Below are 55,234 nucleotides of genomic sequence, written 5' to 3' on the forward strand. Positions count from 1 at the left end.
CGATCACCAGGGGAATGGCCGAGGTCGCGCGCACCAGCGGTGCCAGCACTTCGGCGCTGGCATACAGCACGAGCAGCGCATAGGTGCGAAAGAAGGGTTGCAGCGCTTGCATCGCGGCCGGGCCGTCGGCGGTCTGGCGTGCCAGGCGCTGCATGCCGTAGCCGGCCGGAATCACCGCCAGCGACGAGGCCGCGGGGCCGCTTTCGAGCGGGGCGCCGTTTTGCCAGGAGGGTTCTGCCAGCAGGTGGGCCAGGCCCGGCGCGTCGTCGGTCTCCCGCGCGGTGCCGTCCAGCACGGCGACGGGATACCCCAGGCGCTGCAGGCTGGAACACACCTGCCAGAGGGTTTCCAGCCCGTAGGCGGCGTCGGGCTGCGCCACGACGGAGACGATCCGCAGGTCCGACTGCGGCGTGATGCTGTGCAGGCTCGCGGCCTGGTGGAATCCGGTATCAAGCATCGACCAGTCCCCTTTCCGAGGCCAGCTCGGGCGAGTGCGAGAAGAAGAAGTTCAGGTCCGACGCCTTGGGGTCAAAGGCCGACTTGGCTGGCGAGCGCATCGAGGTGCTGATGAGCCGGTGCGCATCGGCGGCCTCCCAGTCCTCGGGCACGCGCTGGCCGTTGGTCACGCCGCGCAGCACCATCTGGTGGCGTATCAGCGCGTCGATCGACGGGCCGAGCTTCACGGCTTCGTCCACCTTCGAGAGGATGGCCTGCTGCGAGCCGGCGGTCTTGAAGGCGCTGAGCACGTCGTCCAGCGTGTCGCCGTGGCAGCCGGCGTTCAGCACCAGCAGGCGGTTGACGTTGGGCAGGTCCAGCACGTCCAGCATGTCGCGCTTGCGCGGATCGCGCGGGGCGACGCCGGTGGTGTCGATGAGCACCATCTTCTTGCCGCCCAGCAGGCCCAGCAGGTCCTGCAGCGCAGCGCGGTCATGGGCCAGGTGGGCCACGACGCCCAGCATGCGGCCATAGGTGCGCAGTTGTTCGTGGGCGCCGACGCGGTACGTGTCCAGGGTGATCAGGCCCACGCTGCCGGGGCCGTGGATGCGGGCGCACATGGCGGCGAGCTTGGCCGTGGTGGTGGTCTTGCCCACGCCGGTGGAGCCCACCATGGCGTAGATGCCGCCTTCTTCATAGAGAGGACGGGCGTGCGCGTCGGTCTTCAGGTTGCGTTCCAGCACTTCCATGAGCCAGCGCACGGCATCGCCCGCGCCCAGTTCTTCCGGCAGGCGCTCCAGCACGGCGCGGGCCAGCGACGGCGAGTAGCCGGCGCGGATGAGCTTGAGCATCAGGTTCGACTGGATCGGGTTCTGCTTGGCCTGGCCGAGCCAGGCCAGGGTGTTGAAGCGGTCTTCGATGAGGTCCTTCATCGACTGCAGCTCGCTCATCAGGTTCTGCTGACCGGCAGCGGGGGCCAGCGAGGGCACCGGCACCTGCACGCGGCGCGGTGCCACGGGCTCGGGGGCGATGTCCATCGGAATGGAGCGCAGCGGGTTGTGGCGCACCACGGGCGCAGCGGCGGGGGCGGGCATGCGTTCGCGCTCGCGGTCCGGGGCGCGTTCGCGGCTGCGTTCGTTGATCGACGGCGCCTCGGCGGTGCCGGTCAGGGCTTCGTGGCGGCGGCGCAGCATGCGCTCGCGCACATAGTCCTGGAACGACAGCGTGCTCATGGCCAGCTGCTCGGTGTCCTGCGCCACGGCGCTGCGCTGGGGCTCGGCCCGGGCCGAGGCGGCCACGGGGCGGGCCAGGGTGCGCGCGGGGCTGGCGGCCATGTCGGAGGCGCGCTCCTGCAGGCGGCTCGTGGGGACCGGCTCAGGGGCGTTTTCCAGGCTGGACAGCGTGTCTTCCGCCGTGGCCATGACTTCCACGCCATTGGCAGTGGGGCGGTTGGACAGGATGAGGGTGCCGTCCCCGAAGGCCATGCGCGCCTTGGCCAGGGCCTCACGCGAGGTGGGGGCGGTGAAGCGTTTGATGTTCATGCGGATGCACCTTTGAGGATCGGGCCAATGCGAATGGTGTGGGTCTCAGGAATTTCGCTGTGGGCGAGCACCTGCAGCCGAGGCGCGACACGGCGCACCAGGCGGGAAATGGCGTTGCGGATGGCGTCCGGGACCAGCAGGCATGCGGGCATGCCCATTTCTTCCTGCTTCATGGCCACTTCGGCCGCCTTCTGCGTGAGGATGTCGGCCACGCCCGGGTCGAGCGAGGGGCCTGCGCTGTTGCTGAGGGCCTGCACCAGCAGGCGCTCCAGGCCGGGCTCGATGGCGATCACGTTCAGCTCGCGCGTCGGGCCGTAGATCTGCTGCACGATGGCGGGCGACAGCGCGATGCGCACGCGGCGGGCCAGCTCCACCGGGTCGGTGGTGGCGCCGGCATGCTCGGCCAGCGTTTCGATGATGGTGCGGATGTCGCGGATGTGCACAGACTCTTCCAGCAGCAGCTGGAGGACTTTCTGGAACGTTGCGATCGACACCATTTTGGGAACCACTTCCTCGATGAGCTTGGGGGCCAGTTTTGCCACGTGTTCCACGAGTTGCTGGGTTTCGGTGCGACTCAGGAGCTTGGCGGCTTGAACTTGCATCAAGTGTGACAAATGAGTGGCCATCACGGTTTCTGAATCAACGACGGTAAAACCCGCCATTTGTGCCGCTTCCTTCTGGTGTTCGTCGATCCAGTGGGCGGGCAGGCCGAATGCGGGGTCGGTCGTGGGCGTGCCGATCAGGGGGGTGGTGATGCCGCCGGGGTTGATTGCCAGGTGCATGCCGGGAAAGGCCTCGCCTTCGCCCACCACCACGCCGCGCAGCGTGATGCGGTAGGCGCTGGGCTTGAGTTCCAGGTTGTCGCGCACGTGCACGGCCGGCGGCAGGAAGCCCACTTCCTGCGCGAACTTGCGGCGAACGCCCTTGATGCGGGTGAGCAGGTCGCCCTGGCGGTTCTTGTCCACCAGGGTGATGAGTCGGTAGCCCAGCTCCAGGCCCAGCAGGTCCACGGGCTGCAGGTCGTCCCAGCTGGCTTCACCGTCGTGCGCGGGCGGGGGCGCTTCCACCACCGGCTGCGGGGCGTTGGCGCGCTTCATCAGCGTCCAGGCAGCGTAGCCCAGGCCCGAGCCCATGATGAGGAACACGGCGTGCGGCATGCCCGGGATCAGGCCCAGCAGGATCAGGATGCCGGCCGTCACGCCCAGCACGCGGGGCGACATGAAGAGCTGTTGCACGATCTGGTGCCCCATGTCCTCTTCCTTGCCCACGCGCGAGATCACCATGGCCGCGGCCACCGAGATCAGCAGGCCCGGAATCTGCGCCACCAGCGCGTCGCCGACGGCCAGCAGGATGTAGCTGTTGGCCGCCTGGCCGGCCGACAGGTCGTGCTGCAGCATGCCGATGGCGAAGCCGCCGACGATGTTGATCAGCAAAATCAGGATGCCGGCGACCGCGTCGCCGCGCACGAACTTGGAGGCACCGTCCATCGAGCCGAAGAAGTTGGCTTCTTCCGCCACTTCCAGGCGCCGGCGCTTGGCTTCCTTCTCATCGATCAGGCCGGCGTTCAGGTCGGCGTCCACCGCCATCTGCTTGCCGGGCATGGCGTCCAGGGTGAAGCGGGCCGACACTTCGGCGATCCGCTCGGCGCCCTTGGTCACCACCACGAAGTTGATCACCACCAGGATGGCGAACACGATCAGGCCGACGGCGAAGTTGCCGCCGATCAGGAAGTGGCCGAAGGCCTCGATCACCGCGCCCGCCGCGCCCGGGCCGGTGTGGCCTTCCAGCAGCACCACGCGGGTGGAGGCCACGTTCAGCGACAGCCGCATCAGCGTGGTCAGCAGCAGCACCGAGGGAAACGCCGCGAAGTCCAGCGGCCGCAGCATGTAGGCCGCCACCATCATCACCATCAGCGCGACGGCGATGTTCAGCGTGAAGAAGGTGTCCAGCAGCCAGGCGGGGATGGGCAGCACCATCAGCGCCAGGATGGCCACCACCAGCAGCGGGGCCGACATGCCCTGCACGGCCGAGGCGTTGGTGCCGGCCCATTGCCGGACGGATTTCATGGAGGGCGTCATGGGGCGGTCCCTGCGTCGGTGGTGCGGTTCAGCGGATCAAGCTCGGGCGGCACGAACGGGTCGGGCTGCGCATCGGGCATGCGGCCTTCGCCGCGCATCGCGGCCTTGAGGCGGTAAACGTAGGCCAGCACCTGCGCCACGGCGGCGTACAGCGTGGCGGGAATGGCCTGGTCCAGTTCGGCGTGCGCGTAGAGCGCCCGGGCCAGCATCGGCGACTGCAGCACCGGCACCGAATGCTGCGTGGCCATTTCGCGGATCTTGAAGGCCAGCAGGTCGGTGCCCTTGGAGATGACCTGCGGGGCGCTCATCGTGCCTTCTTCGTACTTGAGCGCCACGGCATAGTGGGTCGGGTTCATCACCACGAAGTCGGCCTTGGGCACGGAGGCGATGCTGGCGCGGTCGGCGATCTCGCGGGCGCGCTGGCGCTGGCGGCTCTTCGTCTCGGGGCTGCCTTCGGATTCCTTGTGCTCCTGCTTGATTTCCTCGTGCGACATCTTCTGGCGCGACTTGAAAAAGAAGGCTTGCAGCGGCACATCGACGACCGCCGCGAGGAACACGACCAGCAGCATCAGGCTCACGCCGGACGTCATCCATTCGCCTACCCAGCGCAGCGACACCGGCGAAGGCTGGAGCACCAGCATGGACAGCTTGTCGATGCTGTTGCCCAGGAAATTCCAGGCCACGGCCGTGATGATGCCGGTCATGAGCACCATCTTGCCCACGTTGACCAGCTGCTGTTTGGACATCAGGTTGGTGAACCCGGAGATCGGATTCAGCCGGTTGAACTGGGGCGTGATGGGCTGCAGGCTGAACACCCAGCCGCCGGCGCCGATGGCGCTGGCCACGGCTGCGGCGCTGGTGAGAACGGCGAAGACCAGACTGGCGACCACCCCGATCAGCGCCATCTGGTGCAGCCGGGTGACCATGCTGCCCGTGGCCTGCACGGTGGCGGCGTTGAACACCAGTTGCTCGCGCACGGCCAGCTGCATGTGTTCGGTCAGCATGGGTGCCAGCACGAGGACGCTGCAGGCGCCCATGCCGAGCACGGCGATGTGGGACAGGTCCCGCGAGCGCGCAGCCTGGCCGTCCTTGCGCGCCTTCTGGAGCTTGTGCTCTGTCGCGGGGAGGTCTTTGTCTTGGCTGGAGTCCATGGTGGCATGACGGCTGGTGGTCATGCCATTGTCGTGAGCGCCCCGGAAACCTAAAGCGCGAATAGACGGCTTGTCGGGCGGCTATTCAAGGTGGCGGCCGGGGGCGGGGCCGGCAGGGGGGCGGATTCATGGGCACCGAGGAGAATCAAAAATCATAGCACTACGCCCTAGTACTCATTGCCTTTCAGGTTCAAAAGGCATTCAAATGCTACGCAGGTGTGCGGTGAGTGCTCCTGTTTCAGGAGCAAACGCCAAAATCCATACGGATCAGAAGCCCAGGCTGGCCAGCAGATCGTCCACTTGCGACTGGTCGGTGACCACATCGGGCGTGCCGTCAGGGTCCACCACCGGGCCTGCCAGGTGCTCGCGGCGCGCTTCCACCACGGGCGCAACCTGCGCCTGCGCGGCGGGCGGGGCGGTCTGGATGAGCAACTGCACCAGTTGCTCCTCGATCGTGGCCGCCAGGTTGACCACGCGGGCGATCACCTGGCCGGTGAGGTCGTGGAAGTCCTGCGCCATCATGATTTCGGTCAGGTGGCCATCGGCTTCCTTGGTGACGCGTTCCACGTCGTGCAGGAAATTCATGATCTCGCCCTTGGCGACGGCGGCCACCGGGTCCTTGACCAGCGAGGAGACGACGCGGCGGGTTTCCTCGGCGATGAAGTCGTGCTGGGCCTTGGCCAGCTCGACCCGGCTCAACACCTTCTCTGCCGCCTCGCCGGTCAGGCGCGCGATGTAGGAAAGTCGGCTCTGGGCATCGGGCAACTCGCCCATCGTGCCGCGCAGCTTGTCGGCATAGCCGAGTTCGTTCAGCGAGTCGTGCAGCTGGCGGGTCAGCTGGCCGATCTTGTTGTGAACGGCGCCGGTTTCCGGAAGGGTGTTGTCCGATGTGTCCATGATCACAGGCCCATTTTCTTGAGGATCAGGGTGACTTTCTCTTCCAGCGTGGCCTTGGTGAACGGCTTGACGATGTAGCCGGCAGCGCCGTTCTGGGCTGCGGCCACGATGTCTTCCTTGCGGGCTTCCGCAGTCACCATCAGCACAGGCAGGTGCTTGAGCTTGTCGTCCTTCTTGATTTCAGCCAGCAGTTGAAACCCGTTCATGTTGGGCATGTTGATGTCGGTGACGACGAAGTCGAACTTGCTGTTGCGCAGTTTGTTCAGCGCCACCACGCCGTCTTCGGCCTCGTCGGCGTCCGCGAAACCGCTTTCCTTGAGCAGGTTGCGCACGATGCGTCGCATGGTGGAGAAGTCGTCAACGATCAAAAAGCGGAGTGCAGTGGTCACGTGGGACCCTTTCGGTCGGAAATTGCAGTGTGTATTGTCATGGGCCGCAGGTTTGGTGACAAGACGTTACGGCCGAGGGGCGGATGCCGGATTCTCCCGCTTTTCGGCGGCGAACTCCGTGGAAGTGATGGTGGCAGATTTCTTTCCGAGTAGCCGTTCCTCGGCTTCCTGGGTCAAAACCGTGATCGTGATGCGCCGATTGGCCGGTGCGCGGGGCTCCTTGGGCTCCAGCAAATCGCTCGCCGCCAGCCCGACAACGCGGCCCAGCTTGGCGTCCGGCATGCCTGCGGCCACGAGTTCGCGGCGCGAGGCGTTGGCGCGGTCTGCCGACAATTCCCAGTTGCTGTAGCCACGATCGCCATTGCCGTAGGGCGTCGCGTCGGTGTGGCCGGACAGGCTGATGCGGTTTTGCACCCCGCCGAGCGCCGTTCCGATTTCTCGAAGAATGTCGCGCATGTAGGGTTTTACCAACGCACTGCCGCTGTCGAACATGGGCCGGTTCTGGTCGTCCACGATCTGGATCTGCAGGCCGTCGGGCGTCACGTCCATGCGGATTTGCGAGCGATATTCATTCAGCTTGGGCGTTTCGGTGATCAGCGCATCGATTTTGGCCTGCAGGGCCTTGATGCGCATTTCGTCCTGGCGGGCGCGCTCGGCGCGTGCGGCTTCGAGGTTGGCGCGGCGGTTCGTCGATGTCTCGGAGTCGGAGCGCCGCACCTGTCCGTGTACCTTGGACAGGTCGTTGCCGCCGCCGGGGATCACGCTCGAACTGTTGCCCGCGCCATCGCCGCCCTGCATGGACACCTTCAGCGGCGAATTGAAGTAGGCAGCGATGCCCTGCAGTTCGCCCTTGGCGGTGGAGCCCAGCAGCCACATCAGCAGGAAGAACGCCATCATGGCCGTCACGAAGTCGGCATAGGCGATCTTCCAGGCGCCGCCATGCACAGCGTGGCCGCCCTTCTTGACGCGCTTGATGATGATCGGCTGGAGTTTCTTATCGGCCATGGCGGCAGCAGCCTACTTCTTGCCCTTCACGTGGCTTTCCAGCTCGGAAAAGCTCGGGCGGTCGGTGGAGAAAAGGACCTTGCGGCCGAATTCGATGGCCGTGGCCGGGTTGTAGCCCTGCATGCTGGCCAGCAGCGTGGTCTTGATGCACTGCAATTCCTTGGCCGCATCTTCCAGCTTCTGCTCCACCAGGCCCCCGAGCGGCTCCACCACGCCATAGGCCAGCAAAATCCCGAGGAAGGTGCCGACGAGCGCCGAGCCGATCATGCCGCCCAGCACGGAGGGCGGCTGGCCCACCGAGCCCATGGTGTTCACCACGCCCAGCACGGCGGCGATGATGCCGAAGGCCGGCAGGGCGCCGGCCAGGCGGGCCAGCGCCGCCACGGGGGCATGCGCTTCCTGGTGGTGGGTCTCGATCTCGCTGTCCATCAGCGCCTCGATCTCGTGGGCGTTCAGGTTGCCGGAGACCATCATGCGCAGGTAATCGGTCATGAACTCGATCACATGGTGGTCGCTGCCGACCGTGGGGTATTTCTTGAAGATTTCGGACTCGTGGGGGGTCTCGACATCCTTTTCGATGGCCATCAGCCCTTCTTTGCGGGCTTTCTGCAGGATGTCGTAGAGCATGGCCATCAGTTCCATGTAGCGCGCCTTGGTGTACTTGGACCCCTTGAGCGCCATGGGCAGCGCCTTCAAAGTGGCCTTGAGCACCTTCGGCTGGTTGTTCACCACGAACGCGCCCAGCGCGCCGCCGAAGATCGTGATCATCTCGAAGGGGAGCGCTTTGACGATCACGCTCACGTTCCCGCCGTGCACCACGTACACGCCGAAAATGCACCCGAGGCAGACCAGGTAACCGATGATTACAAACATGGGGCCATTCTGGCAGAGTCTTTTTGAAGCGCAAAAACGGAAATGCGGGCGGGATACACCCCAATTCGTTCCCCTTGACAAGTTTCATTGCCCTGTTGGTGAAACCGGTTGTCCACAGTCAAAACAGACGGGCAAACCATGGTTTATTGGGGCCACCGCGGGGCCTGCGAGCCCCTAAGATGGACCCCAGCCGTTTCGATCCACTGCCCCTGATCCATCCCTTCCCCATTGCCTGCCGCCGATGTGCTCCATGCCCACTTCCACCGACGACGCTGATGTGCAAGAGCATGCCGAACTGCTGATCGCGCTCTTCCAGGCCGAGCAGTGCCTGGCGCAGCAGGATTGGGTAGGGGCTTTGACGAAATTCACTGCTGCCCTGGCGTTCGACCCTCGGCGTGCGGATGTGTGGATGCATGTCGGGCGCACCTACCTCAAGATGGAGAACTGGGCGCAGGCCATCCCGGCGCTGGAGACCGCCCTGGCCCTGCAGCCCGGCATGCCGGATGCGCAGCATGGCCTGTCGTTCGCGCTGTTCAACCTGGGCCGCCACGCCGAAGCGTTGGAAATGATCGACGATGTGTGTCGCCGCGGCAACAACCCTTCCATGTGGGTCATGCGCGCCTTCCTGCACGGCCAGATCGACCGCGATCCCGTCAAGACGCTGGAGGTGTACCGTGACTGGGGCCGGCGCTACGCCGATCCGCTGACACGCAAGGCCGCACCGCTCGCCGTGGCCGACCGCCGGCCGAAAAAGCGCCTCAAGGTCGGCTATGTCACCGCCGATTTCCGCGAGCATTCGGTCGCGTTCTTCATGTTGCCCGTGCTGCGCCACCACGACCCGCAGGAGGTCGAGGTGCACGTGTACTCGGGCGGGCGGCGCGATGGCATCACCGACGCCCTGCAGCAATGCGTGCCCCATTGGCACGAGATGATCCACCTGTCTGATGACGACCTGTACACGCTCATCCGCTCGCATGGCATTGACGTGCTGGTGGACCTGTCGGGCCACACCGCTGGCAACCGCCTGCTGGTGTTCGCGCGCCGCGCTGCGCCTGTGCAAGTGACATGGCTCGGGTTCATGAGCCCGCTGGGCATGAAAGCCATGGACTACCGCCTGACCGATGCCGGCATCACTCCGCCGGGCCATGAAGTCTTCTACAGCGAGCGGCTCTTTCGCCTGGCCTGCATGGCCAGCTACGCGCCGCCCACGTACGCGCCGCTGTGCGAAGAGCCGCCGCTGCTGCGCAACGGCTACCCGACGCTCATCTCCCTGAACAATTCCGCCAAGGTCACGGACCGCATGCTGGGTGTCTGGGCGCGCATATTGCAGGCACGCACCGATGCACGCCTCGTCATCATGGTGAAAGAGCGGTCTGCCGAGGCCGCGCAGGCCAACATGCAGATGCGGGTCGAGGCGGCGGGGATGCCGATCGACCGCGTCTTCGTGCTGCACCAGCAACCCTTGGGCCAGTTCATGGAGCTGGGCCACATTGCCGACGTGGCGCTGGACACAACGCCGATCTCTGGCGGAACGACCACGCTGCACGCGCTCTGGATGGGCTTGCCCGTCGTGGCGATGGACGCTGAGCGCGGCATCGACGCTTCGTCTGCCCGCACTCTGCAGGGGCTGGGCTTCGGCGGTGAAGTGGCGCAGGACGAGGTGGCATACGTGGCTGCGGCCTTGCGGCTGATGGACGATCCTGAAGGCCTGCTCCAACTGCGGCGCAATGGCCGCGAATGGATGGGTAAAAGCGTGCTGATGGACTACGCCGCGCGCACCGCCGAGCTGGAAAAGGCCTATCGCCTGATGTGGCTGAACTACCTGAACCGGGATGCCCGCTGGCTGGATGTAGAGGTCGATCTGGGCGCCGCCTTGGCCCAGGCCGAACGCGCGCAGCCCCAACCGCAACGCTTGGCAGGCAACGGATGACGCCCATGACCGAGTCGCATCTGACGCCCATCCCCTTGCTGGTGCCGGATCTGCCCGCGCCCGAGGCGCTGATGCCTTTCCTGCAGCGCATGCATGCGGCGCGGCAGTATTCCAACTTCGGCCCCTTGACCTGTGAATTCGAGACTGTTTTGCGGGCCCTTTTTGCAGCCCGCTCTCCCGCTCCATTGGGTTTGACGACCGTGGCCAACGCCACGCTGGGCCTGGAGCTGGCATTGACCGCGCTCGACCTTCCGCCCCGCAGCCGGGTACTTTTGCCGGCGCTGACCTTCGTGGCCACCGCCACGGCCGTGCTGCGCGCCGGACACCTGCCAGTGTTGGCCGACGTGGACGCGCAAAGCTGGCTGCTAACCCCTGAAATCGCCCTGCGTGCGGCAGCCGATGGAAAGGTGGACGCTGTGCTGCCGGTCGCTACCTTCGGTGCGCCCCATGCGATGGCGGGCTGGCACGACTTCGAGCGCGATACCGGCATTCCCGTGGTGATCGATGCCGCAGCCGCCTTTGGTAGCCAATGGCTGGATGCGCCCACGGGAACCGCCGTGTTCAGTCTGCATGCCACCAAGTGCCTGCCTGCCGGGGAGGGGGGCTTCGTGGTGTCGAACAAGCCGGAGCTGATCGCCAAGGTGCGGCAGTTGACCAACTTCGGTATCAATTTGAACCCTGCCGCCGGCGTGCCCGTGGGCATGCTGGCCCGCATCGGCACGAACGCGAAGATGAGCGAATACCACGCAGCGGTAGGCCTGGCATCGCTGGCCACCTGGGACACCCGCGCTGCGCTGCGCAGGGCGTTGCACGCGGATCTGCGCGCACGGCTCGACGCGGCCGCCGGCATGGGAGTGCTGCGGTGGCAGGACATGGCCGAGCCGATCGCTGCGCCCACCCTGCTGTGCGTGCGGCTACCGGATGCGGGGGGCCGCGATCGCCTCGATCGCCTGTGCGCTGAGCGCCGCATCATGGTGCGGCGGTGGTACCAGCCGTTGCTCAATGCCATGCCGGCGCTGGCGGCGCACAGCGTCTGCCTGCCGGCGCCCGCTGCGGCAGGCATTGCCATGGATCTGTGTGGGTTGCCGTTCTATCTGGGCATGGCAGACGCCGACGAGGCCCGGCTGGTGGATGCGTTGAGTGCCGCGCTGGACGAAGGTCAGAGCGCATGCCAAAGCGCTGGCTCGCCCGAAGCACGGCGCAGCGCATGAAGGCGATCATCCTGGCGGGCGGGCTCGGTTCACGGCTCAGCGAAGAAACCCTGCAAAAACCCAAGCCCATGGTGGAGATCGGCGGCAAGCCGATCCTCTGGCACATCATGAAGATGTACTCGCACCACGGCATCAACGACTTCGTGATCTGCTGCGGCTACAAGGGCTACATGATCAAGGAATACTTCGCCAACTATTTCCTGCACATGTCGGACGTGACCTTCGATCTGGCCAACAACCGCATGGAAGTGCATGGGCGCTATGCCGAGCCCTGGCGGGTCACGCTGGTGGACACGGGCGAGGCGACGATGACCGGAGGGCGGCTCAAGCGCGTGGGCGAATACGTGCGCGGCGAAGAGGCCTTCTGCTTCACCTATGGTGACGGCGTGAGCGACATCGACATCGGCGCGCTCATCGCGTTCCACCGCAATGCAGGCGTGCTCGCCACGCTGATGGCCACACCGCCACCCGGTCGGTTCGGTGCGCTGGATTTGGACGAGCAGCAATACGTCACGCTGTTCAAGGAAAAGCCGGAGGGCGATGGCGGCCTGATCAACGGCGGGTTCTTCGTGCTGTCGCCCCGGGTGCTGGACCTGATCGCTGACGACAGCACCGTGTGGGAGCGCGAGCCGCTGGAGGTCTTGTCGCAGCGCAAACAGCTTGCCGCCTATCGCCATCCCGGCTTTTGGCAACCCATGGACACCCTGCGCGACAAAATGCTGCTGGAAACATTGTGGACACAGGAAAAGGCGCCATGGAAAACCTGGTGAATTTCGCTGTGGATGCGGCGTTTTGGCGGGGGCGGCGCGTCTTCTTGACGGGTCACACCGGCTTCAAGGGAGGCTGGCTCAGCCTGTGGCTGCAGACTTTGGGAGCGCAAGTGACCGGGTTCGCCTTGGCGCCGCAGGCGCTGTCGCTGTTTCGTCTGGGCCGGGTGGAGCGAGGGATGCAATCCATCATTGCCAACGTACAGGACGGGGTAGCGCTGCAGGACGCTTTGAGTTCCAGTGGCGCGGAGGTCGTCATTCACATGGCGGCTCAGCCGCTGGTGCGTCAAGGGTACGCGGAGCCTGTGGAAACTTACGCTACGAACGTCATGGGGACGGTGCACCTGCTGCAAGCGGTGCGTGCCACGGCCAGCGTACGGGCGGTCGTCGTGGTGACGACAGACAAATGTTATGAAAACCGGGAGTGGGCCTGGGGATACCGTGAAAACGACGCGTTGGGTGGGCGTGATCCCTACAGCAACAGCAAGGCTTGCGCCGAGTTGGTCGCGCAGAGTTTTCGGGACTCCTTTTTTCCGGTGGAGCGTTTTGCGGACCATCGGGTGGCCATCGCCACGGCCCGCGCGGGCAACGTGATCGGCGGCGGCGACTGGGCGGCGAACCGGCTGGTGCCGGATTTTCTGCGGGCCGCGGAAGGGGGTGACGTGCTGGAGTTGCGCTATCCCCACGCGGTCCGCCCCTGGCAGCATGTTTTGGAGCCGCTGGCCGGCTACCTCCGGCTGTTGCAGCGGCTGGTGGAACTGGGGCCGGAGGTTTCGGGGGCGTGGAACTTCGGCCCAACGGACGACGGCCTGCAGACCGTGGGCGAAGTCGTGCGTCAACTGGCTTCCTGCTGGCCTGAGTCCGTGAACGTGCGCTACGGCGATGGGCAACCGTCTGCGCACGAAACCAGCGTGCTTCGGTTGGACAGCAGCAAGGCGCGCGCAAACCTGGGATGGCTGCCGCGCTGGACCTTGGAGCGCGCTTTGCGCAATACGGCGGACTGGCACCTTGCACACCGTAGGGGAAACTGCATGGACGCCGTAACCCGCCAACAAATCGCTCAATACACCACCGCCCCGGTCACCGAGCTTTCGGCGGCGCGGACCCTTCACGCAACCTCTCTCACCTGATGGACCGACTGAGCCAGATTCGCGAACAGATCGCCACCCTTGTCCAGGAATACGCCGCGCGCGCCTACCGGCCTCAGCCCTTTCTGCCTGGCGCCTCCAACGTGGCGGTGTCAGGCAAGGTCATTGGAGAGGGGGAGTTGCAGAACATGGTATCTGCTGCGTTGGACGGGTGGCTGACCACGGGACGATTCAACGAGGCGTTCGAAGCGCGCATGCGGGCCTTTCTGGGCGTAGAGCACGTGATGACTACCAACAGTGGCTCATCTGCCAACCTGCTGGCCTTTTCTGCTTTGACTTCCCCCATGCTGGGCGACCGCAGGGTGCGCCCTGGCGACGAGGTGATCGGTGTGGCGGCGGGTTTTCCGACGACCGTCAACCCCATCCTGCAGGCGGGGGCCGTGCCCGTGTTCGTCGATGTGGAACTGGGCACCTATAACGTGGATGTCCAGCAATTGGACGCAGCGATCTCCCCAAAAACCAAAGCCATCATGCTGGCGCATACGCTGGGCAATCCGTTCAATCTGCGCGCCGTGCAGGCCTTGTGCCGCAAGCATGGGTTGTGGCTCATCGAGGACTGCTGCGATGCCCTGGGCTCCACTTATGACGGCCGTCTGGTGGGTACCTTTGGCGACATCGGGACGCTCAGCTTCTATCCCGCGCACCACATCACGATGGGCGAAGGCGGTGCGGTGTTCACCAACGACGACACACTGGCCCGTATCGTCACTTCTTTCAGGGACTGGGGACGCGATTGCTACTGCGAACCTGGTAAGGACAACACCTGCGGCCGGCGATATGAATGGCAACTGGGCGACCTGCCCGCAGGATACGACCACAAGTACACCTACTCCCACATAGGCTACAACCTGAAGATCACCGATATGCAGGCCGCATGCGCCCTGGCGCAGATGGACCGCCTGCCCGGTTTCATCGCCGCGCGGCAGACCAATTTCCACCACCTGTACGAGCGGCTCGAAAGCTGCGAAGAATTCATGATCTTGCCCCGGCCGACCGAAGGGTCCGTTCCGTCTTGGTTCGGCTTTCCCCTGACATTGCGTGAAGCTGCGGGAAGCCGGCGCGTCGATTTGCTGCAGTATCTGGAGCAAAGCCGTATCGGCACCCGACTGCTCTTCGCTGGAAATCTGACGCGTCAACCCTGCATGCAAGGGCAGCACTATCGTGTGGCCGGCCCGCTGACCCAGAGCGACGCCATCATGAATGACACTTTCTGGATCGGCTTGCACCCGGGATTGAGCATGGACATGCTGGACTTCATGGCTGACCGGATCGAATCGTATTTCGGTCTGCACTTTCAATGAGCAAGTACTCCGTACCCGCCTTGATGCGACGCTTTGGCCCATGAGAATCGAACCCATGCCGCTGCCGGGCTGCTACCAGATCCATCCCCACGTGCTGGCCGATCCACGGGGCCATTTCGTCAAGACCTTTCAGTCGTCCGCCTTCCGTGCCCACGGATTGGCAGACAATTTCGCCGAAACCTTCTACAGCGTATCGCGTAAGGGGGTGCTGCGTGGCTTTCACTTCCAAGTGCCTCCGCATGAGCATGCGAAGCTCGTTTATTGCACGGCGGGGGCTGTACTCGATGCGGTGGTGGACATCCGCCGCGGCTCTCCCACAGAAGCGCAATTCACGACCTTCGAACTGATCGCCGAACATGCCGCCATGGTTTACATTCCGGCCGGGTTCGCCCATGCCTTCTATGCCTTGACGGACAGCGCTACCGTGGCTTACCAAGTGACCACCGAATTTGCGCCCGAACATGATGCCGGGGTACGCTGGGATTCCTTTGGCGTACCTTGGCCCGACCCCAATCCCATCCTGTCTGCCAAGGATATGGCGCTACCGCTCTGGCAGGACTTCGACACTCCCTTTACTCTGGCAAGCGCCCCCAAAGACTGACGATGCATCTTTTCATCACGGGCGGAACCGGCTTTATCGGTGGCCACCTGCTCGACGCATTGGGGAAGACGGCGCACCGCACGACGGCGCTGTGCAGAAGGCCGGAGCAAGCTGCCCAACGGCCGGCCGAGAGGCGCACTTGGATATGCAAACCGATGGATGCTCTGGAGGCGGCCGATCTGCGCGGCGTCGATGTGCTGGTGCATCTTGCGTCCACTGATGTTCCCCCCCGCCCTTCGGAATGGCAGCGGCTTTTTTATTGGAATGTCGATGTGCTCGTGCGGGTGCTTTTGGCCGCGCAGTCGGGCGGGGTGCGCCGGGTAGTCGTCGCGGGCACTTTCGCGGAGTACGGTCGCTCGTTCGAGAAGTACGATGCCATGCCCTGCGATGCGCCGTTGCTGCCTACTTATGGATATGCTGCGTCCAAGGCCGCGGCGTTCCAGGTGGCCAGTGCCTTTGCCATCGAACGCGGAATCGAAATGTGCTACCTGCGTATTTTCTCGGCCTTCGGCGAGGGGCAATATGCGCAGAACTTTTGGCCTGCTTTAAAGAAGGCGGCCTTGGAGGGCGAGGACTTTCCCATGACCCCTGGTGAGCAGGTGCGGGACTACGTCGATGTAGAGCAGGTCGCGAGGGCTTTTTTATGCGCTGCCGAATCTGGCGGTGTGCAGGCAGGCGTGCCCTGGGTGCGCAATGTGGGCTCGGGCGTTCCGGTGTCCATGAAAGCGTTCGCCGAGCATTGGTGGTCGGTCTGGAATGCGCCGGGCCGGCTGCTGGTGGGGGCCTTGCCATACCGGCCCAACGAACTCATGCGCTGCGTTCCGCGCCCCGGTGTCGATTTGCTGGTGGGTTGAAGCCAGCCTGTGCTGCGCGGCGGCGATCAGGTGGCCGATGCGAGCACCCGGCGTGCGGTGTCTGCGCCACTCTGGAACGCCTGGTGGCTCCACAGATAGTCCCACTCGCCGAAACGGCCAGCGCAAGCGATGCCCATGCTGCCTAGCCAAGTGCGCACGCGGTCGCGGCGTTGTTCCATGCCTTGCTCGAACAGCACGTTGGCATAGGGCACATGGTGGTGGTGGGACACGGCGATATCGGCGTTGGTCGCGAAACCCCATTTCTCCAGGGCTTGAGCGCAGTCGCGCTGCAGTGCCTCTGCGCTTTGCATCATCGGTCGGCGGCTCGAGCCGTAGATTTCGAACTGGATGGAGGAGCATCCTGGCGGACAGTTGTCGGCCGACTGCATTCCCGGGCAACTGGCACGGGCTGCCATCACGTCATCGTCGTAAATGTAGAACCACAAGTCCTTGAACACATTCGGCCGTGCGACGCCAATGCAAATCAGGTCCACCGTGGTCGCCACGAGGCTCTGGGCATCTGCTTGAATCGCGTCCGGTATGCCATCCACCATACCGGCTAGCACGGGCAAGGGCAGGGTGGAAATCAAGTGGTTGTAGCGTGTGACATGACCGTTGGTGAAATGCAAGTGTCTGCTCTGTGCATCGATGCGGCAGAGGCTATGGTCCAGCCGGATATCGGCCTTTGTAATCAGGGGCTCGATGAAGGCGCGGTAGCCACCACGTTCGGGGTATCGCATTTGCGGTGCGTAATACACGCTGGGCGTGTCGTCCGTCATTGCTCCGCGTAGCACCTCGTCCAGCGCCGGGCGGTGAATGCGGGGGCCGATCCAGTCAATGCCCATGACCTCTGCAGGTACCGTCCAGTATTTTTCGGTGTAGCGCTCGGCATAGCGTGCCGAAAGCGCCCTGCCGTACTGGCTCACCAGCCAGTCCTTGTAGTGGCCCGGCCTGGTGTCAGGCCGCTCTACGAAACCGCGCACGAGTTCCACGCGTTGGTCCACCGGCAAGGGGTGCAGGTTGTTCTGCACCGGATGCTTGAGCCAGTAAGGGTGCTCCACGCAGCGCGGGCTGGGCGTGAATGCCGCGTGCGCTGTCTGGTCGAAGAATGCCCGCGCCTCTGGCTGGTCGGCGAATGACAGGTGCACTGCGCGGTCGAAGCGATACCCCTGAACCTCAATCGAATCGAGCAGCCCCCCTGCGCGAGGCGCTGCTTCATACATCACGCAGTCGTGACCGAGCGCTGCGGCTGCGTGATTGGCGGCCAGGCCCGCTATTCCTGCGCCCAGCACGGTCAGTGACGCGGTCATCGCCGACCTTGATGGCTGTACGGCAGGTAAAAGCAGGGAGCGAAAGTCATCCGACCCGGCGGGCAAAAAAATCCCCCATCGCCATGCCGGAGGCGGACACGTTGCGCAACTGCTCCAGCGTGCCCTCGAAATCGCCCTGCATTTCCCGCCACCAGCCCAGCGAGGGCTCCAGCATGGGGCGCAGCTTCAGGTTGAAAAGCGGCACGTGCTTGATCGAGAACATGTGGGTGTCGGAATCGATCTCCATCAGCCGGTCACGGGCGAAGCGATAGGCGTCCTCCAATGTGTCCGCTGGATATCCTAGCGTCTGCGCGTAGTGCATCCACAAAGAAGACTCATAGGACAGGTGCCGGAAATCCAGAAACGGCATGTTCAGGAAGGCCGGATCGGCCAGCGAGGCTGGGAAACTTTCCGCGCCGCGGAGGTCTTCGGGCATGGACCAAAGTTGCGCCATGTCCTCGGCACGCGCGATCATCAGTTTGTCAGAGAAATGGAACGGCATGTAGGCCCATGAAGCCTGCAGCAGAACGCCCATCTTTCCCGGGTTTTTGTCACCATTGCCGAACAGCCGCTCCAATGTGCGATAGACCGATCCGACCAGGACGGCATCGGTGCGCAGCCGCACGACATAGCGCACTCCGGCCTTCAGCATCAGTTGGCTGCCAGCCTTGCACGATCGGGTGACGTAATTGCGGGTGTCGTAGCCGTTGGGAGGTGGGGGCTCGATTTGCACAAGTTCATCCACCCAGGGGCGGCAGGCTTTCACCAGTTCCGGGTCTTCCGTTGTCCATGTGACCAGCGCAAGGTGCGATGCGGGGTAGCGCATGCGATGGTAGGCCAGCGCGAGCAACGTGAACTCAGTGATCGGCCCCTGCATGAACAGGCCCAGTTCCGCCGATCGTATGGCTGGCGCCTTTTCGAGTCGCATACCACCTCGGACAGCGCCCTGGAATGCCTGCAATTCCTCAATTACACCTGCGTCGTCGCCAAAATCCACCGCGCGCACTGTGCGGTAGTTGCCATAGGTGTTGCGGATGGCGTTCATGATTTCCGGTGCATAGGCAGAGAAAACCACGACCAACACATCGTCGTGTTTTTCCTGCAGCAAGGCTTCGGGCGGGCGGACCGGGACGCCGTGGAGCGTCGTTCCCTGGTTCTCCTGCCGAGGGCAGATCGTGTATTCCAGCGACAGACCGGTATGTGGAAAGTAGTCGCGAAAAGCCTGCCCAGCGCCCCAGCCGATCAAGCGGATCTTGGTCAGGTCGATGTCGGCGTATTTCATGAGGACGCGGGAGAGTCCTCCTCGGACGATGGCCATGGTGACTCCAGAGAATGATGGCGGTGCGCAAGAATCCGTTAGCTGAGATCAGTAGAAATAAAGGCAACTATCCCATCGGTCCTCTGTGTGGTGCCGTAAGCCCAGTTGGTAGCCAGGGGCAATGCCATCGATGTAGGCAGGAAGATCCAGCAGGTCTGTCGCCCTGTGATAAGCCGAGACTGCCAACTTGGGTTTCCCTGTTTGAATCGCCTTGATGCCGCCCTTTAACGCTGGCAGCTCGAACCCTTCGATGTCCATTTTGATGAAGGTGGGTATGTCATCGATGATGTTGTCGATGGGACGGAGCAACACCTTCTCGAGTTTGGCGGTGGGATCGCTCATCGCAATGGACCCGCTATGTCCACCTTGATGATGAAAAGGCGCCTCAGCCTCTGTTGCTCCGACCGCGACAGGATGCAGAGACAGTTTCTCCTCTATGGCACTGCCCGCGTGGGAGCGGATCAATTTCCGCAGGGTTTCAACGTTGAAACGGTCTGGCTCAATCATCCAAGAGTGTGAAAAACGTCCTCTGGTGATACCTATCAAAGCCGTGGTGGATTCACCAATGGATGCGCCACAGTCCACCAGCTTCTCATGGTCTGTCAGGCAGAAAAGGCCGGAGCGGAAATACAGGCTTGAATATGGTCGGGAGATATTCAGGTGGTACTCTGGATTGCAGGTCAGGTGAAATGCCAGCAGGCCTGCAAGGGTTTCTGCGGAATATGGATCGGAAAATCTGCGTTGCAGTACTTCGAACTCTTCAAACCTTGCAGAGATCACGGGTGCCCAGTCAGTGACTCGGTGGTCCACCACGTCGTTCAAACCCATCATGCGAACGGCTTGCTCGTGGTTCAGAAAAACGATGTCGTGCTTTTGGCACAAGGTTTCAAAGAATCGTCGCGAATGATCGAAGCGGCAGCAATTGATGGCGATGATGTCGGGATCTTTTGCCACCATTTCGACAAGCCGAGCACTGGTGATTAATGAAATTCCATGAAAAAGCCCACCTTTGGGCGACTGAAAATCGTCCACTACGTGCAACACCCGTCCTTTGCCAGCGACGATCGAAATGAAGACAGCAGCGAAATCCTTGGTACCTAGCAGGATGAAATGTGTTTCTCCGCTCTTTCTTGCAAAGATGTCCAAAGCCCGCTCGGGAACGCAGAAGAGAGGGTTTTTACGATATAGCCCTAACGCTTGCAGCAGGATGTCTTGAGCCGAAAGAGTGTGAAGGTTCAGCCTCATGACCAGAGGCGCCGAATTTTTCAGCACCTCGCGCGTCATGATCGCAGCAGAGCTTGGCTTGAGAGGAATCATGCGGCCCAGGCCGGGGCTTCAACGCCCGTAATCGGTGACGCATAGAGAATCAAATCATAGTAGTAGCTACCGTTGTGTTGGCGTAGGCGCAAATGATAATCATCGACGCTTTTGTCGAGCTGACTGACCACGTCCAGCAGATCATGCGCGTAGTGGTAGACGCATGCCGCGATTCTGGGGCGCTGGTTGGTAATAAGACGAGATGCACCTTGCAGAGTCTTGGACTCAAAGCCTTCCACGTCCATCTTCAGGAAGGTGAGTTTTTCCAGCTCATCGTCGAGCTTCGTCGTTTGAACCGTGGCAGTGCCTGCTGCGGAAACGTAGCTTGAAACGGTGCCTGTTTCCATGAAGCGCAACGTTTGCTTCCGGCTGGAAACCGCTTTATTCACAGGGCGGAAGTTTTCGAGGGGTAAGGCGGATATACGTTCCAAGACCTCAAAATTGGCGCGATCTGGTTCGAACGCTGTAATACTTTTGTAGTGATAATTTGTGGCTCCTAGAAACTTCGACACGATCGGGCCTTGAAAAGCGCCGCAGTCACAGTAATGCTCTTGGCTTCCCAACCGAAAGGTAGAAGGCGCTGCATAACTAGAAAAGTACTCCTCAATGGGATTCGCCCAAGTCTGCAACATGTAAGAACGGTCGTAAGTGAGGCGGAACAGCAGATTGGCATAAAGCGTCGCGCGGCTGTGATGGTCAGCAAACCGGTCTGCCAAGCGCAGGAAATCATCGAGGCGTTCCAACGTCTTGAGGCGGTAATCACCGACCGTCTCATACACCGAAACCATGCCCAACTGTGCCTGTGCAATAACGCAGTCTTCCTTCGGGATGCTCGCGCGACGACACAGCTCTGCCATGTGCGACCGATCTGCTGGACTTTCTGAAAAGTCGATAGCTACCGCATTGGCGTATTGGGCAGCACGCTGCAGAAAGTCCATGCTGCTCCAGCGTGGAGCGCCATGGATGACTGCTTCACAGGACATATCGTCAACGACTGCCACCAAGCCAGTAGTGGACTTCGCGATTTGAGGACCGTGTGTGGTGCCCAGTAGCGAAGCAGGCGAAAGGATGAAGACCGGCCGGGTCGTGAGGTCGGGAATGGCCGGTTCTTCAGCCAGTGCAGCAATGGCGAGTAATTGCTGTCTGAGCGATTCCGAGAGTGCTTGGTGCATGGCGTGCTTTCTTTGCGATGCGGTCAGGAGATGCCACAGTCGACAATCGAAATGGCAAAGGGAAATGCAGGAAGCAGAAAAGTCTTTTCTGCCAACGGCTCTGAACGTCTGCCTGGCAAGTCAAGAATCGACTGTTTTCCAATGGAGACGCCATCGGCCACGATCACCCCGGTACCCAGTATTGCGTTGGCGCCCACTCGCGCCTGCATTCCGATGTGCACTCCATCGGCGATCCAAGAGGAAGAGGCTATCTGAACATCCGCCCCCAAGACGCAGCCTGCACCGATCACGCTATTGAAACCAACGCGGCAGCCTGGGCCGACGCTTGCTCCCACACCAATGATGCAGTTTTCGCCGATGGTGGACGTGGCTGAAATCATTGCACCTCGGCAGATCAGTGATGGCATGCGAAAGCCTCGACTCTTGAGTTCTCCCATCAATTCAAGGCGGCGAAAATTCAAGAACTGGGACCCCCAGACCACAAAGGCTGTTGCTTCAGCCGGGGATGCTTCCGCCAGGGCTCCCAAGTCAAACCGATAGTCGCGGTCCTGGCCAATATCGATAGGGTGCAGCGTTTCTTCGGATGCGACTTCAGACCAGTGCGCAAGAGCGGCAGCCAGCAACGCCCCAGTGCCGATCACAAACTTCTCAGAGGGCATGTCGTCCCTCCATTACATCCATGTACCAGCGTTCGACGGCCATGTTGCCGAACTCGAAGTCGCCTAAGGTGGCCCTTGGCGAGCCGGGGCGAAGTGCCGCCTGCACTTTTTCCATGACGGATATGTCTTCACGCAGCACTTTTTCTGCGCCCTCCAGATGCGCAAGCAAAACCGCTGCGGAGGTTGGGTAACGGCGCTTCTTTCGGGCGGTGACGTAATAGATGACCAGATCGGTTCGTGCTGCAGAGATTGGCTGGTGATGCTCAATGATGAATGAGTAGCCACCCGATCCAGAGGCGATGTGCAGATTGGGGAAGACGAGCCAGTTGAGATACCAATCGTCAGTGCCGTATCGATCAACGTTGTCATGCCAAGCGTACTGCGGCATCTGAACAAGGGGCTCGTTAAGTCCCCCGTTGCTGAATGCGCGCAGATGGGCGAGATGCGCTTCGCGCCCTATGCTGCCACTGGCGTGGTAACTCTTGGCCGCGGTTACCGCGTTTTCGTCCATCTGCACCTGGAATTTCACTTGCTGATACACGCTCTGCTGGTGCAAGTAGCGTGGATGCAAGCTGTCGCGAAGGTTTTCGTAAGCCAGTTTCCAGTTGAGCTTCGTGGGCAGGGTAGCGATGAGCACCTCGCTATCAAAATGTTCAGAGGCCGAGCGCAGGGAGGCCAGCGCTTCCATGGAGAACTGTTCATGCAATTCCACGGGTTTGCTGCCAACGTTCACGAACACCAAGTTGCCGATGCATTCCACTGGAAAGCGTCGTAGTTTCAGGCATTCCCTTTCCGGCGCTGGCAGCCGATATGCCGTGTCTTGAAAAGGGATGTTGTCAACGGCCCCATCATCACGATAGCCCCAGCCGTGGTAGCTGCAAACCAGGGGCCTGACGCCGTGGGCCTGGTATTGCAGCGGGTTTTGTCGATGCAGGCAGATGTTTTCGAAGGCTCGTAGTTCGCCATTGAAATTCTGCACCACGACCTCAACACCGCAAACACTGCGGGTAACGAATCCGTTGTGTTTGGCAAGCAGCATGCGTGGGGCCACGAATTGCCACAGCGGACGCATCAGTGCTTCGCGTTCGCGTACGAACCACGCTTCGTCGATATAGGCCTCGGCCGGCAGGGTCGATCGCATGGTGTCAGCGCCGTCGCTCGTAGGTGTAGCCCGCGCCGATCATGCGCGCAGGATTGGGGAAGTGTGTAGCGATGAAACTACCGGCAGCCAAACCGACTGTCTGCTGCCGTGAGACGTCTATTACGCAATGTCGGCCGAACTGCAGGCTTGCGCCCAAATGCACGTTGCTTCCGATTACACAGTGTGGTCCCACTGCGGTGTTTTCACCGACTGAGGCGCCGGGTCCAATGAAACCGTGCATGCCAACGTGTGCGCCAGCGTCTATCCGCGCTCCGGCATGCACCATCACGTCGCCGGCAATCCGGGTCGCCCTACCGATGATTGCGCCGGGGCCAACCCATACGTTGTCGGCCAACTGGGCCGATGGCGCGACGATGGCGCGCTCATGTATCAGCGTTGCCATGTGAAGCCCGCGCAGGCGCGCCGCGCCATAGAGTTCCAGCCGTGCGTAATTCAACGCGTTCTGGTCAACGGCTGCAAAGACGCTGGTGAGCCCGGGCTCCAGCCCCTCGAGCAATGAAGGAATGGCGGCGGACAGCGCAGCGACATCGTCCACTCGGCGCATCGTCCAGCCTTCGGGTAGGCCATATGCTGCCGCGTCTTCTGCGATCATGTCGAAGACAGAGCCCGTGCCAAGCAGGCAGAACCTGACCTTTGTGCTCATGGCTTGCCTTCTTCCATCAGCCGCAGATAGGCTGCTGCCGCGGACTGCAGACGGTCTTCATATTGGCCATGCTGGGCACGCGGCGCGGCGTCGTGAAGATGCGATTGCAGGGCTTCCAGGTGCGCCAAGTCTTCATGCAGCACCGCGACTTCACTCTTCAAGTGACCCCACAAGATGGCGGGCAGCGCCGGGAGCCTGCGTGTCTCACGCGCTGCACACAAGGTGAACCGCACTTCGGTCCGGTCGGGCGCCAGCGGGTGGAACTGCTGGAGCAGGAACGTCAACCCTCCGAGTGAGATGAAGTTGACGTTGGGATAGAGAAAGAAGTTGTAGTAGAAATCGCCGTCTCCATAGCGCTGGACTGCGTCATGCCATGGCCATGGTTCTATGCGGATCGGTGAACGCGTCCAGAAGCTCTGGGCCGCCAAGTGGTCCCTTCGTGCGGCCACTGAAAGGGCTTGGCCATCCGCGCCTCCGGCAGCCGGCAGCCCCTGGCGGGCATCCGATATGCCTTCTCGCAATAGTGGCTGGAACGTCTTCGGATGAATGTACGGAACGTGGTTGTAATCGAGCACGTTCTCGTAGTTGAGCTTCCAGTTGTAGCGGGCGGGCAGATCGGCATGCACGGCTTGCACACCGAAGTGGCTGGTGATGTCCGCCAGTGTTCGCTGCAGTTCAGGACTGAACTGCTCATCGAAAGGAAGCGGATCGGCATCAAGGTTCACAAAAACCAGGTTGCCGACCTCCCGCACCGCATACCGCTTCAAGCACAGATCTTTACGCTCGTTAGCAGAGTACGCGTAGAGGCGCTGTTCGTGCGGAATCGTCTTGACCTTGCCTTCGGTATCGAAGACCCAGCCGTGATAGGGGCATGCCATGCGCGCTTGGCCGAACGCTTCCTTTTGCAAAGGCATCTGGCGGTGGGGGCACAGGTTTTCGAACGCCCGGATCTCGCCATCGCAGTTCTGCAGCAGCACCGGCAGGCCACCCAGCTCGCGCGTGGCGAATGCGTCGGGCTCGGCCAGCGCCGTGCGCAACGCTGCGAACAGCCAGAGCTTGCGAAAGAGGCGTGTTCGCTCGCGCGCAAAAATCTCCTGGTCCAGGTAGTGCGCAGGTGACAGCCGCGACAGCATGGCGCTATCGGAACGAAAACGGCTTGGCAGGATTGCCCATCACGGTGGTTCCCGGAGCAACGTTGCGGATTACCACGCTGCCTGCGCCCACGATGGCTCCATCACCCACCGTTACCCCTGGCAGGATGGTGGCATGGGGGTGGATCACCACGTCGTTCCCGATGTGCGCGCCCCCGCCGATGAAGACGAAGCTGGCAATCTGGCAGTAGTCGCCGATGTGCACGTCATAACCCACGATGGTCGTGGACAGAATGGTGACCAACTCACCTACCCTGACGTCGGGCCCCAAAGACACCTTGCGTTCGAAAAGCCCGCCGGACGAAAGCTGCACGCGCTCACCCGTCGTGAGATCAGGCCGCAGGATGATGAAATTGGCGCCCTGCGACCGGAGGTGGGCGGTGTATTGCCGTTTTGCAGCGGGATTGCCCAGCGCGCAAACGAAGATATCGCCTTCTTGAACCTCATAGGTCAGCGGATCGCCCAGAATGGGCAGGTCGCTGGGGTTTTGCAGGCCGTTTCGGTTGTCTAGGAATCCCTTGACGTCCCAGGCCGTACCGCAGGCCAGATCGGAGCGCGCCAAGCTGGCAATGGCACGGCCGAAGCCACCCGCGCCGACGACCAGCACATGGTTGGGAACAGTGGTTTTCGCCGAACTCACACAAACTCCACGCCACCGTCCATGCTGAAAATGGCGCCAGTGACCTTGGTGCTGGCGCCGCTCAGGAAGTACAAGCATGCCTGCGCCACATCGGCAGGCAGTCCGATGCCCAGCGGGTAGCGCTTGCGGCTTTCTTCGAACCAGTCCTTGTCTTCGGTGATCAGCGTGGTTTCCACCAGACCCGGGCACAGCGCATTGGCACGAATGCCACGCTTGGCCAGCTCCAGCGCCAGGGGCCTCAATGTTCCAACCAAAGCGGCCTTGGAGCCAGCGTATGGCCCCACGCCCACGGTGCCCGTCAGCGCGGCGATGGAAGACAGAAATACCAGCGAACCACCGGGGCGAATCTGTCCTTTGGCCAGCAGATGCCTCGTCAACATCATTGGCGCGACGTAATTCGTCTCCATGACCTGGGCCAAAAAGGCGTCGCTCACCATTTTCATGGGAGCGAGGCCGCGGATGCCGGCGCTGTGCACCACGCCATCGAGCGGGCCGCAGTCGGCTGCGAATTGCTTGCGTGCGGCCACGTCTGTGAGTTCGGCTGCCAATGCTCGGTGGCCAGTGCCTTGCAGGCTGTCCAGCGTTTCCTGCAGGCGCGCAGCATCGCGTCCAGCAATCACCAGCTGGGCTCCAGAGGCGGCACACTGCCTTGCCACCTCTTGGCCAATGCCTTTGGAGGCGCCTGTCACCAGCACGGTCTTGCCTTCCAAACCGAAGATGCGCCGGGCAGCAGCCACGGCGGTGTCAAGGGTTGCGACAGTATTCATAGTCGGATCGGCAGCGAAATGCCGCCATCCAGGGTCAGCGTGGTGCGCGTGATCCAGCGGCTGGCAGGGGAAAGCAGCCATGCGGCCGCAGGAGCGACATCGTCCGGGGTCACTGTGCCGAGGGGCGTGAGGGCGACCTTTTCGCTCATGTCGGCCGCGCTGCCCAGGCGGTGGAGCATGGGGGTATCGACATAGCCTGGGGCAATGCAATTGGACCGAATGCGCTGCTTTGCATGCTCCAGCCCCAAGGTGCGCGACGCGGCTTCGAGTGCCGCCTTCGAGGCAGCATAGGCGCCGGCGGCCTGCGGCGCAGCGCGGGCCGACAGCGCACTGACGAACACGAGGGAGGCTCCTTCACGCAGCTTGCGCTTGTATAGAAGGCGCTGTGCCAGCCCGATGGGCGCCAGGTAATTGACGGCGAGCATCTGCTGCAGGTACTTTTCACTGGCCATGCGCATCGGCACCAGCGTGGCAGCGCCGGCGCATGAGACCAAGCCGTCAAAATAAGGGGCCGATTGCACCAGGGTGTCCAGCGTGGCCGGATCGGTAAGATCCCCAGCGACCACGGTGTGGCCGGAGCCCGATAGGCCGGCGCGCGAGGTTTCCAGCCGCTCGGCATCACGCCCGTTCAGGCAAAGTTCGGCGCCCAACTCTGCGCAGAGCTTGGCAACCGCGGCGCCGATTCCGGACGAGGCCCCCGTCACCAGCACGCGGCGGCCGTATAGGCTGAAATCGGCAGTCGGGTCGGTATTCACGACACAAGCAGCGGGGGAAATACCGCGTTCTCGATGTCGAGGATGCAAGTGCCCCAGGACAGGCCGATGCCGAAACCCCCCAGCAGAAGCTTGTGACGGCCCTGTCCCAGCACTTCATTGATGCGGGCTGTCATGGTCACCGGAAGCGAAGCGCCGCTGGTGTTGCCAAAGTCCGCCAGGGTGGAGGGCACCTTTTCAGGCGGTAGGGCAAGCTTCTTGCGGATGGTCTCGTTGATCATCCGGTTGGCTTGGTGAAAGATGAAAAAGTCGATATCTTCCGTGGTGATTTTTGCGTACTCCATCGCCCGTCGCACGGAAGGAGGCACCTGCTGGGTCGAAAAGCTCAGCACCGCAGGGCCATCGAGGATCAGTTCTGCTGGCCAGTGCAGCGTGCCATCTTCGTCTCGCCTGGGCATGCTGTGCTGCGGCCCGAAGGGTTCGCGGTGGCCGCCCACCGGCAGCATGATGGCTTTGTAGCCGCTGCCGTCGCTGTTAAGGTCGAAGTGCATGGGCGGCGCAGCGGGATCGAACTCCAGCGCAGTTGCGGTGCCGGCGTCCGAGAAGAGCGGGTCGTTCAGGGTGGCACAGCGGTCGCCTACCAGCACCAGCCCTTTTTTGATCGCTCCGGAAGCAATCATGCTTCCCAATATGTGCAGGCCGAACGGATAGCCAGAGCAGCCCAAGTTCACATCGAAGGCAATCGTGGCCTGGGAAAGCTTGAGGCGATCCTGCAGGATGATCGCCGTTGCCGGAATCAGGTAGTCCGGTGATTGCGTGACGACGATCAGTGCATCGATCTCCTCGCGTTGCCAGTTCAGGGTATCCAGCAGGGTGCCTGTAGCGTCGAAAGCGAGATCGGAAAACGTTTGCCATTCCTGGCAGATGCGGCGTTGCTGGATGCCGATGTTGCGCACCAGACGCTCACGCTCCGAGCGGATTTTGGGAGCCGCGTCGTCGATGTTGTGCAGGATGCGTTTGGGAACGCAGCTGGCCATGCCTGCGAACCGGACATTGCTGAGCGTGGACAGCCCCATGGTGCTAACCCAAGAGTTTGTACAGATCGGTGATCGTGGCGGCGTTCTTCAGGTCTTCCCCGACGATCGTTTTGCCGTAATCCACATCGAACATGACGATCACACCCAGGGCGGCAAGCGAATCCCACTCGGGCAGGCTGAGCAGCTCCGTCTCCGGCGTGACCTCCACCGGCTCCTGGAAGTCGACCGCGACCAGGAAACTTTCAATGAATTGCTCGATGGTGGGGGTGGGCATAGTGGCTCCAGGGCAAATAAAAGGCCCGTGTGGCGGATGCCGCCGGGCGGGGCGTGAAACGGTTGCGCGGCAGTGTAGCCGCGAATGTCACCGGATCAGCCCTGCAGCAGCTTCAGCACCTGCTGAGGCAGCTGGTTGGCCTGGGCCACCATCGCGGTGCCGGCCTGCTGCAGGATCTGCGTGCGCGACAGGTTGGCCGTTTCCTTGGCGAAATCGGCATCCACGATGCGGCCACGGGCTGCCGCCATGTTCTCGCCCTGAATGTCGATATTGGCGATGGCGTTTTCGAAGCGGCTTTGCAAGGCCCCGAGGTCGGCGCGTGCCGAATTGACCTGGTCGATGGCGCTGTCGATCTTTTTGAGGGCCACCCAGGCCTGGCTCTGCGTTCCGACATCGACGCTGTCGATGCCCTTCTGGGCTGCGCCTGTGGCAGTCGTCAGTGTGGGCGGGGTAAAGCCCGTGTTGGCCACGGTGAATCCGGTGGTGCCGCCGAACGTGACGGTTTCCGGTACGGGCGGAACCGCGTTCGTCAATTTGGACGACGCAAACTCCAGTCCATAACTGCCGTCGTCGTTCTTGGTCAGGAAGGCGGTGACACCCGTATCCGCTGTCTTGTTGTTGATGGCCGAAATCACTTGGCCCAGGCGTTCCACGCCGGAACCTGCCGCCTTGATGCTTCCCAGGTCGATGGCGGAGCCCGAGCCGATCTGGATCGTCAGCCCGCCTGCGGGGATTGCGCTGCCGAAGGCGGAGATCGACGTGTCCGAGGCGTCTACGGCGATCGCTGTGCTCGTGCTCGAGTACATGATGCTGGACAGGCCCGACGCGCGGGTGTCCGCCAAGGCGCCCAGCGTCACGTTGTCGCCGGAGTTGGCGCCGACCTGGAACAACGCACCGGCGAAGCTGCCGTCCAGGATCTTCTGGCCGTTGAAGCTGGTTTGCTTGGAAACGCGGTCGATTTCGTCGGTGAGCTGCTTCACTTCGGACTGCAGCGCGGCGCGGTCTGCCTTGCTGTTTGTCGCATTGCTGGCCTGTACGGCCAATTCGCGCATCCGCTGCAGCATGTCGCCGACCTTGCCCAGGGCGCCTTCGGCCGTCTGGGCCAGCGAAATGCCGTCATTGGCATTGCGGGAAGCCACCGCCAAGCCTTTGACCTGGGTGTTCATGCGCTCGGCGATGGCCAGACCGGCGGCATCGTCCTTTGCGCTGTTGACGCGCAGGCCGGAGGACAGCCTTTGCATGGTGGTCGTCAGCGAGGTTGCCGACAATCCCAGATTGCGCTGGGCGTTGAGTGAGGCGATGTTGGTGTTGATCGTCGAGGCCATTACGGAACTCCTTCGCAAAAGGGACAAGGCACAGCTGCCGTGGCCAAGGACACCACCATCAGCGGGCAACCCTAGCGTTGGGAGAATTCTCCTTAGATGGGGTTTTCCTGGCGTGGGGAAAAAAGGGCGGAAAACCGTCCATATCCACCCTTGTGGGAGTCGGCTTACCCGGCTGCCCTGGGGAAAGTCGATTTTTTTGCGTGGAGACGCTCAAGTTCTCCAGGGGCTGCCCGATAACCTAACCAACAGGTTCAAGCGAATTTGTTGACCGGCAAGCGATGGATGGGTTCACGTGACTGCCGCCCCGGTCTTGGCAGCTGGCCATGGGGGTCAGCGTTGTGATCGGCGGTCTAGCCGGAATTTAAGTTACCAAGGAGCATTTCAATGGCCTCTACCATCAACACCAATGTTGCTTCGCTCAACGCACAGCGCAATCTGGGCATGTCTGCGAACTCTCTTACCACCTCGATGCAGCGCCTGTCTTCCGGCCTGCGCGTCAACAGCGCCAAGGACGATGCCGCCGGCCTGTCGATCGCCGAGCGCATGAACACCCAGATCAAGGGCCTGACCGTGGCGGCGCGCAATGCCAATGACGGCATCTCGCTGGCCCAGACGGCTGAAGGCGCCCTGGGCAAGGTTGGCGACATGCTGCAGCGGATGCGTGAACTGTCGGTGCAGGCCAGCAATGCCACCAACAGCACGAAGGACCGCGCTGCGCTGCAGTCCGAAGTGAAGCAACTCACCGACGAAATCGACCGTGTTGCCAAGCAAACCAGCTTCAACGGCCAGAAGATCCTGGACGGCAGCTTCGCTGGCGCCCTGTTCCAGGTGGGTGCCAACTCCGGTGAAAACATCACCGTCGGCGCCTTGACCAATTCGTCGGCTTCCGGCCTGTCGAACATCGAATACTCCACGGGCAGCGTGACGTCCCTGAATGCTTCCGACACGACGGTCACGGGTTTCAGCACCAAGATCGCCGCTGGCGGCCTGACCATTCAAGTGGGCTCGTCGTCCGCCATCGATCTGGGCGAAATCAAGGCCGCCGGCTCTGGCGTGGAACGCCTGGGCCAAGTGGTGTCCGCGATCAATAACAAGTCCGCCGATACCGGTGTGACCGCTTTCCTGACCAAGAAGGATGACGGCACGTACGATCTGGAGTTCGCTTCTTCCAAGCTGACGGGCGCAACGCCTCCGGTGCCGGAAACCATCACCTTCGGCGGCACGACGGGCTTCTCCGTAGCAAATACGGGCTTCGCCGCCCCGACGCTGGCGGCCGCCACAGGCACCGACAAGAAGGGCATCGACACCGTGACCGTCGCGACGCAAAAGGACGCATGGGTTTCCCTGAAGAAGATCGACAGCGCGATCGACCAGGTGAACTCCGCCCGTGCCGACCTCGGCGCTCTGCAAAGCCGCTTCGAGAACTCGGTGGGCAACATCGACATCCAGGCCGAAAATCTGTCGGCATCGCGTGGCCGGATCGTGGACGCAGACTTCGCCAAGGAAACGGCAAACCTGTCGCGCACGCAGATCCTGCAACAGGCCGGCACCGCGATGGTGGCCCAGGCCAACCAGCTGCCCCAGGGCGTGCTGTCCCTGCTGCGTTAATCGGTGGCTTATAAAGGGGATCGGAGTGGTCCGAACCCTTTTAAGCGGCGACAGGGCCACTCCTGTCGCCGCTTTTCCTGCTTTTAGATCGAAGCGATTCTCGCCACAATCGTGTATTGATTGTTGATGGCGGCCCCGGCTGCCTGGGAGACCAAAAATGGGTATTACCTCGATAGGCATTGGCAGCGGGATCGACGTCGAAACCATCGTCACCAAGACGGTGGCGCTGGAGAAACAGCCCCTCGTTCAGCTGCAAGCCAAAGCGGACACCATTCAGACCAAGATTTCCACGTTCTCCCAGGTGAAGTCGCTGCTCTCGACCTTGTCGGATGCTGCGGCCAAGCTGACCCGGGACAGCGCGTGGAACGGCATGGCGGTCAGCTCTTCCAACAGCGCGGCCGTCACGGCCACGGTGTCGGGAATTGCCAGCGCGTCGTCTTTCGGTGTGAGCGTGCAGCAACTGGCTCGCGCGCAATCGAATGCTTCCACCGCCGTGTCCAAGGATTCCGTTGTCGGTGCGGGCACCATGACGATCCAGCTGGGAACCTGGAATTCCACGGCGAATCCGCCGACCTTCGGAGTGGGGTCCACCAAGCCGATCAATGTCTCGGTCAGCGCGACCGACACGATCACCAACATCGCGGCGAAGATCAATGAAGGCGATGCGGGCGTCACCGCCACCGTGTTGCGCGATGCCTCCGGTGAGCGGCTCCTGCTGCGCTCCAAGACCACCGGGGAAGAGTCGGGCTTTCGGGTGCAGGTGGCGGAAGACCCGGCGGCGCCGGGCCTCTCCAAGCTCGCCTTCGATCCGCAGAATTCCCCAGGCGTCGGGCTGGCGGCCAACACCATCCAGTACGCGCAAAACACGCAGGCCAAGATCAACGGCATCAGCGTGACGTCCAAGGACAACACGTTCACCGAGGCCATTCCAGGCCTGACCCTGACAGTGTCGCAAGTCACCACGACCGATGTGGAGATGGGGGTGAAGGCCGACACCGCCACGATGAAGAAGAACGTCCAGGACTTCGTGGATGCCTACAACGCCGTCAACGACCTGCTGGGTTCCTCCACCAAGTACGACAGCGAGAGCAAAACCAAGGGCGTGCTGCAGGGTGACAGCACGGCGGTCGGGCTGCAGAACTCGCTGCGCGCGGCCATTGGCGCCGCGACCGGCGGCACCTCTGCCTTGCAGACGCTGTCCGATATCGGCCTGGAAGTGCAGCGCGGCGGCAAGCTGACGGTGGACAACACCAAGCTGGACAACGCGCTGAAAACACCCGACACCCTCAAGCAGCTGTTCGCATCCGACCCGGCTTCCGGCGGTACGGGCACTGGCGCTGCGGTTCGCATGAAGTCGTTCACGTCCGGACTGCTGTCGCTGGACGGGCTCATGAACAACAAGTCCGACGCGCTGGACCTGGAAGTCAAGCGCAACACGTCCGACCAGGACAAGGTGAACAACCGCGCTGCCGTGCTGGAAAAACGCATGCGAGCGCAATACACCGCGCTGGACACCCAGATGGGTAATCTTTCGGCCCTCAACAGCTACATCACGCAGCAGGTCGCGCAGTGGAACAAGTAAGTCCTGTGTTCAAACCAGCCGCCGCTTTGCGGCGGGTTTGACTACTGGAAAACGCCCGCTGAAAACACCCTGCCAGAACGCCAAAACACCTCGTAAATGTCCTTGAGTTCCTTCTTGATCTGCCGATATTGAATGTAAGTAGCATGAAGGAGTTCTCGATGTACACGCCAGTCAGTTCCCGCGCCGCCTCGGTCTATCGGCAGGTCGGTGTGCAATCCAGTGTGGATGGCGCCTCGCCCCATCAATTGATCCAGATGTTGTTCGATGGCCTGATGCAATCGCTCAACGCCGCCCGCGGCTCCATGCAGCGCGGCGATGTGGAAGAAAAAGGCCGCCATCTGGGCAAGGCGGTACGCATCATCGAAGAGGGGCTCAAGGGCGGCCTCAACCCCGCTCAAGGCGGCGAGCTGGCCGCCAATCTGAAGGCCCTTTATGACTACTGCGTAGGGCGGCTCACCATGGCCAATCTTCGCAACGATGTCACCCTGGTGGAAGAAGTGGTCAACCTGATCGTGCCGGTGGCGCAGGGTTGGGGCGAGATCGGTGCCGGCGGCCGTCCTTCGGCCTAAGGTTGGGAGAAACTAAGAATGTCTGAAATGCTCATCGATTACTACAAAGCCATCGAAGACAGCAGCGCCAAGATGCTGGAGGCTGCCAAGCTCAAGGATTGGGACGGCGTGGTTCGCTACGAAGGCGCCTGTGCGGTGCTCATCGAGCAGCTGCGATTCAAGGCCCAGGAGCACGATCTGCTGCCCGAACACCGCCGTGAGAAGACGCGCATCATGCAGCGCATCCTGAGCAACGATGCCCAGATCCGCTGCCTGGCGGAACCCTGGCTGTCGCAGTTCGAGCATTTGCTGGAGCGCCAGCCGCAGATGATGCATTGAGGGGAGGGCGGTTGCCGCCTTTGCCGGGCTGCACGGCCCGGCCCATGCTCACCAGGGTACCTCGCAGGCGGCGGTGAGCAGGCGAGACCTGATGCTCAGTGCGCCTGAGGCCGTGTTGTTTTTATGATGGATCACGTCGCCGGGAGCCGGCGGCGAACTGCAAGCCACTGTACAGCGACTGAAGGCGGGGACAACGACCGAAGGCTTCAATAGCCAAATCGCCCTCCAGTGCAATAAGTACTAGGGCGATATGCTATAAAAATAATAGCAATTGGCGGAATTTGCGTTTTGCTGGAGGCGTCAAACCTGCATGTTCATGATGTCGGTGTAGGCCTGAACCATGCGGTTGCGCACGTGCAGCGTGGCCTGAAACCCGATCTGGGCCTTCTGGATCGCCACCATGGTCTCTTCCAGGCTCACGGCCGGGTTTTCCATTTGCACTTCCTTTTGCAGGTCGGCCGCCCGGTTCTGGGAGGCGCTGACCGACTGCAGCGCGCCCTTGAGCGCCGAGGAAAACCCCACTTCCTGCGAGTCCTGCGGTGCCGCGGCACGGCGCGCAAGGCCAGCACCTGAAAGTGGCGTGGTGGGGCTTGATATGCGGAGGTCCATGGCTGTGTCCGAAGGAATGGCGGGATGGTGCAATCCTAGGGGGCCTGCGCTGCGCCATCCTGGGGAATAGATGGTGAAACGAGGGCCTTATCTCGGCTACGTCGGCAAGGCGCTCGTCCAATAATCGCCCCACGCCAACCCTCTGCCGGGTCGGACCTTTTGGAAAGCACCATGTCCGCAGTTGCTGAAGTCCCTGTCATCAGTCCCGCCAACCCCTCTTGGATGCAGCGGTTTTCCGCGCTCGAACGGGGCCAGCGGATGCGCCTGGGCGCAGGCATGGTCTTGCTGATCGCGGCCGTGGTCGCCGCAGTGGTCTTCAGCCGCCAGCCGGACTACCGCGTGCTGTTCGCCAACCTGAGCGACAAGGATGGCGGCGCCATCGTGGCCCAGCTGTCCACGATGAACGTGCCCTACAAGTACGCCGAGGGCGGCGGCGCCATCCTGATTCCGGCCGACCGCGTGCACGACGTGCGGCTGCGCCTGGCGACCCAGGGCCTGCCCAAGGGTTCGGTGACGGGCTTCGAGCTGATGGAGACGAACCGGTTCGGCGTCACCCAGTTCCAGGAGCGGCTGAACTTCCAGCGCGGGCTGGAGGGGGAGCTCACCCGCTCGATTCAGGCGCTGTCTTCGGTGCAAAGCGCACGCGTGCATCTGGCCCTGCCCAACCAGAATGGTTTTTTCCGCGAGCAGCAAAAGCCGTCAGCCTCCGTGCTGCTGAGCCTGTTCCCCGGCCGCTTCCTCGACCGCACCCAACTGGCCGGCATCGTGCACTTGGTTGCCTCCAGCGTGCCGGAGCTGTCGCCTTCCGCTGTGAGCGTGCTGGACGACACCGGCAAGCTGCTGTCGCAATCGCCCGACATGGCCGCCGGCTCGGGCGTGGATGCGCAGCAGCTGAGCTACGTGCAACAGATCGAGCAGCAGTACACCCGCCGCATCCTGGACATCCTGGAGCCGGTGGTGGGCAAGAACAACGTCAAGGCGCAGGTGACGGCCGAGGTCGATTTCAGCCAGACCGAATCCACCTCCGAGCAGCACCGCCCCAACCAGACGCCCGACGCCAGTGCCGTGCGCAGCCAGCAGGTGGTGGAAAGCGCCGGCTCCCAAGGCGCCCAGCCGCCCAGCGGCGTGCCCGGTGCCACGAGCAACCAGCCTCCCCAGCCTTCGACGGCGCCCATCAACGGCGCCAATCCGGCGCCGACGGCCGCCAACGGCCAGCAGGGCGCGCAGGGTACGGGCAGCAAGCGTGAATCCATCACCAACTACGAAGTGGACAAGACCGTCCGCGTGACGCGCGGCGGCAGCGGTGCGCTCAAACGCGTGAGCGCGGCCGTGGTGGTCAACTACCAGGCGGTGGCGGAAGCCGCGGGCAAGGCGCCCACCAACAAGGCCTTGTCGCCCGAGCAACTGGAGCAGATGACGGCGCTGGTGCGCGAAACCATCGGGTTCAACAAGGACCGCGGCGACTCGGTCAACCTCATGAACACGCCGTTCCTGGTCGATTCCACGCCGGTGGTGGACCTGCCGCTGTGGAAGCAGCCCGAGATGATCGAGCTGGCCAAGAGCCTGGGCTGGCCCGTGGGCATGTCGCTGTTCGCCGCGATGGTGCTGCTCGGACTGGTCCGCCCCGCCATCAAGGGCATGGGCAAGCCCCGGGCGATTCCGGTGGCCCAGGGCGGCCAACTCGACGCCATCGAGGCGGAAGAGCCGCAGCGCCCGGCCCTGGCTGCACCGTCCAAGCCCGAGGATCTGGTCCAGACGCCCGAGCAGTTGCGTCTGGAAGAGGCCCGCGTGCTGGCCAAGGAAAACCCGATGGCCGTGGCGAATATTCTCAAGACGTGGGTCAACGGCGAGTCGTGATGCCGCGCCGTGCGATGATTTCCCACCGACGCATGAAACCACGAGCTTTCCATGGATGACCAAGGCCTGAACGATGCTGCGATTTTGCTGATGTCCCTCGGCGAAGAGGAAGCCGCCGAGGTCTTCAAGCATCTGTCGCCGAAAGAAGTGCAAAAGCTGGGCGAAACGATCGCGCGCATGCGCTCGGTCTCGCGCGAGAAGGTCGATTCGGTCATCAACCGCTTCTCCGGAGACGCCGCGGCGCAGAGCCTGCTGGTGTCCGACACCAGCAATTACGTGCGGGCCGTGCTCAAGCGCGCCCTGGGCGATGACAAGGCCGCGCTGCTGATCGACCGGATTCTCCAGGGCGGCGACGTTTCCGGCATCGAAAGCCTGAAATGGATGGACCCGCTGTCGGTGGCCGAACTGTTGCGCAACGAGCATCCGCAGATCGTCGCTGCCATCCTGGTGCACCTGGACTCCGAGCAGGCCGCGGCCGTGCTCATGCAGCTCACCGACCGTCAGCGCAGCGAAGTGCTGCTGCGCGTGGCCACGCTGGAGGGCATCCAGCCCACGGCGCTCAAGGACCTCAACGAGGTGCTTTTCAAGGTGCTGGCAGGCGGCGACAAGATCCGCAAAAGCTCGCTGGGTGGCGTCAAGGCGGCGGCCGAAATCATCAATCTGCTGGGCTCCAACATGGACAGCGTGGTGCTGGAGTCGATCCGGGGGTACGACCCCGACCTGGCCCAGAAGATCATGGACAAGATGTTCGTCTTCGACGACGTGTCCAAGCTCGACGACCGCGCCATTCAGACCGTGCTCAAGGAAGTGGCGTCCGAAACGCTCATCGTGGCGCTCAAGGGCGCCGTGCCCGAGTTGCGCGAAAAATTCCTCGCCAACATGTCGTCTCGTGCCGCCGAGGCCATGCGCGAAGACCTGGAATCGCGCGGCCCGATGCGGCTGTCCGAAGTCGAAGCCCAGCAAAAGGAGATTCTCAAGACCGTGCGCCGCCTGTCGGATGAAGGCCAGATCGTGATCGGAGGCGGCGGTGATGACGCATTCGTATAACCCGCGCAGCTACTCGCGCTTCATCCCCAGCGAAGAGGTCGGGGAAGTGACCCAGTGGCAGTTCGGTGCCGTGGACGGGTCGGACCTGCTTGCCCCGACGCCGGAGCCCGAGCCGGAACCCCTTCCGGTCGTCTTCGACGAGGCCACGCACCTGAACGCCCTGGAAGCGGCGCGGCAGGAGGGCTTCGAGCAGGGTCGTGCCCATGGCGAGGACAAGGCCGGGCTGGAGTGGCAGCAGCGCATGGACGACTACATCGCTGGCCAGGGACAGGAGGTCGCGCAGCGGATGGATCAGGTGGTGCAGGCGGCAGAGGCCAGCCTCGTCAACATGCAGCAGCATGTCGCGCAGGAAGTGCTGCAGCTGGCCTGCGACATCGCCCGCCAGGTCATCCGCCAGGAGCTGTCGAGCCAGCCGCTGGCCTTGCTGCCCGTGGTGCGAGAAGCCCTGGGCATGCTGATCGCAGAAGGGCGTCCGGCCACGGTGCGCATGAATCCTGCCGATTGGGAGGTGCTTGAAAAACCCCTGAGCGAAGCCTATGCGGGGGCCAAGGTGCAGTGGCTGCCCGACGCGGCCGTGACTGCAGGCGACTGCTTCGTGGAGTCGGCAGGGACGGTGATCGATGGATCGCTCGGCCGGCGCTGGGAGCGTGCCATTGCATCGCTGGGACTGACGTCGGCCTGGGATGCCGCTGGAGAGAAGGCCCATGGCTGAAATCCTTCCTGACGCCATGCCGCTGCCGGATATTCCTGCCGAGCCTGCTTCCCAGAGCCCGCAGGACACGGCCTGGGGCCGATTCATGGCGGATGCGCGGACCCGCGTGGCGCAGGGTGCGCCCCTCGAAACCCGCGGCACGCTCACCCGACTGACGGGGCTGGTGCTGGAGGCCGTGGGTATTCGCGTGCCGGTGGGCTCTCAATGCATGGTGCAGATGCCCGGCCATGAGCCTGTGCTGGCGGAAGTGGTCGGGTTTTCCGCCGACCGTGCTTTTTTGATGCCGGCAGGCGACATCCATGGGCTCTCCAGCGGCGCCAGCGTGGTGCCTGCGGCGGCGTATGTGCCCCAGCCGCGGCTGGGCGAGGGCGCGCGGCCTTCGCCTGCGGCTGGCGTGCTGCGGCTGCCGATGGGCGATGGGTTGCTGGGACGTGTGGTCGATTCCCAAGGGGTTCCGCTGGACCATGGCGGCGCCGTGGTCAACGTGACCTCCGAGCCCATGGACCGGCGCCAGATCAACGCCATGGACCGCGATCCCGTGCGCGAGACCCTGGACACCGGCGTGCGTGCCATCAACGCCCTTCTCACCGTGGGGCGGGGCCAGCGCCTGGGGCTGTTCGCCGGCTCCGGCGTGGGCAAGAGCGTGCTGCTGGGCATGATGGCCCGGTACACCCAGGCCGATGTGATCGTGGTCGGGCTGATCGGCGAACGTGGCCGAGAGGTCAAGGAATTCGTGGAAGACATCCTCGGCGAGGAAGACCGGGGCCGCGCGGTCGTGGTGGCGGCGCCGGCCGATGCGCCGCCGCTGCTGCGCATGCAGGGCGCCGCGTACGCCACGGCCATTGCGGAACACTTTCGCGACAAGGGCAAGCATGTGCTGCTGCTCATGGATTCGCTCACCCGCTATGCCATGGCCCAGCGCGAGATCGCCTTGGCCATCGGTGAGCCGCCCGCTACCAAGGGCTACCCGCCCAGCTGTTTCGCCAAGCTGCCTGCGCTGGTGGAGCGCAGCGGCAACGGGTTGCACGGGGTGGGTTCCATCACCGCCTTCTACACGGTGCTGTCCGAAGGCGACGACCAGCAGGACCCCATCGCCGATGCGGCGCGCGCGATTTTGGACGGGCACATCGTGTTGTCCCGCGCGCTGGCCGAAACGGGGCATTTCCCTGCCATCGACATCGAGCAGTCCGCCTCGCGCGTGATGCACAACGTGGTGTCGCGGGAGCACTTCGAGTTGGCCCGGCGGTTCCGCGCGGTGTATTCGCGCTATCAAAAGAGCCGCGACCTGATCCAGGTGGGGGCCTACATGAGCGGCTCCGACCCGGCGCTGGACGAGGCCATTCGCCTGCAGCCTTCCATGGCGGATTTTTTGCAGCAGAACATGTTCGAAGCGGCGCCCATGGGCGAAAGCCTGGGGTTCATGGCCTCGGTGCTCAACCATTGATGCCCCAAGGGTGAAACGACCATGTCTTCCCTGAACGCTTTCCTGGTGGCCGTCGAGATGGCCGAGCGCAAGCGCGACGAAGCGCGGCAGGTGCTGCAGGATGTTCAGCGGGCGCGCGAGGCGTCGCAGGCGCAACTGCAGCAGCTGGAAGGCTATGCATTGGAAACCCAGGGGCGCTGGGGTGCGCAGCCGGACACCACGGTCAAGCCCGAAGTCATGTACCACCACTACCAGTTCATGGACCGGCTCGCCCATGCGGTCGGCCTGCAGACCGGGGTGGTGGGGGACCAGGCCGGGCGGGTGGAGCATGCCACCCGGGCCGTGCTGGCCGCAGAGCTGCGGCTGGCGGCCCTGAGGAAAGTGGTCGAGAAACGCCGGCGCGAGTTGGACAAGGTCCAGGCGCGCCGCGATCAGAAGCAAACCGATGAGCGCGCTGCGCTCCAATTCGGCAAGGAAAACGCAACCCAGGGCCAGCAGGGGCCGCAGGAGTGGTGAACATGGAACCGACACGCATCAACAACTCGCACACGCCCCACGAAACACGCGGGGCGCGCGCCACCGGCAAAGCAGGCTCGGCACATGATGCCACCCAGCAGGCGGCGGGGCAGGGCGGCTTTTCTCTGCTGCTGGCCGCCATGGATACCACCGCACCCGGAGACGGCACCACGGGGACGTTGCAGACCGACCCAGGTGCGGCCCTGGCCTCTTTGCTGCCGGCGGGAGAGGCCGGGGCCCTGCCAATGGACCCTGCCGCATTGGCGGCTCAAGGGGGGCAACTGTCGGCCCAGATGCCCCTCCAGGGCCAGGGACCGCTGTTGGCACAGGGCAATGCCCAGCAGGGGGGGCTCGGCCAATCGCTGGGCCGGGTGCTGGGTGACAGCGCTGGCACGGGGGCCTGGGCCAATGGATTCGGCGGCCTGATGGATTCCGGTAGCTTGGTGGGACAAACGGCGTGGATGGACCGAGCGACCGATCTGTCCGATGCGGCGGCGCCGACGGCGCCTGGCGCAGCCCCTCACAAGGGCCTGCCGTCGCGGTTTTCGGCGGCAGCAGGTTCATCTGCCGGCCTGGGGGTGGATGCCTCCACGGCGGGTGCGAGCGCTGCTGCTCTGCGCAATGCGCTGGGCAAGGAGGACAAAAAGCCCGCTTCCGCAGAGATGTCTGGAGCGTTGTCCGCAGCGGTCGCTGCCGTTGCACCGGACCGTCGCGACGGCTCGGGCGCAGTTGGCGTGCCGGCATCCGCTCGGGCAATGCAGGATGCGCTGGGTGCGTCTGCCCCGGTCGCTGGGGCCTTGGCTGAAGCGGTGGCTATGCGCGCTTCGGAGCGTGGCGCGGAATCGGGCGCATCCGATGCGCAATCGTCTCGGGGCGGCACGCCCGGGGCCGAAAGCGGGATGGGTTTCTCCCTGAACGAAGCGCCTGCGGCTGCCGACGGCACGGGCGTGTTGGTCGATCCTTCCCAGGTGGGCGCGGAAGACCAGATCGCCGAGCAGGTGGCGTACTGGGTGCACCAGAAAACGCAGAACGCCGAACTCACCATCGATCGCGAAGGCCAGCCGGTGGAGGTCATGGTGTCGCTGTCGGGCAACGAAGCCCACGTCACGTTCCGCAGCGACCAGGCCAATACCCGCGAATGGCTGGATTCCAGCGCTGCGCAACTGCGGGATTTGCTGCGCAGCGAGGGGCTGGAACTGTCGGGCGTCACCGTCGGGCAGTCGGGCCGCGACGGTACGGGAGCATCGGGTGGCGATGGCCGTCGGTCCTCTTCGGACAGCGATGGTCCTGCCCGGCGCACGCAGGTCCAGGCTGCCGCCGGCGTGGGCGCAGGGGCAGCTCTGGCCGTGAAGGGCCCTGCAGGCGCTGCCCACGCGCTGGACGTATTCGCTTGAGCGCTGAGCCCGTCTGGGCTCACGCGCTCTCGCGCTGAAGAGCTGCCTGAGGCGAAGGGGAAAGGCATCGACGAAGGTGGCCAATGCCGCGTCGCCTCCGCACAGCGTCCTGCCCTAGGAGGCTGAAAGCCATGGTTTTGGGCTTTTATTCTGGCTATTATCGAAAGCCAGGGCGCCCAATAATGGGGTCATCGAGCGAGGTGTGCAGCCTGTGCTGCCCTCGCTGTGCCTCCCTGTCCTGAATTTGTTGCGCAAGGAAACCCAACGTGTCTGCCAATCCTGCTGCCGCAGCGCCGCCCAAGGCCAAGAGCAAGAAGATGCTCATCATCGGTGTGGTCGTTGCCCTGCTGGTCATCGCTGGCGGGGGCGCGGCCTGGTTCATCCTGAACAGCCGCAACCATGCCGAAGACGAGGAGGGCGCCGAGGCGCGCCCCCATGCGCCGGCGGCACCCAAGGTAGCCCCTACCTTCCTGCCCATCGACAACATGGTCGTCAATCTTGCCGATACCGGCGGAGAGCGGTTTGCCCAGATCGGCCTCACGCTGGAACTGGCCGATGCCAAAACGGCAGAGCAGGTCAAGCTGTACCTGCCGAGCATCCGAAGTGCCATTCTGATGCTGGTGTCCCAGCGCTCCTCTGAGGAGCTGCTGGGCCGCGAAGGCAAGGAAAAGCTGGCCACCGACATTCGGCGTGAAGTTTCCAAGCCACTCGGATACACGGTGGCCAAGCCACGCAAGCGCCCCGCCAGCCAAGAGGCGGAGGACGAAGAAGAGGCGCCCCGCGCCAACAAGCCCGCTGCCGATACGAACCCTGTGCGGCAGGTCCTTTTCTCCAGCTTCATCATCCAGTGACGGCGACAGGAGACTGCCATGAGTGATTCATTTCTGTCGCAGGAAGAGGTCGATGCCCTTTTGGAGGGCGTCACGGGCGAGAGCCAGAAGTCGGTCGAGGAAGCGACCGAGACCGGCGCGGTTCGCAATTACGACATCTCCAGCCAAGAGCGCATCGTGCGCGGCCGCATGCCGACGATGGAAATCGTCAATGAGCGGTTTGCGCGCAACTTCCGCATCGGCCTGTTCAATTTCATCCGGCGCAGCCCGGAAATCTCGGTGGGTACGGTTTCGGTGCAGCGCTACAGCGCCTTCCTGCGCGAACTGGCGGTGCCTACCAACTTCAACATCGTCGCCATTCGTCCCCTGCGCGGCAGCGGGCTGATCGTGTGCGAACCATCGCTGGTGTTCGGCATCATCGACACGCTGTATGGTGGTGTCGGCAAGTTCCAGACCCGCATTGAAGGGCGGGACTTTTCGCCGACTGAACAGCGCGTCATCAACCGCCTGGTCGATGTGATCTGCGCCGAATACAAGAAGGCATGGCACGGCATCTACCCGCTCGATCTGGAGTACCAGCGTTCGGAGATGCAGCCGCAGTTCGCCAACATCGCGACCCCCAGCGAAATCGTGGTGTCCACCGCGTTCCAGCTGGAGATCGGTGATCTGTCCGGCGCGATTCATATCTGCATGCCCTATGCGACGCTGGAGCCCATCCGCGACGTGCTGTATTCGTCCACGCAAGGTGATTCCATCGAGGTGGATCGTCGTTGGGTGCGCGTGCTCACCCGGGAAATCCAGGCCGCCGAGGTGACGCTGGTGGCCGAGCTCGCCAAAGCCGATGCCACGGTGGAACAGTTGCTGGCCATGAAGCCTGGGGATTTCATCGAGCTCGACCGGGAGCCTCGCATCCGTGCCTCCATCGGAGGCGTGCCCATTTTTGAGTGCCAGTACGGCACGCACAACGCGAAATACGCCATCCGGATCGAGGAGTGCCTGCGCAACGCCGATCTGAGCTGGCTGGGAGAAAAGAATGTCAACTGAAGGCGACAACGACAACAAGGACGCTGGCGCGGCGGACGATCCGTTTGCGGGCTGGGCCGAGGCGCTGGAAGAGCAAAAGCGCACGGACGAGCCTTCAGCGGACCAGGGTGGGCCGCTGGCGGGAGACCCGGTGCGGCCTTTCTCTACCAACTCGGACTCTCCGGTCAACGACATCAACATGGTGCTGGACATTCCGGTGCAGTTGTCGGTGGAACTGGGCCGGACCAAAGTGCCGATCAAGTACATCCTGCAATTGGCGCAGGGCTCGGTGGTTGAACTCGACGCATTGGCAGGCGAGCCCATGGACGTGCTGGTCAATGGCTACCTCATCGCCCAGGGCGAGGTGGTGGTGGTGAACGACAAATTCGGGATTCGCCTGACCGATGTGGTCACGCCATCGGAACGCCTGCGAAGGGTCAGCCGTGGATAGCGCGGGCGGCAATATGACGCAGACGCTGGTCATCGTCGTGCTGTTCGTCGCAGCCATCGCGACGCTGCCCTGGTGGATAAAACGCATGCAGCAGCGGCAGGGCGGTGGCCTGGGCGCGGCTGCGAGCGCCGCCTCCAAGGTGGTGTCAACCGTCGGTATCGGGCCGCAGCAACGCGTGATCACGGTGGAAGTGGGGCCGGAGCATCAGCGGACCTGGCTGGTGCTGGGGGTCACGGCACAGCAGATCCGTTGCCTGCACGTGATCGATCCTTCAGCGCCTGCCGGTGTGCCCCGGGGCGTGGTTTCTGCTCCCTCCTTCGCCGATGAGGTGGCTGCAGCCAAGTTGCGGGGGCAAGAGGCACCCCATGGCTGATCGCTGGCCCACCTGGATTGGGGGGGCGTTGGCGGTCGCCGCTGCGGTTTTTGCCCCTGCGGCACTCGCGCAAGCGGCACCGGGCTCGTTGCCGGTGCTGGTCGGATCGGGCAACGCGGGCGCGAGCTTTTCAGTGCCCATTCAGACGCTGCTGTTTTTCACGGCCCTTTCTTTCCTGCCGGCAGTGCTTCTCATGATGACGGGCTTCACCCGCATCGTGATCGTGCTGTCGCTGCTCCGCCAGGCCATCGGAACCCAGTCGGCACCGCCAAACCAGGTGATCGTGGGCCTGTCGCTGTTTCTTACCTTCTTCGTAATGGGCCCCACCTTCGATCGCGTGTACCAGGATGCTTATGTGCCCTACACGTCGAACACCATCACGTTTGAACAAGCGCTGGAAAAGGCGGAGGCCCCCATGCGCGGCTTCATGCTCAAACAAACACGCCAATCCGATTTCGCCCTGTTCGCCCGCCTGGCCAAATTGGAGCAGGGCGCCACGGCAGAAACCGCGCCCCTGCGCGTGCTGGTGCCGGCGTTCGTGACCAGCGAACTCAAATCCGCATTCCAGATCGGATTCATGATCTTCATTCCGTTTCTGGTCATCGACATGGTGGTCTCCAGCATCCTGATGTCCCTGGGCATGATGATGTTGTCTCCCGTGCTGGTCGCATTGCCGTTCAAGCTCATGCTGTTCGTATTGGCGGATGGCTGGAATCTGCTGATCGGCTCACTGGCCGCCAGTTTTGCCACCTGAGGAGCGCGCATGACCTCGCAAATGGTTCTGACGATGGGGCGAGATGCCCTGACGTTGTTGCTGATGATTTCGATGCCGGTACTGGGCGCCGTCATGGTGGTGGGGCTGCTGGTCAGCATCTTCCAGGCCGTGACCCAGATCAATGAGGCGACGCTGGCCTTCGTGCCCAAGCTGATTGCTGCCATGGTGGTGTTCGCCATTGCCGGCCCCTGGATGATCACTTCGCTCGTGGATTTCATCCGCAGAACCATCGAATCCATTCCGTCGGTCGTGTCGTGATCACGTTTTCTGAGGCCCAGCTGGTGGCGTGGTTGTCACCGATCCTGTGGCCTTTTCTTCGCATATTGGCCATGTTCATGGTGGCCCCCGTTTTTTCCATGCGCGTGATACCGATGCGCGCCAAGATCGGGTTGGCCTTTCTCATTTCGGTGTGCGCGCAGGCTGCGTTGCCTGATCAGCCCATCATCAACATCAATGGCAGGGAAGCGCTCGGTGCCGTGGCTCAGCAACTGGCTGTCGGCGCGGCGATTGGTTTTGCGGTGCGCCTGGTGTTTACTGCGGTGGAATTGGCGGGCGAGGTGATCGGGCTTCAGATGGGGCTGAACTTTGCGTCGTTCTTTGATCCCTCCAGCAACACCCAAGTCAGCGCTGTGGCCCGGTTTTTCGGGCACATGGCCATGCTGCTTTTCGTTGTCATCAATGGGCACTTGATGGTGCTGATGGCGGTGGTCAAGAGTTTCGACAGCTTTCCCGTGGACGGCCATTTCATGCAGGCCTTGGGCCAGTTGCGGCTGCATGACCTGGGGGCCTCGCTCTTTTCCAGCGCCTTGTGGATCGCGTTGCCCATGATCGCCCTCTTGTTGTTCGTGAACATGGCCATGGGCATCATCTCGCGCGTGGCACCTCAGATGAATATCTATGCGGTCGGTTTTCCAGTGACGTTGACGGTGGGTTTACTGGGCATTGCTGCGACGCTGCCCATGCTCGAGCAGCCCGTCATGGCATTGATGCAGCGATCCATCGATCTTTTCGCTTCACAGCGGTAGATGCCTGGCCTTTAGACCAACTGGTTGCGAATGGCGTACACCGTCAGTTCCGCATTGTTGGTGAGCTTGAGTTTTTCCAGCACGCGAGACCGATAGACGCTGACCGTCTTGGGGCTCAGCATCAGCTCCTCGGCGATGTCAGACAGGCGTCTGCCGGACGCGATCTTCACCAAGGTCTGCAACTCCCTCTCCGAAAGCGCCTCGTGCGGCAATTCGGGACTGGGTTGCGCCAGGCTGTCGGCTAGCATCTGCGCCACTTCAGGCGTGAGGTATTTGCGGCCTTTCATCACGGTACGCACTGCTTCGATCAACTCCACGGGATCCCCCGCTTTGTTGGCATAGCCTTGTGCGCCAGCGCGCAAGCAACGCAGCGCGTATTGGTCCTCGGGATACATCGATACGACCAATACCTTGACGGCGGAGTCCGTCTCGCGAAGGCTTGCCAGCACCTCCAGGCCGCTGCGGCCTGGCATATTCAAGTCCAACAGCAATACATCGCAGGGAGCGGTGCGCAACACGTCCCTCAACTCGGAGTAGCCGCCGGCCTCTCCCGTCACCTGGATGTCCGGCGCCTCCGATAGCGTGTCGCGGATGCCCCTTCGCAGGACCGCATGGTCATCACACAACACGACCTGGATCATGGTGCCTCCTCCTCTGAAATGTTCTGGGGTGTCAGCGGCACCGACAGGATGACAGCGGTCCCGCGGCCTGGGTGGCTGCTGATGTCGAGCCACCCTCCAACGGTACGCGCACGTTCTTGAAGGCCTTTGAGCCCGAAAGATTTTGGTTTTTCCCGCATGGCCGGCTCCATGCCTCTGCCATCGTCGGTGACTTCGAGTGTGAGCACTCCTTCGCTGTCCGACAAGTCGACTCCGACCTGCCGTGCATCGGCATATTTGAAGACATTGGTCAGGGCTTCCTGCGCCGTGCGGTAAGCCACCAACTGAATGGCTGCGTCCACCTCGATTGTGTCCTTGCTGGTATACACCCGTGTGGGAATGCCCGTGCGCCGCTCGAAACTTTCCGCCAACCACTGCACTGCGGCCACCAGCCCCTGATCCAGGATAGGTGGACGGAGGTTCATCATGATGCGCTGACTCGCCTCGATGGCGTGCTGCAGCATCTCGGTTGCAGCCGCCGCATGGGCCTGCATCCCGTCGTCCTTCGCATGCCGGCTGATCCACCCCACATCGAAGCGCACCGCACTCAGTGCGCCGCCGATGTCATCGTGGATCTCGCGGGCAATGGCTGCCCGTTCTTTTTCGATTGAGCTTTGCAAGTGTTCGGTGAGCTCTGCCAGCCGCCGTTCCGATGCGGCCAAGTCGGCGGTGGCTTTCTCTCTGGCGCGCCGTGCCTCGTGCACTTCGATCGCCCGGTCAATGACGTGTGGCAACCTCGCCATGTCGTCTTTGAGGAGGTAGTCCGCAATGCCTAACCGCATTGCGTCCACAGCCGCTGCCTCGCCGATGGCACCGGACAGCAAAACGAAAGGGGGGTGGGACTCTCGCTGCGCGACGACGCTCCATGCATCCAGTGCGGTGAAGCCGGGCAGGCGGTAGTCCGCAAGAATCAGATCGAAAGGCTCCGCATCAAGCTGCTCGATGAACGTGACCAGGGTGTCCACGTGGTGGATTTCATACACCACGTTGGCGCGGCGCAACGTAATGCAAGCCAACTCATGATCCGCTACAGAATCTTCCAAATGCAGGATGCGCAAGGGTCGATCCGTTACTCCTGAGGGCATAGGGAACGCTATCATAGGATACATATTGGAACAAACAAGGGTGTTTGTCCCGTGCGGCGGTGATCGAAGAAAGCCGAGAGAATGGTTTGCATGGGACGTTTTGCCAGTGGAGTCCGCCACCAGCGTCTTGCCGAGTTGGAATTTGTTTGCCCTGCAGCCGTTTGCAGTTCTGGAGAAACGATGCAATCTACGCTAACTAGCCCTGGCGGCCCAGGGGTTCAAGTGCCAGTCATGGTTGCTGCAGAATTGCAAGACTCCTTGTTGGTCGTCATGCATGATCTGCACCGCTTGGAAGGCTTGCTCAGCCATGCAACAGACAATCTGCTGGCCCGCTTTGGCGAAGCCAACGGTGCATTGACCGACGAAGTTGTCGGTGACTCGGCCGAGCTTGCGGCGCTGCGGACGGCCTTGCGCAGTGCAGTCACCGAACTGCAGTTTCAAGACATGGCATCCCAACTGATCTGGCACACAACTAAGGTGCTGCAAGGATGCGCTTTCCGTTTGGCTTCCGAAGCCATGGGCACCGAAGAGGGCGAAGAAGCTGCGCCTTTCGCCGAAATGGCCCCCGACCGTCCCAATCCTGTCACGCAGAGCGAAATGGATGCAGGATCAATCGACCTGTTCTGAGCACGCGCCCGTAACTGGTTACCTTATATATTCAAGTGAGTGGAGCCCTACATGCAATCGATTCTTGCCGTTGATGATTCACCGTCCATGCGAAAGATGGTGTCCTTCACCCTGACCGGGGCGGGGTATCACGTGGTGGAGGCGGTAGACGGGCAAGACGCGCTCGAAAAGGCTGAAACCCACGACATTCATCTGGTGCTGGCAGACCAGAACATGCCAAGACTCGATGGAATCGGTTTGACCCGCAAGCTGCGTGAGCATCCCCGGTTCAAGACCATTCCCATTTTGATTCTCACGACTGAGTCGAGCGACCAGATGAAGCAAGCGGGACGTTCCGCAGGCGCCACAGGCTGGCTGGTCAAACCTTTTGACCCGAACCGCTTGATCGAAGTGATTCAAAAAGTCATTCGCTAACGCCATCGCGCGCAGATAACCTAAGTACTGGAGCCCCTAATGGCGGACACCTATCAAGAAGGCGCGGGCGGCGGCGCGGATTTCGATCTCAGTCAGTTTTATCAGATCTTCTTCGAAGAAGCGGGCGAGAACCTGGACCAGATGGAGCACATGCTCCTGGATCTGGATCTGAGTGCCGCCAATGACGAAGAATTAAACGGCATTTTCCGTTGTGCGCACTCCATTAAGGGAGGTGCTGCGACTTTCGGTTTTTCCGACGTCGCTGAACTGACCCACCAAATGGAATCGCTGCTGGATCGCTTGCGGCGCCATGAGTTGCAGCCTATCCCCCAGATGGTGGATGTATTGCTGGAGTCTGCCGATGCCTCCCGTAGCCTGCTGGCACGTCACCAAGCCGGAGGCCAAGGTGAAGCCGTGTCCACTGCTGCGCTCGTGCGTCGCATCAGTGAATTGGCGGCTGGCAATGTTCCCGCTGAGCCCGTTGCTGCTGTGGCACCGCCGCCAGCACCAGCGGCCCCCGTGGTTGTGCCATCCATTGTTGCGCCTCCGCCAGCCATTCCCACGGCAGCTGCACCCGGCGGTTCCCGCTCACTCGAGATCCGTATCGGTCCGCTGGAGCGTCTTGAACAGGCGGATGCCATCAAGGAGTTGTTCCGCGATATTCCGGGGTTGGGTTCGATTCGTGACGTTGCGTCCGAGGAGCCAGGTGTCCGACGGTTCGCTGTAGAGACGACCTCTACCAACGATGATCTGCTGGATCTGTTCGCTTTCCATGTCTCGAAAGATCAGGTGAGGATCAGTGCAGAGGGCGGTGCATCGGCAGTGGACGCTGATCCGGAAGCTGCGTTGCTGCAAGCCACGGAGGCTTCCGCTGAAGCACCTTATGGTTTCTTCAATGGATCCCCCGGAATGCCGAGCGAGCGGGTAGAAACAGTCGCTGGGAGTGTGGCGGATGCGCCCTCTACCAAGCAGCCTGTCAGCGCAGTCCGCACGGCCGAGCCCAAGGCAGTGAGCCAGGCGCAGATGGAATCCACGACCATCCGTGTGGCAGTGAACAAAGTCGACCAGTTGATCAATCTGGTGGGTGAGTTGGTCATTACCCAGGCCATGCTGGCGCAAAACAGCCGGGGACTCGATGCGGGGGCGTATCAGCAATTGCTTGCAGGCCTTGCCGATCTGGATCGCAACACACGGGACCTGCAAGAGTCTGTGATGTCGATCCGCATGATTCCCATGTCGATCGTTTTCAGCCGCTTTCCCCGGATGCTCAGGGACTTGGCCAACAAGCTGGGCAAGAAAGTCGAGATGGTCACGTTGGGCGAGGCCACTGAGCTGGACAAGAGCTTGGTCGAAAAAATCACAGACCCGTTGACGCACTTGGTCCGCAACAGTTGCGACCATGGCATCGAAATGCCAGCGGACCGGCTGGCTGCCGGCAAGTCCGAACATGGAACGATCACTTTGTCGGCATCCCATCAAGGGGGGTCTATCGTGATCGAGGTGCGCGATGACGGTAGAGGTCTTTCCCGCGAGAAAATCATGCGCAAAGCCAGAGAGCGTGGGCTCGATGTCTCCGACCAGATGAGCGATGCGGATGTGTGGGGTCTGATCTTTGCTCCAGGTTTCTCTACGGCTGACGAAGTGACCGACGTTTCTGGGCGCGGTGTCGGCATGGATGTAGTGAAGCGAAATATCGCCGCACTCAACGGGTCTGTGGAAATCGACTCCGCGGAGGGTTACGGCATGCGGGTATCGGTGCGGTTGCCGCTGACGCTGGCGATCATGGATGGCATGTCTGTGGGCGTGGGCGAAGAGGTTTACATTCTTCCGCTGTCTTCCGTCGTGGAGTCTTTCCAGGTCAATCCCGACGACGTCAATACGGTTGCGCAAGGATCTCAGCTGGTCAAAGTCCGGGATGAATACATGCCGGTCATTGCTCTGGAGAAAACATTCCAAGTCCCGCGGTTGGACCAAAGCAAGTCCAGCAACATCATGGTGGTGGTGGAGGCGGACGGCAGCCGGGTCGCTCTGTTGGTGGATGAGCTGCTTGGGCAGCACCAAGTCGTCGTTAAGAACCTGGAAACCAACTATCGCAAAGTGCCTAATGTGTCCGGAGCCACCATTCTTGGCGACGGCACCGTGGCATTGATTTTGGACACAGGTGCTTTGGTGCGGCGTGCTCGTCATTGAGTCCCGCGACCCGTTGATATAAGGAGAGCCCTATGGCTGGAGTGATGGAAAAGACCAATGAAGCGACTGTCTCTGGCGCCCGGGAGTATCTGACTTTCCGGTTGGATCAGGAGGAATACGGGATCGATATTCTGAAGGTGCAGGAAATCCGCGGCTATGAACCGCCCACACGCATTGCCAATGCACCAGATTTCATAAAAGGTGTGACGAATCTTCGTGGCACCATTGTCCCCATTGTGGACATGCGTTTGAAGTTCAGTTGCTCCAAAGCGGAATACAACAGCTTCACGGTGGTCATCATTCTGAATTTACGCAATCGGGTGGTCGGGATCGTGGTGGACTCTGTGAGTGATGTCATGGAACTAAACTCCGATCAGATCCGCGTCGCGCCAGAAGTAGAAAGCACTATCGACACCAACTGCATCGTTGGCCTGGGCTCTGTGGGTGAGCGCATGCTGATCCTGCTAGACATAGAAAAACTCATGGCCAGCATGGATATGGGGTTGGTTTCCGCCAACGAATAAGACCGATAGCACGCCGCCACGCAACGGCTTCAGGAAAAGTCGACGTGGTTGCTCCATAACCACTGGCATGTGGACCACCGACCTCTCGAAGTGAAAGCAACATGCGCCAGACCTCCAGTCATATCTCTTCTGCGCGAGGCGTGGCCGAATCACCGTCAGCGTCGCCTGCATCAGGTCCTTTGGCCCAGGGGCGAGAGTTTGTCTGGACCAATGCAGACTTCTCGCGTGTTCAAGCGCTCATTTATCAGCGAGCAGGCATCAGCCTTCATGATGGCAAGCATGCAATGGTCTATAGCCGTTTGTCGCGGCGGCTGCGTGATACTGGTCACACCAGCTTTCATGAATATCTGAGTTGGCTGGAAACTCATGATGGTCCGGAATGGCAGGAGTTTGTGAACGCGCTCACGACCAACCTGACGGCCTTCTTCCGAGAGCAGCACCATTTTGAAATTCTTGCCAATCTCTTGCGTACCCGGCCTGCTGGTCCATGGAGCGTGTGGTGCAACGCTGCGTCGACTGGGGAAGAGCCATATTCCATCGTAATGACAGCCATGGAGTCGTTGAACACTAACGGCTCGTTCAAATTGACAGCCAGCGATATCGACTCGCGCGTGTTGGCGACAGCGGCTGAGGGGGTATACCGCCTAGACAGTGTGAAAGGGTTGAGCCCTGAGCGTCTTCAGCGGTTCTTTTTGCGCGGCAAGGCGTCGAATGCCGGGTTCGCACGCGCTAAGCCGGAATTGCGCCGAGGCATAGATTTTTTAAGCGTCAATCTGATCCGCGACGATTGGCCTTTTCGAGAGCCCTTTGATGTCGTTTTTTGTCGCAATGTGATGATCTATTTCGACGCTGCGACTCAGCGCAAAGTGCTGGAGCGCATTCACCGTGTCTTGAAGCCAGGCGGCATGCTGTTTGTTGGGCATGCTGAAAATTTCAGCGAGTCCCGCGACCTTTTCACCTTGCGTGGAAAGACCGTGTACGAACGCCGCTGACCGATAGTCTTCTGCAAGAGCCCACATGACTAATACCCGTCCTGGTTTCCCGCCCCCGTCTGGCGCTCCCCCGTCTGCCCTGGGAGGAACGGTGGAGCGGCGACGCGCGCCGCGAATCGCCCCACTGAGTGCGGATATCTACACTGGGACTCCTGCCCCCGCAGTGAGGCAGTCGACGTTGCCGGAACTCAAGGCACAAGCCCGCCGCCCAGGAGAAGCCTCTTTCTTCTTTTTCGATCACCATTTCCAGCACAATGCGGTCAAAGTGCTTCCTGGTGAGTATTTCGTTGCTGATGAAAATCTGGTGATCATGACCGTACTGGGCTCATGCATCTCCGCTTGCCTTTGGGATAGTCGTTGTCGAGTCGGTGGCATGAATCATTTCATGTTGCCCGATGGAGATTCGTCCGATGTGTCTGGCCGTTATGGCTCCTACGCCATGGAACTGCTGATCAACGAAATGCTAAAACTTGGTGCCCGCCGCGAAAGCATGCAAGCCAAAATTTTTGGCGGGGCTCAGGTCATGCATAACTTCACCACCATGAACGTGGGGGAGCGCAACACCAATTTTGTCCTCAACTACCTCCAGACGGAGCGTATCCCGATTGTTTCGGAAGACGTGCTCGATATTTATCCGCGTAAGGTTGTCTTCTTTCCGGTGACAGGCAAGGCAATGGTGAAGCGTCTTGCACATGCGCATCCCGAGACATTGGTGGAACAGGAAGTTCGCGGCAACGCTGCGACGGTTGCCAAGGCGACCTCAGGCGGATCAGTGGATCTCTTTTGAGAAATGAACAAGGACATGAGGGAATGAGCAGCAAGATCCGGGTGATCGTCGTAGATGATTCGGCGCTGGTGCGCAGTCTTTTGGCTGAAATCATCAATCGCCAGCGGGATATGGAGTGCATAGGAACGGCCAACGATCCTTTGATCGCGCGCGAGATGATTCGTGAAATGAACCCTGATGTCATTACGCTGGATGTTGAAATGCCGCGTATGGATGGGATCGACTTTTTGGGCCGTTTAATGCGGTTGCGGCCGATGCCAGTCGTCATGATTTCAACGCTCACGGAGCGCGGTGCGGAAGTCACCATGAAAGCGCTCGAACTGGGGGCTGTCGACTTCGTCGCCAAACCTCGGGTCGGCCTATCGAGTGGCCTGAATGAGTTGGCCACCCAGATTGTTGAAAAAATTCGGGTGGCGGCTGTTGCGCAGGTGCGCAGAGCGCCTGCGCAAGGGACTGCTCGTCCGCACTCTTCTGCAGCAATTTCCGCAGATGGTGGGCATTCCCCGACGCATACCACCACATTGCTAGGCAGGCTGTCTACCGAGAAACTGATTTGTATTGGGGCATCCACTGGCGGTACGGAGGCCATCCGTGAAGTGCTGGTGCAGATGCCTGCGGATTCACCTGCTATTGTAATTACACAGCACATGCCGCCCGGTTTTACCACCAGCTTTGCTGCCAGGCTCAATGGGCTGTGCCAGATCACAGTGAAAGAAGCGGTCAATGGAGAGCGTATCTTGCCCGGCCATGCATATATAGCGCCAGGAGGTAGGCAATTCCACATTGCTCGTAGCGGAGCCAACTATGTTGCCGTTGTAGATGATGGCCCACCCGTCAATCGACACAAGCCTTCAGTAGAGGTTTTGTTCAAGTCGGCGGCTGTAGTGGCTGGACGCAATGTTTTCGGCATCATGCTCACGGGTATGGGGAATGATGGCGCTGCCGCGATGCGGGAGATGAAGGACGCCGGCAGCTTTAACTATGTGCAGGATGAGGCGAGCTGCATCGTTTTCGGGATGCCTAGGGAGGCCATTGCACATGGCGCTGCTGATGAGGTCTTGCCTTTAAATCAGATCGCTTCCGCTTTAGTTGCCAAGCTGCGTGGTTCAACCGATCGGTTGCACCATCGTATCTAAGTTTTAGGTCAAAGCAGGCCGTAGCTATGAGTGAATCGCCCCGGTTTTGAACTGACCCCCAGAAGTTGGACGAACTGACCTGCTCCCCATAGGACGTACCAGTTGAAGGTTGGTAGAGTCCGTTTTCAGAGGAAGAACGGACATAAAGAAGAGCAGATTCACCGACGAACAGATCATCGGTTTTCTCAAGCAGGCCGAGGACGGCATGCCGGTCCAAGAGTTGTGCCGCCCGGGCGGCTTCAGCGATGCGACCTTCTACAAGTGGCGTGCCAAGTTCGGTGGCATGCAGACCAGCGAAGCCACGCGGCTGCGCGAGATCGAGGGGGAGAACGCCAAGCTCAAGAAGCTGCTGGCTGAGGCCCACCTGCACATCGAGGCGCTGAAGGTGGGCTTTGGGGTAAAGCGCTGACCCCGCAGGCCAGGCGCGAGGCCGCTGCCAGGATGGTTCAGGAACTGTCCATCAGCGAGCGGCGCGCCTGTCGCTATGCGGGGTTGTCCAGAACTAGTTACCGGGATCCGCCCAGCATGAACGAGTTCACGGCCAACCTGAGCACGCATTCGATGTGTCCGGGAAACCTGGGGAAGTCCACCTAGTCCTTGCGGTGCTCATGTTGCCCGCCGTTGCAAGGGTGCCTGCAGGAGCGGGAAGTTCACAACACGATTTAAGAGGACAAGGTGGTCCAGCGCTCCAACGCAGCCATAAGCTGTCTTTCTATCTCTCCCTCTCGCGCATGAAGGGCTACCGCTTGTACTCCGTCTTTTGCATACAGTGAGCCATCGGCCAGTTTTGACTGAATCGCCAGTTGCTCCGCTTCTAACGTAGCAATCTGAGTGGGAAGTTGCTCCAACTCTCGCTGCTCTTTGTAGCTCAGCTTCTTCTTTGCTGCGGGCCCTGTCTTTTCCTGGACATCTCCCTTGTCATCGGGCGCAACTTTGGCTGAAGCTAATGTTGTAGCGTTAAGCAAGCCACTGCGACGAGATTGAATGAGCCAATCTTGAACACTGCCTTCATATTCCCGCCAAAGTCCATTTCCCTCAT

The 55,234-nt window shown here is 62.0% G+C and carries 57 protein-coding genes and 1 pseudogene (2 of these 58 running past the window's edge); 32 read left to right on the plus strand and 26 right to left on the minus strand.

The features are described 5' to 3' along the window. From M5C98_RS02520 to motA, 8 genes are all read right to left on the minus strand, one after another. On the minus strand, positions 1-457 hold the 5' portion of the coding sequence (locus M5C98_RS02520) for a hypothetical protein (protein ID WP_272550775.1). 341 nt of this gene lie to the left of the window's left edge; 457 of the gene's 798 nt are visible here — the first part of the coding sequence; it begins with the start codon at positions 455-457; the stop codon falls past the left edge of the window. Then, the gene (flhF, locus tag M5C98_RS02525) at positions 450-1,976 is read right to left on the minus strand and encodes a flagellar biosynthesis protein FlhF (RefSeq protein WP_272550776.1); all 1,527 of its coding nucleotides are present in this window, start codon (positions 1,974-1,976) and stop codon (positions 450-452) included. The genes M5C98_RS02520 and flhF overlap by 8 nt, the downstream gene beginning before the upstream one ends. Beyond that, positions 1,973-4,054, minus strand: coding sequence for a flagellar biosynthesis protein FlhA (gene flhA / locus M5C98_RS02530; protein ID WP_272550778.1), 2,082 nt, complete (start codon positions 4,052-4,054; stop codon positions 1,973-1,975). Before flhA ends, flhF begins: the two co-directional genes overlap by 4 nt. Then, the gene (locus M5C98_RS02535) at positions 4,051-5,205 is read right to left on the minus strand and encodes an EscU/YscU/HrcU family type III secretion system export apparatus switch protein (protein ID WP_272550779.1); all 1,155 of its coding nucleotides are present in this window, start codon (positions 5,203-5,205) and stop codon (positions 4,051-4,053) included. The genes flhA and M5C98_RS02535 overlap by 4 nt, the downstream gene beginning before the upstream one ends. Before the next feature lie 267 nt (positions 5,206-5,472). Then, complete coding sequence (locus M5C98_RS02540) at positions 5,473-6,102, minus strand: protein phosphatase CheZ (RefSeq protein WP_272550780.1); 630 nt, start codon at positions 6,100-6,102, stop codon at positions 5,473-5,475. 2 nt (positions 6,103-6,104) lie between these two features. Further along, on the minus strand, positions 6,105-6,491 hold the full coding sequence (cheY, locus tag M5C98_RS02545) for a chemotaxis response regulator CheY (RefSeq protein ID WP_092745669.1): 387 nt from the start codon (positions 6,489-6,491) through the stop codon (positions 6,105-6,107). A 66-nt stretch (positions 6,492-6,557) separates the two neighbouring features. Further along, positions 6,558-7,496 (minus strand): flagellar motor protein MotB, encoded by a 939-nt coding sequence (gene motB, locus M5C98_RS02550; protein WP_272550782.1) that lies wholly within the window; start codon positions 7,494-7,496, stop codon positions 6,558-6,560. A gap of 12 nt (positions 7,497-7,508) precedes the next feature. Then, positions 7,509-8,369: a flagellar motor stator protein MotA gene (gene motA, locus M5C98_RS02555; RefSeq protein ID WP_272550784.1), complete on the minus strand. Its 861-nt coding sequence runs from the start codon at positions 8,367-8,369 to the stop codon at positions 7,509-7,511. 250 nt (positions 8,370-8,619) lie between these two features. On the opposite strand from motA, the gene M5C98_RS02560 reads away from it, so the two are divergent. Genes M5C98_RS02560 through M5C98_RS02590 form a run of 7 tightly spaced genes read left to right on the plus strand, consistent with a single transcriptional unit; the run spans position 8,620 to position 16,181 of the window. After that, on the plus strand, positions 8,620-10,299 hold the full coding sequence (locus M5C98_RS02560; protein WP_272550785.1) for an O-linked N-acetylglucosamine transferase, SPINDLY family protein: 1,680 nt from the start codon (positions 8,620-8,622) through the stop codon (positions 10,297-10,299). Positions 10,300-10,304: 5 nt separating this feature from the next. Further along, positions 10,305-11,510 (plus strand): DegT/DnrJ/EryC1/StrS family aminotransferase, encoded by a 1,206-nt coding sequence (locus M5C98_RS02565; RefSeq protein ID WP_272550786.1) that lies wholly within the window; start codon positions 10,305-10,307, stop codon positions 11,508-11,510. After that, on the plus strand, positions 11,507-12,280 hold the full coding sequence (rfbF, locus tag M5C98_RS02570) for a glucose-1-phosphate cytidylyltransferase (RefSeq protein ID WP_272550787.1): 774 nt from the start codon (positions 11,507-11,509) through the stop codon (positions 12,278-12,280). The genes M5C98_RS02565 and rfbF overlap by 4 nt, the downstream gene beginning before the upstream one ends. Further along, positions 12,265-13,407 carry a CDP-glucose 4,6-dehydratase gene (rfbG, locus tag M5C98_RS02575; protein WP_272550789.1) on the plus strand — a complete coding sequence of 381 codons (1,143 nt, stop codon included), beginning with the start codon at positions 12,265-12,267 and terminating at the stop codon, positions 13,405-13,407. The genes rfbF and rfbG overlap by 16 nt, the downstream gene beginning before the upstream one ends. Then, positions 13,407-14,726, plus strand: coding sequence for a lipopolysaccharide biosynthesis protein RfbH (gene rfbH, locus M5C98_RS02580; RefSeq protein WP_272550790.1), 1,320 nt, complete (start codon positions 13,407-13,409; stop codon positions 14,724-14,726). Before rfbG ends, rfbH begins: the two co-directional genes overlap by 1 nt. 55 nt (positions 14,727-14,781) lie before the next feature. Further along, positions 14,782-15,327, plus strand: a complete 546-nt coding sequence (locus tag M5C98_RS02585; protein ID WP_272550791.1) for a dTDP-4-dehydrorhamnose 3,5-epimerase family protein — start codon at positions 14,782-14,784, stop codon at positions 15,325-15,327. Between the two features lie 2 nt (positions 15,328-15,329). Next, positions 15,330-16,181, plus strand: a complete 852-nt coding sequence (locus tag M5C98_RS02590) for an NAD-dependent epimerase/dehydratase family protein (RefSeq protein WP_272550793.1) — start codon at positions 15,330-15,332, stop codon at positions 16,179-16,181. Between the two features lie 26 nt (positions 16,182-16,207). Here the strand turns inward: M5C98_RS02590 and M5C98_RS02595 are convergent, their stop codons facing one another. The 14 genes from M5C98_RS02595 to M5C98_RS02660 all read right to left on the minus strand — a co-directional run bounded on the left by M5C98_RS02595 (position 16,208) and on the right by M5C98_RS02660 (position 29,669). After that, positions 16,208-17,491, minus strand: a complete 1,284-nt coding sequence (locus M5C98_RS02595; protein ID WP_272550795.1) for a protoporphyrinogen/coproporphyrinogen oxidase — start codon at positions 17,489-17,491, stop codon at positions 16,208-16,210. 46 nt (positions 17,492-17,537) lie between these two features. Then, positions 17,538-18,809 carry a WavE lipopolysaccharide synthesis family protein gene (locus tag M5C98_RS02600; RefSeq protein ID WP_272550796.1) on the minus strand — a complete coding sequence of 424 codons (1,272 nt, stop codon included), beginning with the start codon at positions 18,807-18,809 and terminating at the stop codon, positions 17,538-17,540. 48 nt (positions 18,810-18,857) lie between these two features. Continuing rightward, on the minus strand, positions 18,858-20,126 hold the full coding sequence (locus M5C98_RS02605; RefSeq protein ID WP_272550797.1) for an FkbM family methyltransferase: 1,269 nt from the start codon (positions 20,124-20,126) through the stop codon (positions 18,858-18,860). Beyond that, positions 20,123-21,298: an FkbM family methyltransferase gene (locus M5C98_RS02610; RefSeq protein ID WP_272550798.1), complete on the minus strand. Its 1,176-nt coding sequence runs from the start codon at positions 21,296-21,298 to the stop codon at positions 20,123-20,125. Before M5C98_RS02610 ends, M5C98_RS02605 begins: the two co-directional genes overlap by 4 nt. A 23-nt stretch (positions 21,299-21,321) precedes the next feature. Next, positions 21,322-21,957 (minus strand): DapH/DapD/GlmU-related protein, encoded by a 636-nt coding sequence (locus M5C98_RS02615; RefSeq protein WP_272550799.1) that lies wholly within the window; start codon positions 21,955-21,957, stop codon positions 21,322-21,324. After that, complete coding sequence (locus tag M5C98_RS02620) at positions 21,947-23,098, minus strand: aromatic ring-hydroxylating oxygenase subunit alpha (RefSeq protein ID WP_272550800.1); 1,152 nt, start codon at positions 23,096-23,098, stop codon at positions 21,947-21,949. Before M5C98_RS02620 ends, M5C98_RS02615 begins: the two co-directional genes overlap by 11 nt. 4 nt (positions 23,099-23,102) lie before the next feature. Next, positions 23,103-23,762 (minus strand): hypothetical protein, encoded by a 660-nt coding sequence (locus M5C98_RS02625; RefSeq protein WP_272550802.1) that lies wholly within the window; start codon positions 23,760-23,762, stop codon positions 23,103-23,105. Next, complete coding sequence (locus M5C98_RS02630) at positions 23,759-24,895, minus strand: aromatic ring-hydroxylating oxygenase subunit alpha (protein WP_272550804.1); 1,137 nt, start codon at positions 24,893-24,895, stop codon at positions 23,759-23,761. Before M5C98_RS02630 ends, M5C98_RS02625 begins: the two co-directional genes overlap by 4 nt. 4 nt (positions 24,896-24,899) lie before the next feature. Beyond that, positions 24,900-25,553 carry a NeuD/PglB/VioB family sugar acetyltransferase gene (locus tag M5C98_RS02635; protein WP_272550805.1) on the minus strand — a complete coding sequence of 218 codons (654 nt, stop codon included), beginning with the start codon at positions 25,551-25,553 and terminating at the stop codon, positions 24,900-24,902. Then, positions 25,550-26,401, minus strand: coding sequence for an SDR family NAD(P)-dependent oxidoreductase (locus M5C98_RS02640; protein ID WP_272550806.1), 852 nt, complete (start codon positions 26,399-26,401; stop codon positions 25,550-25,552). The genes M5C98_RS02635 and M5C98_RS02640 overlap by 4 nt, the downstream gene beginning before the upstream one ends. After that, the gene (locus tag M5C98_RS02645) at positions 26,317-27,075 is read right to left on the minus strand and encodes an SDR family NAD(P)-dependent oxidoreductase (RefSeq protein ID WP_272550807.1); all 759 of its coding nucleotides are present in this window, start codon (positions 27,073-27,075) and stop codon (positions 26,317-26,319) included. The genes M5C98_RS02640 and M5C98_RS02645 overlap by 85 nt, the downstream gene beginning before the upstream one ends. After that, on the minus strand, positions 27,072-28,109 hold the full coding sequence (locus M5C98_RS02650; RefSeq protein ID WP_272550808.1) for a ketoacyl-ACP synthase III: 1,038 nt from the start codon (positions 28,107-28,109) through the stop codon (positions 27,072-27,074). Before M5C98_RS02650 ends, M5C98_RS02645 begins: the two co-directional genes overlap by 4 nt. Positions 28,110-28,113: 4 nt before the next feature. After that, positions 28,114-28,344, minus strand: a complete 231-nt coding sequence (locus M5C98_RS02655) for an acyl carrier protein (RefSeq protein ID WP_272550809.1) — start codon at positions 28,342-28,344, stop codon at positions 28,114-28,116. 95 nt (positions 28,345-28,439) lie between these two features. After that, the gene (locus M5C98_RS02660) at positions 28,440-29,669 is read right to left on the minus strand and encodes a flagellin (RefSeq protein WP_272550810.1); all 1,230 of its coding nucleotides are present in this window, start codon (positions 29,667-29,669) and stop codon (positions 28,440-28,442) included. A gap of 384 nt (positions 29,670-30,053) precedes the next feature. On the opposite strand from M5C98_RS02660, the gene M5C98_RS02665 reads away from it, so the two are divergent. From M5C98_RS02665 to M5C98_RS02680, 4 genes are all read left to right on the plus strand, one after another. Further along, positions 30,054-31,277, plus strand: a complete 1,224-nt coding sequence (locus M5C98_RS02665) for a flagellin (RefSeq protein ID WP_272550811.1) — start codon at positions 30,054-30,056, stop codon at positions 31,275-31,277. A gap of 157 nt (positions 31,278-31,434) precedes the next feature. Further along, complete coding sequence (fliD, locus tag M5C98_RS02670; RefSeq protein ID WP_272550813.1) at positions 31,435-32,859, plus strand: flagellar filament capping protein FliD; 1,425 nt, start codon at positions 31,435-31,437, stop codon at positions 32,857-32,859. Between the two features lie 158 nt (positions 32,860-33,017). Further along, a complete protein-coding gene (gene fliS / locus M5C98_RS02675; protein WP_272550815.1) occupies positions 33,018-33,428 on the plus strand; it encodes a flagellar export chaperone FliS in 411 nt (136 codons plus the stop codon). Between the two features lie 18 nt (positions 33,429-33,446). Then, positions 33,447-33,746 (plus strand): flagellar protein FliT, encoded by a 300-nt coding sequence (locus M5C98_RS02680; protein ID WP_092745692.1) that lies wholly within the window; start codon positions 33,447-33,449, stop codon positions 33,744-33,746. Between the two features lie 300 nt (positions 33,747-34,046). Here the strand turns inward: M5C98_RS02680 and fliE are convergent, their stop codons facing one another. Then, positions 34,047-34,355 (minus strand): flagellar hook-basal body complex protein FliE, encoded by a 309-nt coding sequence (gene fliE / locus M5C98_RS02685; protein ID WP_272550816.1) that lies wholly within the window; start codon positions 34,353-34,355, stop codon positions 34,047-34,049. A 171-nt stretch (positions 34,356-34,526) separates the two neighbouring features. Here fliE and fliF point away from each other — a divergent pair, with 171 nt between their 5' ends. The 13 genes from fliF (at position 34,527) to fliR (ending at position 45,781) form a co-directional block, all read left to right on the plus strand. Then, positions 34,527-36,212, plus strand: coding sequence for a flagellar basal-body MS-ring/collar protein FliF (fliF, locus tag M5C98_RS02690; protein ID WP_272550817.1), 1,686 nt, complete (start codon positions 34,527-34,529; stop codon positions 36,210-36,212). 51 nt (positions 36,213-36,263) lie between these two features. Next, the gene (gene fliG, locus M5C98_RS02695; protein WP_272550818.1) at positions 36,264-37,259 is read left to right on the plus strand and encodes a flagellar motor switch protein FliG; all 996 of its coding nucleotides are present in this window, start codon (positions 36,264-36,266) and stop codon (positions 37,257-37,259) included. Continuing rightward, on the plus strand, positions 37,243-37,971 hold the full coding sequence (locus tag M5C98_RS02700) for a FliH/SctL family protein (RefSeq protein WP_272550819.1): 729 nt from the start codon (positions 37,243-37,245) through the stop codon (positions 37,969-37,971). The genes fliG and M5C98_RS02700 overlap by 17 nt, the downstream gene beginning before the upstream one ends. A gap of 85 nt (positions 37,972-38,056) precedes the next feature. Continuing rightward, positions 38,057-39,415, plus strand: coding sequence for a flagellar protein export ATPase FliI (fliI, locus tag M5C98_RS02705; protein ID WP_272553119.1), 1,359 nt, complete (start codon positions 38,057-38,059; stop codon positions 39,413-39,415). A 21-nt stretch (positions 39,416-39,436) separates the two neighbouring features. Then, entirely contained in the window at positions 39,437-39,910 is a 474-nt protein-coding gene (gene fliJ, locus M5C98_RS02710) for a flagellar export protein FliJ (protein ID WP_272550820.1), read from the plus strand. A 2-nt stretch (positions 39,911-39,912) separates the two neighbouring features. Then, positions 39,913-41,304: a flagellar hook-length control protein FliK gene (locus M5C98_RS02715; protein WP_272550821.1), complete on the plus strand. Its 1,392-nt coding sequence runs from the start codon at positions 39,913-39,915 to the stop codon at positions 41,302-41,304. A gap of 266 nt (positions 41,305-41,570) precedes the next feature. After that, on the plus strand, positions 41,571-42,155 hold the full coding sequence (locus M5C98_RS02720; protein WP_272550822.1) for a flagellar basal body-associated FliL family protein: 585 nt from the start codon (positions 41,571-41,573) through the stop codon (positions 42,153-42,155). Positions 42,156-42,173: 18 nt separating this feature from the next. Continuing rightward, positions 42,174-43,178: a flagellar motor switch protein FliM gene (gene fliM / locus M5C98_RS02725; RefSeq protein ID WP_272550823.1), complete on the plus strand. Its 1,005-nt coding sequence runs from the start codon at positions 42,174-42,176 to the stop codon at positions 43,176-43,178. Next, positions 43,168-43,608 (plus strand): flagellar motor switch protein FliN, encoded by a 441-nt coding sequence (gene fliN, locus M5C98_RS02730; protein ID WP_272550824.1) that lies wholly within the window; start codon positions 43,168-43,170, stop codon positions 43,606-43,608. The genes fliM and fliN overlap by 11 nt, the downstream gene beginning before the upstream one ends. Positions 43,609-43,621: 13 nt before the next feature. After that, positions 43,622-43,981: a FliO/MopB family protein gene (locus tag M5C98_RS02735; RefSeq protein ID WP_272550825.1), complete on the plus strand. Its 360-nt coding sequence runs from the start codon at positions 43,622-43,624 to the stop codon at positions 43,979-43,981. Beyond that, a complete protein-coding gene (gene fliP / locus M5C98_RS02740; RefSeq protein WP_272550826.1) occupies positions 43,974-44,735 on the plus strand; it encodes a flagellar type III secretion system pore protein FliP in 762 nt (253 codons plus the stop codon). Before M5C98_RS02735 ends, fliP begins: the two co-directional genes overlap by 8 nt. Before the next feature lie 9 nt (positions 44,736-44,744). Beyond that, positions 44,745-45,014, plus strand: a complete 270-nt coding sequence (gene fliQ, locus M5C98_RS02745; protein WP_092745701.1) for a flagellar biosynthesis protein FliQ — start codon at positions 44,745-44,747, stop codon at positions 45,012-45,014. Continuing rightward, positions 45,011-45,781 (plus strand): flagellar biosynthetic protein FliR, encoded by a 771-nt coding sequence (fliR, locus tag M5C98_RS02750; protein WP_272550827.1) that lies wholly within the window; start codon positions 45,011-45,013, stop codon positions 45,779-45,781. The genes fliQ and fliR overlap by 4 nt, the downstream gene beginning before the upstream one ends. An 11-nt stretch (positions 45,782-45,792) precedes the next feature. Here fliR and M5C98_RS02755 read toward each other — a convergent pair whose 3' ends face one another. Next, positions 45,793-46,422: a response regulator gene (locus tag M5C98_RS02755; RefSeq protein WP_272550828.1), complete on the minus strand. Its 630-nt coding sequence runs from the start codon at positions 46,420-46,422 to the stop codon at positions 45,793-45,795. Next, positions 46,419-47,540, minus strand: a complete 1,122-nt coding sequence (locus M5C98_RS02760; protein ID WP_442867222.1) for an ATP-binding protein — start codon at positions 47,538-47,540, stop codon at positions 46,419-46,421. Before M5C98_RS02760 ends, M5C98_RS02755 begins: the two co-directional genes overlap by 4 nt. A 165-nt stretch (positions 47,541-47,705) precedes the next feature. Between M5C98_RS02760 and M5C98_RS02765 the strand changes: the two genes are divergently transcribed. From M5C98_RS02765 to M5C98_RS02800, 8 genes and pseudogenes are all read left to right on the plus strand, one after another. Further along, complete coding sequence (locus M5C98_RS02765; protein ID WP_272553121.1) at positions 47,706-48,152, plus strand: hypothetical protein; 447 nt, start codon at positions 47,706-47,708, stop codon at positions 48,150-48,152. Positions 48,153-48,203: 51 nt separating this feature from the next. After that, positions 48,204-48,566 (plus strand): response regulator, encoded by a 363-nt coding sequence (locus M5C98_RS02770; RefSeq protein WP_092745705.1) that lies wholly within the window; start codon positions 48,204-48,206, stop codon positions 48,564-48,566. 39 nt (positions 48,567-48,605) lie between these two features. Next, complete coding sequence (locus M5C98_RS02775) at positions 48,606-50,756, plus strand: chemotaxis protein CheW (protein WP_272550830.1); 2,151 nt, start codon at positions 48,606-48,608, stop codon at positions 50,754-50,756. Positions 50,757-50,788: 32 nt separating this feature from the next. Then, positions 50,789-51,280, plus strand: a complete 492-nt coding sequence (locus M5C98_RS02780; RefSeq protein ID WP_272550831.1) for a chemotaxis protein CheW — start codon at positions 50,789-50,791, stop codon at positions 51,278-51,280. A 101-nt stretch (positions 51,281-51,381) separates the two neighbouring features. After that, positions 51,382-52,272 carry a CheR family methyltransferase gene (locus M5C98_RS02785; RefSeq protein ID WP_272550832.1) on the plus strand — a complete coding sequence of 297 codons (891 nt, stop codon included), beginning with the start codon at positions 51,382-51,384 and terminating at the stop codon, positions 52,270-52,272. Positions 52,273-52,297: 25 nt separating this feature from the next. After that, entirely contained in the window at positions 52,298-53,059 is a 762-nt protein-coding gene (gene cheD / locus M5C98_RS02790) for a chemoreceptor glutamine deamidase CheD (RefSeq protein ID WP_272550833.1), read from the plus strand. A gap of 23 nt (positions 53,060-53,082) precedes the next feature. Beyond that, complete coding sequence (locus tag M5C98_RS02795) at positions 53,083-54,195, plus strand: protein-glutamate methylesterase/protein-glutamine glutaminase (RefSeq protein ID WP_272550834.1); 1,113 nt, start codon at positions 53,083-53,085, stop codon at positions 54,193-54,195. Between the two features lie 205 nt (positions 54,196-54,400). Next, positions 54,401-54,699 (plus strand): annotated as a pseudogene (locus M5C98_RS02800) (transposase); the annotation flags it as partial. A gap of 158 nt (positions 54,700-54,857) precedes the next feature. On the opposite strand, the gene M5C98_RS02805 reads toward M5C98_RS02800, so the two are convergent. Beyond that, positions 54,858-55,234, minus strand: the 3' end of a protein-coding gene (locus M5C98_RS02805; RefSeq protein WP_272550836.1) for an ATP-binding cassette domain-containing protein. The gene runs 1,507 nt beyond the window's last position; the window shows 377 of its 1,884 coding nt (coding positions 1,508-1,884); its start codon lies beyond the right edge, outside the window; it ends in the stop codon at positions 54,858-54,860.

Origin of the sequence: Acidovorax sp. NCPPB 3576 (genome assembly GCF_028473605.1) — a bacterium.
Lineage (GTDB): Bacteria > Pseudomonadota > Gammaproteobacteria > Burkholderiales > Burkholderiaceae_C > Paracidovorax.

Excerpts from the sequence above, each read along its gene's own strand:
- M5C98_RS02775 (WP_272550830.1), top strand. The coding sequence starts at position 48,606 with ATGGCGGACACCTATCAAGAAGGCGCGGGCGGCGGCGCGGATTTCGAT.
- fliP (WP_272550826.1), top strand. The coding sequence starts at position 43,974 with ATGGCTGATCGCTGGCCCACCTGGATTGGGGGGGCGTTGGCGGTCGCC.
- M5C98_RS02765 (WP_272553121.1), top strand. The coding sequence starts at position 47,706 with ATGCAATCTACGCTAACTAGCCCTGGCGGCCCAGGGGTTCAAGTGCCA.
- M5C98_RS02615 (WP_272550799.1), bottom strand. The coding sequence starts at position 21,957 with ATGCCCTCTGAGAAGTTTGTGATCGGCACTGGGGCGTTGCTGGCTGCC.
- M5C98_RS02770 (WP_092745705.1), top strand. The coding sequence starts at position 48,204 with ATGCAATCGATTCTTGCCGTTGATGATTCACCGTCCATGCGAAAGATG.
- motA (WP_272550784.1), bottom strand. The coding sequence starts at position 8,369 with ATGTTTGTAATCATCGGTTACCTGGTCTGCCTCGGGTGCATTTTCGGC.
- M5C98_RS02620 (WP_272550800.1), bottom strand. The coding sequence starts at position 23,098 with ATGCGATCGACCCTGCCGGCCGAGGCCTATATCGACGAAGCGTGGTTC.
- fliS (WP_272550815.1), top strand. The coding sequence starts at position 33,018 with ATGTACACGCCAGTCAGTTCCCGCGCCGCCTCGGTCTATCGGCAGGTC.
- fliD (WP_272550813.1), top strand. The coding sequence starts at position 31,435 with ATGGGTATTACCTCGATAGGCATTGGCAGCGGGATCGACGTCGAAACC.
- rfbF (WP_272550787.1), top strand. The coding sequence starts at position 11,507 with ATGAAGGCGATCATCCTGGCGGGCGGGCTCGGTTCACGGCTCAGCGAA.
- M5C98_RS02590 (WP_272550793.1), top strand. The coding sequence starts at position 15,330 with ATGCATCTTTTCATCACGGGCGGAACCGGCTTTATCGGTGGCCACCTG.
- M5C98_RS02610 (WP_272550798.1), bottom strand. The coding sequence starts at position 21,298 with ATGCACCAAGCACTCTCGGAATCGCTCAGACAGCAATTACTCGCCATT.
- M5C98_RS02540 (WP_272550780.1), bottom strand. The coding sequence starts at position 6,102 with ATGGACACATCGGACAACACCCTTCCGGAAACCGGCGCCGTTCACAAC.
- M5C98_RS02660 (WP_272550810.1), bottom strand. The coding sequence starts at position 29,669 with ATGGCCTCGACGATCAACACCAACATCGCCTCACTCAACGCCCAGCGC.
- motB (WP_272550782.1), bottom strand. The coding sequence starts at position 7,496 with ATGGCCGATAAGAAACTCCAGCCGATCATCATCAAGCGCGTCAAGAAG.
- M5C98_RS02735 (WP_272550825.1), top strand. The coding sequence starts at position 43,622 with ATGACGCAGACGCTGGTCATCGTCGTGCTGTTCGTCGCAGCCATCGCG.
- M5C98_RS02565 (WP_272550786.1), top strand. The coding sequence starts at position 10,305 with ATGACCGAGTCGCATCTGACGCCCATCCCCTTGCTGGTGCCGGATCTG.
- M5C98_RS02600 (WP_272550796.1), bottom strand. The coding sequence starts at position 18,809 with ATGGCCATCGTCCGAGGAGGACTCTCCCGCGTCCTCATGAAATACGCC.
- M5C98_RS02785 (WP_272550832.1), top strand. The coding sequence starts at position 51,382 with ATGCGCCAGACCTCCAGTCATATCTCTTCTGCGCGAGGCGTGGCCGAA.
- flhA (WP_272550778.1), bottom strand. The coding sequence starts at position 4,054 with ATGACGCCCTCCATGAAATCCGTCCGGCAATGGGCCGGCACCAACGCC.
- M5C98_RS02755 (WP_272550828.1), bottom strand. The coding sequence starts at position 46,422 with ATGATCCAGGTCGTGTTGTGTGATGACCATGCGGTCCTGCGAAGGGGC.
- M5C98_RS02650 (WP_272550808.1), bottom strand. The coding sequence starts at position 28,109 with ATGGGGCTGTCCACGCTCAGCAATGTCCGGTTCGCAGGCATGGCCAGC.
- fliF (WP_272550817.1), top strand. The coding sequence starts at position 34,527 with ATGTCCGCAGTTGCTGAAGTCCCTGTCATCAGTCCCGCCAACCCCTCT.
- M5C98_RS02760 (WP_442867222.1), bottom strand. The coding sequence starts at position 47,540 with ATGATAGCGTTCCCTATGCCCTCAGGAGTAACGGATCGACCCTTGCGC.
- fliJ (WP_272550820.1), top strand. The coding sequence starts at position 39,437 with ATGTCTTCCCTGAACGCTTTCCTGGTGGCCGTCGAGATGGCCGAGCGC.
- M5C98_RS02535 (WP_272550779.1), bottom strand. The coding sequence starts at position 5,205 with ATGGACTCCAGCCAAGACAAAGACCTCCCCGCGACAGAGCACAAGCTC.
- M5C98_RS02700 (WP_272550819.1), top strand. The coding sequence starts at position 37,243 with ATGACGCATTCGTATAACCCGCGCAGCTACTCGCGCTTCATCCCCAGC.
- fliN (WP_272550824.1), top strand. The coding sequence starts at position 43,168 with ATGTCAACTGAAGGCGACAACGACAACAAGGACGCTGGCGCGGCGGAC.
- M5C98_RS02715 (WP_272550821.1), top strand. The coding sequence starts at position 39,913 with ATGGAACCGACACGCATCAACAACTCGCACACGCCCCACGAAACACGC.
- rfbG (WP_272550789.1), top strand. The coding sequence starts at position 12,265 with ATGGAAAACCTGGTGAATTTCGCTGTGGATGCGGCGTTTTGGCGGGGG.
- M5C98_RS02595 (WP_272550795.1), bottom strand. The coding sequence starts at position 17,491 with ATGACCGCGTCACTGACCGTGCTGGGCGCAGGAATAGCGGGCCTGGCC.
- flhF (WP_272550776.1), bottom strand. The coding sequence starts at position 1,976 with ATGAACATCAAACGCTTCACCGCCCCCACCTCGCGTGAGGCCCTGGCC.
- fliE (WP_272550816.1), bottom strand. The coding sequence starts at position 34,355 with ATGGACCTCCGCATATCAAGCCCCACCACGCCACTTTCAGGTGCTGGC.
- fliI (WP_272553119.1), top strand. The coding sequence starts at position 38,057 with ATGGCGGATGCGCGGACCCGCGTGGCGCAGGGTGCGCCCCTCGAAACC.
- cheD (WP_272550833.1), top strand. The coding sequence starts at position 52,298 with ATGACTAATACCCGTCCTGGTTTCCCGCCCCCGTCTGGCGCTCCCCCG.
- M5C98_RS02640 (WP_272550806.1), bottom strand. The coding sequence starts at position 26,401 with ATGGCTGCTTTCCCCTGCCAGCCGCTGGATCACGCGCACCACGCTGAC.
- M5C98_RS02605 (WP_272550797.1), bottom strand. The coding sequence starts at position 20,126 with ATGATTCCTCTCAAGCCAAGCTCTGCTGCGATCATGACGCGCGAGGTG.
- fliM (WP_272550823.1), top strand. The coding sequence starts at position 42,174 with ATGAGTGATTCATTTCTGTCGCAGGAAGAGGTCGATGCCCTTTTGGAG.
- rfbH (WP_272550790.1), top strand. The coding sequence starts at position 13,407 with ATGGACCGACTGAGCCAGATTCGCGAACAGATCGCCACCCTTGTCCAG.
- M5C98_RS02625 (WP_272550802.1), bottom strand. The coding sequence starts at position 23,762 with ATGAGCACAAAGGTCAGGTTCTGCCTGCTTGGCACGGGCTCTGTCTTC.
- M5C98_RS02560 (WP_272550785.1), top strand. The coding sequence starts at position 8,620 with ATGCCCACTTCCACCGACGACGCTGATGTGCAAGAGCATGCCGAACTG.
- fliG (WP_272550818.1), top strand. The coding sequence starts at position 36,264 with ATGGATGACCAAGGCCTGAACGATGCTGCGATTTTGCTGATGTCCCTC.
- M5C98_RS02655 (WP_272550809.1), bottom strand. The coding sequence starts at position 28,344 with ATGCCCACCCCCACCATCGAGCAATTCATTGAAAGTTTCCTGGTCGCG.
- M5C98_RS02680 (WP_092745692.1), top strand. The coding sequence starts at position 33,447 with ATGTCTGAAATGCTCATCGATTACTACAAAGCCATCGAAGACAGCAGC.
- M5C98_RS02795 (WP_272550834.1), top strand. The coding sequence starts at position 53,083 with ATGAGCAGCAAGATCCGGGTGATCGTCGTAGATGATTCGGCGCTGGTG.
- M5C98_RS02780 (WP_272550831.1), top strand. The coding sequence starts at position 50,789 with ATGGCTGGAGTGATGGAAAAGACCAATGAAGCGACTGTCTCTGGCGCC.
- M5C98_RS02585 (WP_272550791.1), top strand. The coding sequence starts at position 14,782 with ATGCCGCTGCCGGGCTGCTACCAGATCCATCCCCACGTGCTGGCCGAT.
- M5C98_RS02630 (WP_272550804.1), bottom strand. The coding sequence starts at position 24,895 with ATGCTGTCGCGGCTGTCACCTGCGCACTACCTGGACCAGGAGATTTTT.
- fliQ (WP_092745701.1), top strand. The coding sequence starts at position 44,745 with ATGACCTCGCAAATGGTTCTGACGATGGGGCGAGATGCCCTGACGTTG.
- M5C98_RS02665 (WP_272550811.1), top strand. The coding sequence starts at position 30,054 with ATGGCCTCTACCATCAACACCAATGTTGCTTCGCTCAACGCACAGCGC.